The sequence below is a fragment of the Companilactobacillus baiquanensis genome (assembly GCF_003946605.1).
Taxonomy (GTDB): Bacteria; Bacillota; Bacilli; order Lactobacillales; family Lactobacillaceae; genus Companilactobacillus; species Companilactobacillus baiquanensis.
The window spans coordinates 1-57,671 of sequence record NZ_RHOQ01000004.1; the positions used below are offsets into that span (position 1 = coordinate 1).

Annotated in this window: 51 protein-coding genes and 1 pseudogene (1 of these 52 running past the window's edge); 7 read left to right on the forward strand and 45 right to left on the reverse strand. The window is 35.0% G+C overall.

Going from position 1 to position 57,671, the window contains the following annotated elements; translation table 11 throughout:
• Positions 1–222: pseudogene (locus EKM77_RS07235) on the forward strand (NAD(P)-dependent alcohol dehydrogenase); the annotation flags it as partial.
• Positions 223–274: 52 nt separating this feature from the next.
• Here the strand turns inward: EKM77_RS07235 and EKM77_RS07240 are convergent.
• Positions 275–3,514: a bacterial Ig-like domain-containing protein gene (locus EKM77_RS07240; protein ID WP_164507736.1), complete on the reverse strand. Its 3,240-nt coding sequence runs from the start codon at positions 3,512–3,514 to the stop codon at positions 275–277.
• Between the two features lie 195 nt (positions 3,515–3,709).
• The gene (locus EKM77_RS07245; RefSeq protein WP_125593390.1) at positions 3,710–4,465 is read right to left on the reverse strand and encodes an IclR family transcriptional regulator; all 756 of its coding nucleotides are present in this window, start codon (positions 4,463–4,465) and stop codon (positions 3,710–3,712) included.
• Between the two features lie 100 nt (positions 4,466–4,565).
• Here EKM77_RS07245 and EKM77_RS07250 point away from each other — a divergent pair, with 100 nt between their 5' ends.
• The 4 genes from EKM77_RS07250 to EKM77_RS07265 all read left to right on the forward strand — a co-directional run bounded on the left by EKM77_RS07250 (position 4,566) and on the right by EKM77_RS07265 (position 8,068).
• Complete coding sequence (locus EKM77_RS07250; protein WP_125593391.1) at positions 4,566–5,213, forward strand: bifunctional 4-hydroxy-2-oxoglutarate aldolase/2-dehydro-3-deoxy-phosphogluconate aldolase; 648 nt, start codon at positions 4,566–4,568, stop codon at positions 5,211–5,213.
• Positions 5,214–5,336: 123 nt separating this feature from the next.
• Positions 5,337–5,930, forward strand: coding sequence for an ATP-dependent Clp endopeptidase proteolytic subunit ClpP (gene clpP / locus EKM77_RS07255; RefSeq protein ID WP_125593392.1), 594 nt, complete (start codon positions 5,337–5,339; stop codon positions 5,928–5,930).
• Between the two features lie 115 nt (positions 5,931–6,045).
• Positions 6,046–7,449 carry an MFS transporter gene (locus EKM77_RS07260; protein ID WP_125593393.1) on the forward strand — a complete coding sequence of 468 codons (1,404 nt, stop codon included), beginning with the start codon at positions 6,046–6,048 and terminating at the stop codon, positions 7,447–7,449.
• Positions 7,433–8,068, forward strand: coding sequence for a methyltransferase family protein (locus EKM77_RS07265; RefSeq protein WP_125593394.1), 636 nt, complete (start codon positions 7,433–7,435; stop codon positions 8,066–8,068). Before EKM77_RS07260 ends, EKM77_RS07265 begins: the two co-directional genes overlap by 17 nt.
• 159 nt (positions 8,069–8,227) lie before the next feature.
• Here EKM77_RS07265 and EKM77_RS07270 read toward each other — a convergent pair whose 3' ends face one another.
• From EKM77_RS07270 to EKM77_RS07415, 30 genes are all read right to left on the reverse strand, one after another.
• Complete coding sequence (locus EKM77_RS07270) at positions 8,228–8,827, reverse strand: TMEM175 family protein (protein WP_125593395.1); 600 nt, start codon at positions 8,825–8,827, stop codon at positions 8,228–8,230.
• A gap of 105 nt (positions 8,828–8,932) precedes the next feature.
• Complete coding sequence (gene whiA / locus EKM77_RS07275) at positions 8,933–9,868, reverse strand: DNA-binding protein WhiA (RefSeq protein WP_125593396.1); 936 nt, start codon at positions 9,866–9,868, stop codon at positions 8,933–8,935.
• Complete coding sequence (locus EKM77_RS07280) at positions 9,868–10,902, reverse strand: gluconeogenesis factor YvcK family protein (protein ID WP_125593397.1); 1,035 nt, start codon at positions 10,900–10,902, stop codon at positions 9,868–9,870. Before EKM77_RS07280 ends, whiA begins: the two co-directional genes overlap by 1 nt.
• Positions 10,889–11,803 carry an RNase adapter RapZ gene (rapZ, locus tag EKM77_RS07285; protein WP_125593398.1) on the reverse strand — a complete coding sequence of 305 codons (915 nt, stop codon included), beginning with the start codon at positions 11,801–11,803 and terminating at the stop codon, positions 10,889–10,891. The genes EKM77_RS07280 and rapZ overlap by 14 nt, the downstream gene beginning before the upstream one ends.
• A gap of 169 nt (positions 11,804–11,972) precedes the next feature.
• Positions 11,973–12,689, reverse strand: coding sequence for an SDR family NAD(P)-dependent oxidoreductase (locus EKM77_RS07290; protein ID WP_125593399.1), 717 nt, complete (start codon positions 12,687–12,689; stop codon positions 11,973–11,975).
• A gap of 46 nt (positions 12,690–12,735) precedes the next feature.
• The gene (gene uvrA / locus EKM77_RS07295) at positions 12,736–15,591 is read right to left on the reverse strand and encodes an excinuclease ABC subunit UvrA (RefSeq protein ID WP_125593400.1); all 2,856 of its coding nucleotides are present in this window, start codon (positions 15,589–15,591) and stop codon (positions 12,736–12,738) included.
• A 2-nt stretch (positions 15,592–15,593) separates the two neighbouring features.
• Positions 15,594–17,603, reverse strand: coding sequence for an excinuclease ABC subunit UvrB (uvrB, locus tag EKM77_RS07300; RefSeq protein WP_125593401.1), 2,010 nt, complete (start codon positions 17,601–17,603; stop codon positions 15,594–15,596).
• Positions 17,604–17,722: 119 nt separating this feature from the next.
• Positions 17,723–18,967 carry an MFS transporter gene (locus tag EKM77_RS07305; RefSeq protein WP_125593402.1) on the reverse strand — a complete coding sequence of 415 codons (1,245 nt, stop codon included), beginning with the start codon at positions 18,965–18,967 and terminating at the stop codon, positions 17,723–17,725.
• A 9-nt stretch (positions 18,968–18,976) separates the two neighbouring features.
• Complete coding sequence (locus tag EKM77_RS07310) at positions 18,977–20,269, reverse strand: alkaline phosphatase family protein (RefSeq protein WP_125593403.1); 1,293 nt, start codon at positions 20,267–20,269, stop codon at positions 18,977–18,979.
• A 118-nt stretch (positions 20,270–20,387) separates the two neighbouring features.
• Complete coding sequence (locus EKM77_RS07315; RefSeq protein ID WP_125593404.1) at positions 20,388–20,588, reverse strand: hypothetical protein; 201 nt, start codon at positions 20,586–20,588, stop codon at positions 20,388–20,390.
• A 101-nt stretch (positions 20,589–20,689) separates the two neighbouring features.
• Positions 20,690–22,906, reverse strand: coding sequence for an MSCRAMM family protein (locus tag EKM77_RS07320; RefSeq protein ID WP_125593405.1), 2,217 nt, complete (start codon positions 22,904–22,906; stop codon positions 20,690–20,692).
• Between the two features lie 219 nt (positions 22,907–23,125).
• Positions 23,126–24,844 (reverse strand): phospho-sugar mutase, encoded by a 1,719-nt coding sequence (locus tag EKM77_RS07325; protein WP_125593406.1) that lies wholly within the window; start codon positions 24,842–24,844, stop codon positions 23,126–23,128.
• A gap of 185 nt (positions 24,845–25,029) precedes the next feature.
• Positions 25,030–25,971: a thioredoxin-disulfide reductase gene (trxB, locus tag EKM77_RS07330; RefSeq protein WP_164507748.1), complete on the reverse strand. Its 942-nt coding sequence runs from the start codon at positions 25,969–25,971 to the stop codon at positions 25,030–25,032.
• 63 nt (positions 25,972–26,034) lie between these two features.
• On the reverse strand, positions 26,035–26,847 hold the full coding sequence (gene lgt / locus EKM77_RS07335) for a prolipoprotein diacylglyceryl transferase (protein ID WP_125593408.1): 813 nt from the start codon (positions 26,845–26,847) through the stop codon (positions 26,035–26,037).
• Positions 26,847–27,791, reverse strand: a complete 945-nt coding sequence (hprK, locus tag EKM77_RS07340) for an HPr(Ser) kinase/phosphatase (RefSeq protein WP_125593409.1) — start codon at positions 27,789–27,791, stop codon at positions 26,847–26,849. Before hprK ends, lgt begins: the two co-directional genes overlap by 1 nt.
• A gap of 67 nt (positions 27,792–27,858) precedes the next feature.
• A complete protein-coding gene (locus tag EKM77_RS07345; RefSeq protein ID WP_125593410.1) occupies positions 27,859–28,224 on the reverse strand; it encodes a phage holin family protein in 366 nt (121 codons plus the stop codon).
• Positions 28,221–28,490, reverse strand: a complete 270-nt coding sequence (locus EKM77_RS07350; RefSeq protein ID WP_125593411.1) for a PspC domain-containing protein — start codon at positions 28,488–28,490, stop codon at positions 28,221–28,223. Before EKM77_RS07350 ends, EKM77_RS07345 begins: the two co-directional genes overlap by 4 nt.
• A gap of 56 nt (positions 28,491–28,546) precedes the next feature.
• Complete coding sequence (gene phoU / locus EKM77_RS07355) at positions 28,547–29,224, reverse strand: phosphate signaling complex protein PhoU (protein WP_125593412.1); 678 nt, start codon at positions 29,222–29,224, stop codon at positions 28,547–28,549.
• A gap of 13 nt (positions 29,225–29,237) precedes the next feature.
• Positions 29,238–30,035, reverse strand: coding sequence for a phosphate ABC transporter ATP-binding protein PstB (pstB, locus tag EKM77_RS07360; RefSeq protein WP_164507749.1), 798 nt, complete (start codon positions 30,033–30,035; stop codon positions 29,238–29,240).
• Positions 30,013–30,816 carry a phosphate ABC transporter ATP-binding protein PstB gene (gene pstB / locus EKM77_RS07365; protein ID WP_125593414.1) on the reverse strand — a complete coding sequence of 268 codons (804 nt, stop codon included), beginning with the start codon at positions 30,814–30,816 and terminating at the stop codon, positions 30,013–30,015. The genes pstB (EKM77_RS07360) and pstB (EKM77_RS07365) overlap by 23 nt, the downstream gene beginning before the upstream one ends.
• Before the next feature lie 3 nt (positions 30,817–30,819).
• On the reverse strand, positions 30,820–31,707 hold the full coding sequence (gene pstA, locus EKM77_RS07370; RefSeq protein ID WP_125593415.1) for a phosphate ABC transporter permease PstA: 888 nt from the start codon (positions 31,705–31,707) through the stop codon (positions 30,820–30,822).
• On the reverse strand, positions 31,707–32,627 hold the full coding sequence (gene pstC, locus EKM77_RS07375) for a phosphate ABC transporter permease subunit PstC (protein WP_125593416.1): 921 nt from the start codon (positions 32,625–32,627) through the stop codon (positions 31,707–31,709). The genes pstA and pstC overlap by 1 nt, the downstream gene beginning before the upstream one ends.
• 1 nt (position 32,628) lies before the next feature.
• Positions 32,629–33,504 (reverse strand): phosphate ABC transporter substrate-binding protein PstS family protein, encoded by an 876-nt coding sequence (locus tag EKM77_RS07380; protein ID WP_125593417.1) that lies wholly within the window; start codon positions 33,502–33,504, stop codon positions 32,629–32,631.
• A gap of 131 nt (positions 33,505–33,635) precedes the next feature.
• On the reverse strand, positions 33,636–35,285 hold the full coding sequence (pnpS, locus tag EKM77_RS07385) for a two-component system histidine kinase PnpS (RefSeq protein WP_125593418.1): 1,650 nt from the start codon (positions 35,283–35,285) through the stop codon (positions 33,636–33,638).
• Positions 35,286–35,288: 3 nt separating this feature from the next.
• Positions 35,289–35,957, reverse strand: coding sequence for a response regulator transcription factor (locus EKM77_RS07390; RefSeq protein ID WP_125593419.1), 669 nt, complete (start codon positions 35,955–35,957; stop codon positions 35,289–35,291).
• A 1-nt stretch (position 35,958) separates the two neighbouring features.
• Positions 35,959–37,075, reverse strand: a protein-coding gene (gene prfB / locus EKM77_RS07395) for a peptide chain release factor 2 (RefSeq protein ID WP_191987450.1) whose coding sequence is annotated in 2 segments (ribosomal slippage) — positions 35,959–37,002 and positions 37,004–37,075 — 1,116 coding nt in all. Because the reading frame shifts where the segments join, the coding sequence is not laid out codon by codon here.
• 39 nt (positions 37,076–37,114) lie between these two features.
• Positions 37,115–39,475, reverse strand: coding sequence for a preprotein translocase subunit SecA (secA, locus tag EKM77_RS07400; protein WP_125593420.1), 2,361 nt, complete (start codon positions 39,473–39,475; stop codon positions 37,115–37,117).
• 231 nt (positions 39,476–39,706) lie between these two features.
• Positions 39,707–40,255, reverse strand: a complete 549-nt coding sequence (gene hpf, locus EKM77_RS07405) for a ribosome hibernation-promoting factor, HPF/YfiA family (protein WP_125593421.1) — start codon at positions 40,253–40,255, stop codon at positions 39,707–39,709.
• Between the two features lie 96 nt (positions 40,256–40,351).
• The gene (locus EKM77_RS11090) at positions 40,352–40,717 is read right to left on the reverse strand and encodes a ComF family protein (protein WP_225425205.1); all 366 of its coding nucleotides are present in this window, start codon (positions 40,715–40,717) and stop codon (positions 40,352–40,354) included.
• A 307-nt stretch (positions 40,718–41,024) separates the two neighbouring features.
• Complete coding sequence (locus tag EKM77_RS07415; protein ID WP_125593422.1) at positions 41,025–42,329, reverse strand: DEAD/DEAH box helicase; 1,305 nt, start codon at positions 42,327–42,329, stop codon at positions 41,025–41,027.
• 30 nt (positions 42,330–42,359) lie between these two features.
• Between EKM77_RS07415 and EKM77_RS07420 the strand changes: the two genes are divergently transcribed.
• Positions 42,360–42,995: a YigZ family protein gene (locus tag EKM77_RS07420; RefSeq protein WP_125593593.1), complete on the forward strand. Its 636-nt coding sequence runs from the start codon at positions 42,360–42,362 to the stop codon at positions 42,993–42,995.
• 8 nt (positions 42,996–43,003) lie between these two features.
• Here EKM77_RS07420 and EKM77_RS07425 read toward each other — a convergent pair whose 3' ends face one another.
• From EKM77_RS07425 to EKM77_RS07485, 13 genes are all read right to left on the reverse strand, one after another.
• On the reverse strand, positions 43,004–44,089 hold the full coding sequence (locus EKM77_RS07425) for a glycosyltransferase family 4 protein (protein ID WP_125593423.1): 1,086 nt from the start codon (positions 44,087–44,089) through the stop codon (positions 43,004–43,006).
• Positions 44,090–44,217: 128 nt separating this feature from the next.
• Positions 44,218–45,783 (reverse strand): ribonuclease Y, encoded by a 1,566-nt coding sequence (gene rny, locus EKM77_RS07430; RefSeq protein ID WP_125593424.1) that lies wholly within the window; start codon positions 45,781–45,783, stop codon positions 44,218–44,220.
• A 127-nt stretch (positions 45,784–45,910) separates the two neighbouring features.
• Complete coding sequence (gene recA / locus EKM77_RS07435; protein ID WP_125593425.1) at positions 45,911–47,044, reverse strand: recombinase RecA; 1,134 nt, start codon at positions 47,042–47,044, stop codon at positions 45,911–45,913.
• A gap of 89 nt (positions 47,045–47,133) precedes the next feature.
• The gene (locus EKM77_RS07440; protein WP_125593426.1) at positions 47,134–47,673 is read right to left on the reverse strand and encodes a CinA family protein; all 540 of its coding nucleotides are present in this window, start codon (positions 47,671–47,673) and stop codon (positions 47,134–47,136) included.
• 23 nt (positions 47,674–47,696) lie between these two features.
• Entirely contained in the window at positions 47,697–48,281 is a 585-nt protein-coding gene (pgsA, locus tag EKM77_RS07445) for a CDP-diacylglycerol--glycerol-3-phosphate 3-phosphatidyltransferase (RefSeq protein ID WP_125593427.1), read from the reverse strand.
• 104 nt (positions 48,282–48,385) lie between these two features.
• A complete protein-coding gene (locus EKM77_RS07450; protein WP_125593428.1) occupies positions 48,386–49,252 on the reverse strand; it encodes a helix-turn-helix domain-containing protein in 867 nt (288 codons plus the stop codon).
• Positions 49,253–49,317: 65 nt separating this feature from the next.
• Entirely contained in the window at positions 49,318–50,037 is a 720-nt protein-coding gene (gene ymfI, locus EKM77_RS07455; RefSeq protein WP_125593429.1) for an elongation factor P 5-aminopentanone reductase, read from the reverse strand.
• A 2-nt stretch (positions 50,038–50,039) separates the two neighbouring features.
• Positions 50,040–51,281: an EF-P 5-aminopentanol modification-associated protein YfmH gene (gene yfmH / locus EKM77_RS07460; RefSeq protein WP_125593430.1), complete on the reverse strand. Its 1,242-nt coding sequence runs from the start codon at positions 51,279–51,281 to the stop codon at positions 50,040–50,042.
• Between the two features lies 1 nt (position 51,282).
• Complete coding sequence (gene yfmF / locus EKM77_RS07465) at positions 51,283–52,560, reverse strand: EF-P 5-aminopentanol modification-associated protein YfmF (protein ID WP_125593431.1); 1,278 nt, start codon at positions 52,558–52,560, stop codon at positions 51,283–51,285.
• Entirely contained in the window at positions 52,557–54,959 is a 2,403-nt protein-coding gene (locus EKM77_RS07470; protein ID WP_125593432.1) for a DNA translocase FtsK, read from the reverse strand. Before EKM77_RS07470 ends, yfmF begins: the two co-directional genes overlap by 4 nt.
• Positions 54,960–55,074: 115 nt before the next feature.
• Complete coding sequence (locus tag EKM77_RS07475; protein WP_125593433.1) at positions 55,075–55,515, reverse strand: DUF1149 family protein; 441 nt, start codon at positions 55,513–55,515, stop codon at positions 55,075–55,077.
• 15 nt (positions 55,516–55,530) lie between these two features.
• On the reverse strand, positions 55,531–56,040 hold the full coding sequence (trmL, locus tag EKM77_RS07480; RefSeq protein ID WP_125593434.1) for a tRNA (uridine(34)/cytosine(34)/5-carboxymethylaminomethyluridine(34)-2'-O)-methyltransferase TrmL: 510 nt from the start codon (positions 56,038–56,040) through the stop codon (positions 55,531–55,533).
• A 190-nt stretch (positions 56,041–56,230) separates the two neighbouring features.
• Positions 56,231–57,421 carry an AI-2E family transporter gene (locus EKM77_RS07485; protein ID WP_125593435.1) on the reverse strand — a complete coding sequence of 397 codons (1,191 nt, stop codon included), beginning with the start codon at positions 57,419–57,421 and terminating at the stop codon, positions 56,231–56,233.
• 82 nt (positions 57,422–57,503) lie between these two features.
• Here EKM77_RS07485 and EKM77_RS07490 point away from each other — a divergent pair, with 82 nt between their 5' ends.
• Positions 57,504–57,671: the start of a lactonase family protein gene (locus tag EKM77_RS07490; protein WP_125593436.1), read on the forward strand. The gene runs 846 nt beyond the window's last position; 168 of the gene's 1,014 nt are visible here — the first part of the coding sequence; its start codon is at positions 57,504–57,506; the stop codon falls past the right edge of the window.

A 57,671-nucleotide genomic window follows, 5' to 3' on the forward strand; every position in this document is an offset into this window, starting at 1 on the left:
GTTGATGACAAGAAGATCGTCGGAGTAAACATGGGAGATTCAATTCCTCAAGTTGATATTCCACGTTTGATCGAATTTTACAAATTAGGTGTCTTCCCATTTGATTTGACAGAGAAGTTTTATGACTTCGAACAAATCAATGAAGCTGATGCAGATTCAGTTAGTGGTATGACTATCAAACCTATCTTGATTATTGATAAAGACTACAAACCAGGTGAATAAATCTGGATAAAAAAAATAAACCTCAGCCAAAAATTTTGGTTGAGGTTTTTTATTACTGTTTTTTAAATACTGAATCAAGTTCAGAAACCCATTCGGAATTGGAAATTTGATGATAAGTAGTTCCTTTAAATTCACGATGATTATTTGATATCCAATTTGTTCCACTAGAAACACTACGTGAAGCTCTCTTAATATTTCCATAATAATCCAAATTGTATAGTGGAATGTTGCCTGTACCAGTTAACTGAACAATTCCGTTAGATGTAGTATCAGGAGCTGTTTTAGTAACATCTGATTTTTTAACATAATTGCTCGTTCCAACTCGATACCAAGTATTGCCATCATTATCAACAGCAATCCGATCAACTAACCATGCGGTTTGGTAACTTAAATTGATATCTGTAGTTTTGCTTGAATCTACTGTACTAAATACTTCAGTATTATCAGGATCAATTGAGTAAACTACATCAGCAATTGGTTGAAAAGCCCACATATCTTCTGCTTTTACCCATTCACTGGTTGAAACTTGATAGAAAGTTCCTTCACTATTTTGAACTGCCAATCCCACCATCCAGTCAGTATCATGCGCTAATTGGCGAGTGGCAACGGGGGTGGTTGTAGATGGCGAACTATAAATTTGTGTATAACCGTCTGCTTTTACTAAATAAGGTGCATTAATTAACCATTCTTTGTCATTCGATGGTGTTCCCGGATTAGTCGTTGACTTTGGTAAAACTGTAATAGTAGCCACTTCTGATACATTGTTTAATGAATAAGTTGCAGTGTACGTTCCAGCTTTTGTCGTATCGACATTATTTGTCATGATTAAACCATCTAATTCAACTGCTTTTCCATCAGCATCAGTAGCACTATCCAAGTTATCTTCTGGATTCCACGAATCACCTACGTGAATAGTAGAATTATGGATATTAATTGCAGTTAGATCCATTGAATCAGGATCTTTAACACTAACTTCCACAGTTTTAGTGGCATTTGAATATATCATAGTAGACGTAGAATAATCCATTCCACTAATATATTTATAGTTATAAGTAATTGTATGTTTCCCTACTTTAGAAGTGTCTAAGTTAGAAACTTTATCAACAGCTTGACCGTCAACAATCACTGTAAGTGAATCGTTATCATAATTAAAATCATTACCAAATTCATCTGTACTCGATTTAAACCATTTTGATACAGGAGCTGTATCATCAACCAAAACCGTATCTTTATCATTAGTTATATTTATCATTGGATCTTGATAAACAATAAATTGAGCTCCTGTCTTACTAGATTTTTCGTCACTATTTAAATAATATTTATAAACAACATTAAAAGTATTATCCGATCCTAATTTAGAAAATTTGTATGTGTCCTTATAAGAATAAGCAGTTCCATTAATAACATACGAAAGATTACGATTGTCTTTAGTGATAGTCGTTCCATTTTCATCAAGAGCCTCATTTGTGTTTATAAAATTAAAAACATCTGTACTTGTTCCTAATTTAAAATAGTTACCATTAACTGCAATGGTTGGGTTCTGTTTAATATGTAATGTTGTTTCAGATGTAGCACTTTGATTATCGCCATAACTATACGAATAGACAACCTTATGATCACCAACTGTCTGCTCGAACTCACTTGCAGGTGAACCGTCAATAGTTACGGTCAAATCATTATAAGCTATTGAATCACCATTTTCGTCATTACCATTTAAATATGCACTTTCAACAGCTTTTTTCCACGATATTGCTGAATCATTAAGTACATCATATGATGGAGCTGAACTTATAGTGGGCGTTTGAGTTACATTAACATTTGTAGTTGAAGAAACGCCATTGTACGAATAAGTAACAACATATTTACCCGGTTTAGTTTGATCTATTGTCGAGCTAGTTTCTGGAGTGTCACTACCAACCTTTTTAATAGTAACCGACAACTTTGCATATGGAATTGCAACTCCACTTGCATCGGTACTATTAACAGCATCATAAGCTGATTCTGGACTCCAAGTCGAATCATCGACATTCAAATTAACGGTTTCATCAGATTTAATCTCTGGTGACTTTACAACTTCCAAATCATGGATCGACGGATCAATGTCGGTGATCCCTAACGTTGCATAATATGCCATATACATTGGACTGGCAGTACCAATCGTTACAGATTTTGTAGTAGATCCATCAGCAAAGGTATAACCTTCTGGTGCTGTAACCTCTACGCTATCACCAAGTTTGGTTGCGTCAGTTGTAGTTGAGCTTATAGTCGTATCACCTAGTTTAAAGTTGACTAGGTTTGGCATTTCGGTCTTATTATCTTTAAAAATTTCTACTGAACTTACAGATGAATGCATTCCGTTAAAAAGCAAATTGCTAATCAATATGCCACTTGGTGGTGTAGATTGATCTTTCAAGAATCCTACTGGAGTTGGTGCTTTTATACTTTGAGATGAGTTTACATTTTCATTTAAATACCCAAAATAATTTACTGGTAAATTAACGTCATTATATTTAAATTGAAAAAGTGAGGGAATAAACTGACTAGTACTCCCTTCAGACCTAATAACATAAATTACTTTAGTAATACTATCAATATATGATTGTGCATCTTGACCATCATATGCATTACCTATTGTTTGATCTTTATCAGAGTCATCAACAAAGGTATAGCCTTGTGGTAAAGATTTTGTTAAATCAACAGTATCCCCTGAGTTGCCAGCTATATACACTTGGCCTCGTTGATCATGCATATCACCAGTTTCTGAACCATCAGTACCTTGAACCTTATAATTAATAATTAATCCACTATTAGCACTAGAATCATAGTATTCTCTATTATTCCAATCAATAGTATTCCCCTGTGAATCAGCAACTGGAACCTCTGTAGCTGCAGTTGCGACTGGCGTTGCGGAATATGAACTTACATTATTACTTGATAATTGATTATTCCCTGTATTCGACCCTGAATTAGTAGCTTCTAAATTACCATCTGTACCAGTAGCCCCTGCGCCACTGTCTGATCCAGATACTGTACTCCCTGTATCAATATTTGAATCAGTTTGTCCAGATGTATTAACACCATTATCCGACCCTGTATCGGCTGATGTTATTTTTGGATCTGTCCCTGAGCTTGTAGTTCCTGTATTAGTTTGCTCGACTGCTTGATCGGCAGTTGAATTTTCAATTGCGGCACTTACATTAGTAGTATTTAGTCCGCCTAGAATAATTGCTGAAAAAAATGTTACCCCTGCGATTGTCACTTTTTGTGACTTCGATAGCTTGATATTGGCCATTGTGTTGCTCCCTGAAGTTATGTTTATAACATCTAAATTATAATTCATAAAATCACAAAGTTTAGTTCACTTATCATAAGGAAAATTTACCGATTATGGCATTTTTTATGTCATGTTATATTGAATTTTAATAAAAAAAGAGTACCCAGAGAATTTATCTCGTTTTAGGAGATTAATTCATATGAATACTCTTTTTTAAATAGCTTGTTCTATCTTCTTTTTAGTTTCCAAAACTAACTTTATTATACGTTTTTCTCGATCTTCATCCATTCTATAATATGGAGTACTTACACTAAATGCACCATAAACTTGGTCATGCTTCATTAATGCAGTTCCAATACAGAACACTTCGACCTCATTTTCACGGTCATCAATTGAATAGCCGTTTCGTCTAACAATATCAATTTGCTTCATTAAAGATTTACGATTAACAACAGTAAACTTAGTTAATGGATCTAACGGGTTACGATTGAAGTAATCATCAAGCTCTTCTGGGTTTTTAGTAGCCATTATTGCTTTCCCCATAGCAGAACAATAGAGATTTAAACGTCCACCAATTTTAGATTTCAAATTGACACTTCTAGGGCTTTCCAATTTTTCTAGAAATTCAACGTGATCAGCAATTTCAACACCCAAATGAACTGTTTCTTCAGTTGCATTACGTAATTCTTTTAAATATGGCAAAGCAATTTGATGAATATTGAAATCAGCCAATGCCTTTTGACCCAGTCCGATCAATTCAGCACCTAAGTGATACTTTTTATCTTCATCATTTCTCCACAAAAGATCTAATTCACACATAGTAGTCAAAATCTTTAAAGTAGTAGATTTAGACATCTCCATACCTTCGTGAATTTCTTTCAAAGTTAGTCCTGAATCATGTTCCATTAAATAATCCAAAATAGCTTTTGCTTTAATTAAAACGGTTCCATAGCTTTTTGATTCTACCAATTATATGTCCTCCACTTGATACATTTAAGGAAAGCGCTATAATGAGTATATAATTTCTAAAAGGAAAAGTAAATTTATTATAAGGAAATGGTGAACTTTTATGCAAAAAGTTGATATTCTGAAAAAAATGGAAAAAACTGGTGTTGTTGCAGTTGTCCGTGGTGCTTCCAAAGAAGAGGCCTACAAAGCTGCTAAAGCTTGTATCGATGGTGGAGTTAAAGGTATTGAATTAACTTTCACAGCCCCAGAAGCTGACAAAATTATCGCTGATCTTAAAGAAGATTATAAGGATGATCCCGATGCATGTATCGGTGCTGGTACAGTGCTTGACCCTACTACTGCTCGTATTGCTATTATGGCTGGCGCAGATTTCATTGTTAGTCCTTCATTCAACAAAGAAGTTGCTAAGTTATGTAATCTTTATGAAATTCCTTACACACCTGGCTGCATGTCAATAACAGAGATCCAAACTGCTATGACTTACGGTTCAGATATTGTGAAAGTATTCCCAGGCAGTGTTGTTGGACAAGGATTTGTTTCAGCTGTTAAAGCTCCATTCCCACAGGTAAGCATCATGCCTACTGGTGGCGTAAGTTTAGATAATATGGAAGAATGGTTTGACAAAGGCGTTACACTTGTTGGTGCTGGTGGTAATTTAGTTGGACCAGCTGCCAAAGGTGACTTTGAACAAGTTAAGAAAAATGCTCAAGCATACCATGCAAAACTTGAAGAAATCAGAAGTAAATAAGCTTAAACTCCCAATTCGGGAGTTTTTTTATATTCTCGAGGTTTGTTTGTTGACCCCTTTAAGATAGTATGCTAAATTAGCACTGTACTATTAAGAGTGCTAATTAAAAATAGGAGGCATTTTATGTTAGTTCCTACAGTTATTGAACAAAGCTCACGTGGCGAACGTGCCTATGATATTTATTCAAGATTATTAAAAGACAGAATCATTATGTTATCAGGTGAGGTTAACAGTCAAATGGCTAATACAGTCATTGCTGAATTGCTTTTCCTTGACGCACAAGACTCAGACAAAGATATTTCAATGTATATCAATTCACCAGGTGGCTCTGTTACCGATGGATTAGCTATTGTTGATACAATGAACTTTGTTAAATCAGATGTTCAAACAATTGCTACTGGCCTAGCCGCTTCAATGGGAAGTGTTATCTTGTCATCCGGTACAAAGGGCAAACGTTTTGCTCTTCCAAACTCAACTGTTCTTATTCATCAACCATTAGGTGGTGCTCAAGGACAACAAACAGAGATTGAAATTGCCGCTCAAGAGATTTTGAAGACAAGAAAGAGATTAAATCACATCTTGGCTGATAATTCTGGTCAATCATTTGAAAAACTTCAAAAGGATACTGATCGTGACAACTACATGACAGCCCAAGAAGCTAAAGATTATGGTTTGATCGATAATATTATGATCAACAAAGAAAAAGCTGATAAATAATTTAGTTTTCCCGGCACAGAATATTTGCATTCTGTGCTTTTTTGTTGCCATTAGACAGTTTCATCCATTTAGGCTATCCTTAAATTAAGTTTAGGAGAACAAAAGGAGGATTATTATGGAGACTACTATAAAAGATTCCTTAAGCCGTAAATTATTCATCATCACACTTTTGTCTGGTACTTTTACTATGTCTATCAGTCAATCATCATTATCTACGGCCTATCCAACCCTTATGAAATTCTTTGGTGTCACTGCACCGACAATTCAGTGGCTAACAACTGGCTTTATGCTGATAATGTGCATTATGATGCCGATCAGTCCCTGGTTATTAAATAATATTTCATTCAAAAAAATATTTCTAGGAGTTGTCGCTATTTTTGCGGTAGGAACTTTAGTTATCATTACCGCTAACAACTTCCCTATGGCTATGCTAGGAAGAGCGTTAGAGGCTATTGGGGTCGGCATCTTATTTCCATCGTTTCAATCAGTGCTTCTGGCAATAACACCAGAAGAAAACCGTGGTACCACGATGGGGTTCGCCGGTTTAGTCATGGGTTCAGCATTAGCATCCGGTCCCATTATTTCAGGAATTGTATTAAACTTTTTGAAATGGCAAGGTTTATTTATTATCTTTTTACTTATTATGATCGTAATTTTTATTATTGGATCAATTTATATTAAAGATGTCATGCCTCGTCACAAAGTAAAACTAGATTCTATTTCAATCATTTATTTATTCGGTTTGATCGGTTTACTTTATGTAGTAAATCAAGCTGGTGTTACACATAAATTGAGTACTAATTTATTAATACTTCTAGCCGCAAGTCTTATTTTGACAGGTTTATTTATTTATCGTCAATTGACTAAAAAAGAACCTTTGTTAGATTTAAAAGTTATGGGAAATTTCAATTTTGATTTAGCTGTATTACTTACTGGTTTTTCTTATATCTCTTTAATCGTTGTAACAATTATTTATCCATTATATTATCAAAATATTTTACACACTTCTATTTTGGTATCCGGACTTGCTCTAGTTCCACCAGCTATTTTATTAAGTATTCTAAATCCACTAACTGGTAAATTGGCTGACAAAATCGGTTTTAAATCAACTTTGATCTCTGGCATGTCGATGATCGTTATTGGCTGGTTCTTATTATTCATCCTAAATCGAAAATTAGGATTGATCCCAATGATTTTAATTGCCATGTTGATCGAAGGTGGAAATGCCTTTGTAATGATGCCGGCTACTACTCTTGGCGGTAATTCACTTTCAGAAGAGTTAATTCCACATGGAACTGCTATTATCACAACGGTTCGTCAATTATTGGGTTCTCTAGGCGTTTCACTGGCAACACTAATACTTGTTGCATCTAATCAAAAACACGGCTTACCGGCCAATACAGGTCTAATAGGATACCATTATGTATTTACATTCTTCTGCATTATGGCAATCCTAGGATTCATTTTTGCAATTCTTGTTAAAGATAAGAAGAAGGATCAAAATGTACGGAATACATAGGAAAACTACCAAAGCTAAAATATTTTTACTAACAATTCAAATTATTTACTTAATGATTGTTTATTGGTTAATTTTAGGTAATTTCGATAATTTCATGATTTCTAATATTAACATAATGATCAGTATAACTTTTTTAAGATTGAATGCTATGATCTTTTTCTGGCTTCCTCGAGGGATCAGTTTTAAAGAGGCAATCGGTAATGGACTTGCTTTTGGTTTATATTATTTAGGATTTCCAATTCTAGCTATCTTTGGTGAGATCAATATTGGCATAATAATTATTGGTTGGCTGTTATTTATCATCGGATCAGCTCTCAATACTACTTCTGAATTATTGAGAAAGCCTTTTAAAGATGATCCTAATAATAAAGGAAAATTATACACAGGTGGACTTTTCAAATATGCTATTCACATTAATTATTTTGGAGATGTGCTCTGGGTAACTGGACTGGCATTAACTACATGTAACTGGTGGAGTTTGCTTATTCCGATCTTTTTGATTTCACTCTTTATTTTTAGTTATATTCCAAACGACGATAAATACTTACAGCATCATTATGGAAAAGCCTTTAGCGACTATCAAAAAAATACTAAAGAATTGATTCCATTTGTTTGGTAAAAACAAATAGAGCGTTACTTAAGGCGCTTAGAGACTGAGCATAGCCTAGGTGTCTCTGCCTTATGTCACGCGTTTCAATATATAAATTCAAAGGGCCAATAATCCAATCCGATTATTGACCCTTTTTGCTTAACTATGATTCTGTAATTTATTTTTTCATTAACTAAACAATTTGTCACTATCTTGATTAACGTTACCACCAACAAATATAACTTGAAATGCTATTAATAACATCTGTAATCTCGGCATGAAAATTAGGATCAATACCCAGACAATAATTTCAGCTCCAACAAATTTCCAGTTAGTTAAAAAACGATATATTTTCATATCACGAATACTTGTAGCAATTTCTGTATGTCCGGCTTCTTCATTAGCTTTCGCAATTGCGTGAGTAAGATATGCATATGCAAGTGACCACAAGAAATATACTATCGCGTAAAATATCTCTGGTCCCTGGGCATTCAAATTCCGCCCTATCCAAGCTGTTGCCACCGGAATAAATGATGTCGTAAACATCCATGTATTATTGATCCAAAAAATTTTCCTAGTAACAACCTTTGTTTTAGTAAACATATAATGATGATTGTACCAAGCAATCCCTATAAATAACCAGCCGACTGCATATGAGATCATATACGGTATCTGCGGAAAAATAGCTGATAGCTTAGCTGAATCTGGTGTCTTAAATTCTAAAATCATGATCGTTAAAATAATTGCTATAACAGCATCTGTAAATGCCTCAACTCTAGATTTATTCAAAAAAATCCCTCCCTGAAAAGTCAATTAATTATAGCAATTTTCAAAAAAATAAAAAGGTCGACACGTGAAATTTTTAATTTTTCACAAGTGTTGACCTTTTTTAACTTATACTTGGGCGCTTTCAGCAATCTGATTTATTTTTCTTAAACGATGATTAATACCAGACTTGGAAATTGCTCCACTAGGCACCATTTCTCCTAATTCTTTTAAGGATACTTCTGGATTATCCAGTCTCAATATCGCAATTTCTTGTAACTTTTGAGGCAGTGAATCAAGTCCAACTGTTGTTTGAAGATGTTTAATGTTATTGATCTGACGTTCCGCAGCTTCAACAGTTTTATTGATATTAGCATTCTCACAGTTAACTAAACGATTTACTGAATTACGCATATCACGAACGATTCGGATATCTTCAAACTTGAGCATTGCATTAGTTGCACCGATAACTTGTAGAAAATCAGCGATCTTTTCTGCTTCCTTCAAATAAACGATGTAACCATTACGACGCTTAGTAATTCTAGCGTTCAATCCAAAATGATTCATCATTTTGGCAATACTTTCATTGTGAGATTCATATAAAGAATAAATCTCTAAATGATAACGTGATGTTTCCGGATTATTAACACTTCCCGTTGCCAAAAAAGCACCTCTTAAATAAGATCTCATTCGCTGATCTTCATTTAAAATATCTTTTGGAACATCTGTATTAATTGATAAACCAGTCTCATCTAAAATTCCTAAATCAGTCAAAACTTTATTCGTATCATATTTCAAACGAACCAAATACTGATTATTCTTTTTTAACTTCATTTTCTTACGAACCAAAAGTTCCGATTCCATCCCATATTTTTGCTTGATCAAAGAAAATATTCTTCTGGCAATGGCCGGATTTTCCGTCTGTGCGGTCAAAACAAAATGATGATTCTGTAAACTAAGCGAACCATTCATTCTCAAAAGTGCTGATAATTCAACACGGGCATGTTCGGGATGAACTTCCAAACTAGTGAGTTCCTTCTTTACTTCACTTGCATAAGAAGCCACTAGTGTCTCACCTCATTTTTTCTATTACCTGATTGAAAGGCTAAATTTAAAATCTCTCTAGCAATTTTATTTCCATCATGAAAGGCACCTTTATCATGCAAAGATAAAAAGTCATCTTGAATAACTCGACATCCCATATCACGAAGGCCTTTAAAATCAGGTTTTACTTGTTTAATATATTCGTCATACTTTTTATGATCCATATAATTCTTAGGAATCTCACGAGTATTGACAAGTACGGTATCGATATAATTACCACCCAAATGTTCGTTTAAAACATTCACATGATCTGCATCTGTAAATCCTTCTGTTTCACCAATTTGCGTCATAATATTACAAATATAAACGACTTCAGCTGGTGTCTGTCTAACCGCTTCACCTAAATCACTAATCATCAAATTAGGTAAAATACTGGTAAATAAACTACCAGGACCTAATACGACCACATCGGCCTGCATAATTGAGGCAACGACTGGCAATAACGATTTAGGAACTTCCTTAGGATCATCTGAATCAGTTACCCAGACACGTTTAACATGCTTTCCAGAATGAGTGATCTCATGCTCCCCAGCAATCGTCGTCCCATCTGTGAATTCAGCATTTAATGTCAATTTAGTGTTGCTGGCCGGATATACATGACCATCAACTTTCATCATTTTGGATAGTTCTTGAACAGCATCAAAAATGTTAGGTGACATTTCAGTAAGTGCAGCGATGATTAAATTTCCGATCGCATGTCCAGAAAAGAAATCATCGTTTGTATTAAAGCGATATTGAAAAACGTCTAAATCAACTTTAGGCAAATCTGACAAAGATGCTAAAACGTTTCTAATATCCCCTGGCGGAACAACGTTAATGTAGTTTCTGATAATACCAGAAGATCCCCCATCATCTGCCACAGTAACGATTGCAGTAATATCCGCATCTTTATTTCTTAAACTATTTAATACAACTGGCAAACCAGTTCCCCCACCTATAACAACAACTTTTGGACGACGCCCCTTAACAACACGAACTATCCTATTTGTTGGCATCTTCAATTACCTTCTTTTGAGATTTGTCCATATCACGGTGACTAATATCGACATAGTATTTTTCTTTTAAATCGGTTCCTAGTCGTTGAGCAATCGCAACTGATCGGTGTTGTCCACCAGTACAACCAATGGCTATTGTTAAACTAGTTTTACCTTCTTTTTTGTATCCTGGAACAATGTATTCAAATAAATCATATAATTTTTTATAAAATGTTTCGGTCTGATCATCATTCATAACATAATCGTAAACCGGCTTATCTAATCCAGTTTTAGCTTTTAAGCTATCAATATAGTATGGATTTTTTAAAAATCTAACGTCCATAACGATATCTGCATCAATTGGCAGACCATACTTAAATCCAAATGACATAACTTCAATATGAAATGTAGGTACGGCTGAACTTTCTTGAAAGTTAGAAAAAATTTCTTCACGCAATTGGCGCGGTGTTAAATCAGTTGTATCGATCTCTACTTGGGCACGACTTTTAATTTCTGATAAAAGTTCACGCTCTTTTTGAATACCGTCTAACAAACGACCTTCCATAGCTAACGGGTGGCTACGACGTGTTTCTTTATATCTTGAAACTAATTCTTCATCAGAAGCGTTCAAAAATAGGATCTTCATATTAACTTTTTGTTGTTTTTCTTGTTCATCCTCATCCATTTGTGAAACCATGGAAAATATTTCATCGTAAAATGCCCGAGAGCGAATATCAACAACCAAAGCGACCTTATTTATCGTCCCAGATTCATGAACTAATTCCCAAAATTTAGGTAATAAATTAGGTGGCATATTATCAATACAAAAATATCCTAAATCCTCAAAAGACTGCATAGCGACAGTTTTACCTGCACCACTCATACCAGTCACAATAACTAAATTAAGCACGTCCTTTGACATAAGTGCACCTCACATTCAGATATTAGCATACCACAACAGTCCTGGTGTGTCATTTTTAAGGACATACTAACTAATGAGAAAGTATGAAACTATATCTAACCGAAATTCTAGGACTAAAAAAATAGGGTCAACAATCTTAAAAAGCAGATTATTGATCCTATAAAAATTCTTAATTAGGTAATTTTATTCCCGAAATACTAGCAATTTTTTCTAAAAATTCATCTTGTAATGATACATTGTCGACTCTTTTATCATAGTCATCGGGTCTCATATGGTAAAAATATTTTCCAGTTACTTTAGGGTCATCTAAAGTAGCCAGCCAAACTTGACTAGTGTAACCTTCAATCAAATCATCATTAGCATTTGGCCCGCCCATCTTAGTTGGTACCCAGCCAGGATCAACCGCGTTGACAGCTACTTGCCATTTTCTGCTAAGTGCTTTGGTTAACATTAAGATTTGTAATTTTGAAGAAGAATAGTCTGTATCATTTTCCAGATTATCTAAATCAAGTTTAGCCCCTTTATGCATGCTTGAAGATATATAGATGATCCTCTTAGGCTTAGTAGTTAGTGCTGTCAGCATATACGGAGCTAAAACATTAACTTTAAAAATACTTCTTTTATTATTTGAACTAATTCCAGCGTTATAGATAACCGTATCAAATGGACCTATTTCATTCATCTGCTTTGCCAGATTTTTAACTTCACTTTTAGATGCCAAATCGCCAATCAAAATTTCTTTTGCATATGGTACTTGAACACGTGCATCAATTGCCCGACTCTCATTTCTAGCATGAAGATACACATCATTACCGACTTTTATTAATTGTTTGGCTGCCAGCATCCCTAGACCATCTGTCGAACCAGTTATAAAAATTTTTGCCATTTAAATTACCTCGATCTATAAGAAAATTTTTAATTACAAAACTCTCTTATTTGTTCTTTGCTTCAATTGTACGCTTGGTATCACGTTCCAAAATAGGTTTTAAATATTGGCCAGTGTAACTTTCTTTAACCTTACAAATCTCTTCAGGTGTACCTGTGGCAACGATTTGGCCGCCGCCTTCTCCACCTTCAGGACCTAAGTCGATCACCCAGTCGGAAGACTTAATGACATCTAAATTGTGTTCGATAACTAAAACAGTGTTACCTTCATCAACTAAACGTTGCAATACCCCTAATAAGCGCTTGATGTCATCTGTATGAAGTCCTGTTGTTGGTTCATCTAGAATGTAGAAATTACTACCGCTAGATTTTTTATATAGTTCAGAGGCTAATTTCATACGCTGAGCTTCACCACCGGATAATTGCGTTGCTGATTGACCCATAGAAACATAGCCCAAACCAACATCAACAATTGTTTGTAGCTTTCTTCTGATCTTTGGAATATTACTAAAGAAATCTAAAGCATCTTCAACTTTCATATCTAAAACTTCAGCAATATTTTTACCCTTATATGTAACTTCAAGTGTTTCTGAATTATAACGTGTGCCATGACAAACTTCACATGGTACGTAGACATCTGGCAAGAAATTCATTTCAATTTTAATAATTCCATCACCATGACAGTTCTCACAGCGTCCACCTTTAACGTTAAATGAGAATCTGCCTTTTTTATATCCACGTAACTTAGCTTCATTAGTTTGTGCAAAAAGATCTCTAATATCATCAAATACGCCTGTATATGTTGCTGGATTACTTCTTGGTGTACGTCCGATTGGACTCTGATCAATGGCAATCATTTTTTCAAGCTTGTCATATCCAGTAATTTTCTTATATTTACCAGGTTTATTAGAATTACGATTCATTTTTTGTGCCAAAGCACGTTTCAAAATAGTATTTACTAAAGTAGATTTACCAGATCCGGAAACTCCGGTTACTGAAATAAACTTCCCTAATGGGAATTTAACATTGATTTTCTTTAAATTGTTTTCTTCTGCACCGTAGACTTCAACAAAGTCACCATTACCAGGCTTTCTCTCCAAAGGTACTGGTATAAACTTCTTACCCGATAAATATTTACCAGTTAAAGATTTAGCGCTGCGCATAACTTGTTTAGGTGTACCCGCAGCCACGATTTGTCCACCTTTTTCTCCGGCACCAGGACCTACATCGATCAAATAGTCGGCAGCTAACATCGTATCTTCGTCATGTTCAACAACAATTAAGGTATTACCGAGATCACGCATTTTCTTCAATGAACTGATCAATCGATTATTATCTCTTTGATGCAGACCAATTGATGGTTCGTCCAAAATATACATAACGCCAGACAAATTAGAACCAATCTGTGTTGCCAAACGAATACGTTGTGCTTCACCACCAGATAAAGTACCAGCTGAACGAGATAAAGTTAAATAATCTAATCCGACATTTATTAAGAAGGTCAAACGATCGTCGACTTCTTTTAAAATAGGTTTAGCGATAACTGTTTTTTGTTCACCTAAGGTTATTGCCTTAAAGAATGGTAGTTCATCTTTGATAGACATATTAGATACTTCTGCAATATCTTGACCGTTGACTTTAACAGCCAAGGCCTTCTCATTTAATCTCTTACCATGACAAACTGGACAAGTAAGTTCAGTCATATATTTACGCATTACTTCACGAGTGAAATCACTATTTGTTTCATGGTAACGGCGATTTATGTTAGGGATAACTCCTTCGAAAGGAACATCTACATCACGTACGTTTCCAAAATCATTCTCATAGTGAAAATGGAATGTCTTACCATCTGAACCATATAAAACAATATTTTTAGCACGATCTGATAACTTTTCAAAGGGAACATCCATATCAATTTTAAATTCTTTACAAGCTTGTGCCAGCATTTGTGGATAGTATTGCGAACTAATTGGATTCCAAGGAATAATTGCTCCCTGTGCTAAAGTCACACTTTGGTCAGGAACTACAAGATCAATATCAACCTCAAGTTTGATTCCCAAACCATCACAATTATCACATGCTCCAAATGGGGCGTTAAATGAAAATAGTCTTGGCTCTAATTCACCAACAGTAAAACCACAAATTGGGCAGGCGTTTTTCTCTGAAAAGACCATCATGTCCTGACCAATAACATCAACATTCATATAGCCGTCAGATAAACGCAAGGCGGCTTCAACGGAATCAAATAAACGTGACTTAACATGGTCATTTATCACGATCCTATCGACAACAACATCAATATCATGTTTCTTATTCTTATCTAGTTCAAGTTCTTCACCAACATCATGAACTTCGCCGTCAACTCTGATTCTGACATAGCCTTGTTTTTGAATTTGTGCTAAAGCCTTTTTATGCTGACCACGTTTAGCCCTAATTACTGGAGATAATACTTGTAATTTAGTACCTTCATCTAATTTTAAGATTGCATCAACCATCTGTTGAGCTGATTGGCTTGTAATTACAGTCCCATCATTTGGACAGATTGGTGTTCCTACACGTGCCCACAATAAACGTAAATAATCATTTATTTCCGTGACAGTTCCCACAGTTGAACGAGGATTTTTAGAAGTAGTCTTTTGATCGATCGAAATTGCTGGACTCAATCCATCAATTGAATCGACGTCAGGTTTATCCATTTGACCTAAAAATTGTCTAGCATATGATGACAAACTTTCAACATAACGACGCTGACCTTCTGCGTATAAAGTATCAAATGCTAACGAACTTTTTCCAGAACCTGATAAACCAGTCATAACAACTAGTTTATTCCTAGGGATAGTTACATCAATATTTTTTAAGTTATGAGCTCTTGCTCCATGAATTACAATTTTATCATTTAACATAATTACTTCATTTCCGCCTTTAATTCCAGAATCGTGTCACGTAAATTGGCCGCAGCCTCAAAATCAAGTTTTTTAGCTGCCGCTTCCATTTGCTCTTGTAAATTAGATAGCAATTCCTTTTGCTCTTTTTTAGTCATGTCTGTAAAGTCCAGATCATCATCAATTTTTTCAGTTTCAGATGCTTTGTTGTCAACTTTTTGGAACATTGATATAGCGTCTCTGATCGGTTTAACAATTGTTTTTGGCGTAATGCCATGTTCTTCATTAAATGCCATTTGCAACTTACGACGACGAGCTGTCTTAGTTATTGCCGCTTTCATTGAATCGGTCTCTGAATCGGCATACATAATAACTCGACCGTGTTCATTACGAGAAGCACGTCCAATAATTTGTACCAATGATCTTTCAGCACGTAGAAATCCTTCTTTATCAGCATCAAGAATTGCAATCAATGAGACTTCCGGCACATCGATACCTTCACGAAGCAAATTGATTCCGATAAGTACATCGAATTTACCTAGTCGTAAATCACGAATTATTTTTGTTCGTTCAAGGGTTTTAATATCACTATGCAAATATTTAACTTTAATACCTAGATCTTTAAAGTAGTCTGTCAGATCCTCAGCCATTTTCTTAGTTAAAGTTGTGACAAAGACACGTTCATGTTTAGCAACACGATCGTTTATTTCACCAACTAAATCATCAATCTGTCCCATGATTGGACGAACCTCAATAACAGGGTCGAGCAGCCCAGTTGGTCGAATAATTTGTTCGGCAACGTGATTAGTTCTCTCCATTTCGTATGGACCTGGAGTTGCTGAAACATAAAGGATCCTATTGACATGTTCTTCAAATTCTTCTAGTTTCAGCGGACGGTTATCAAGCGCACTAGGCAATCTAAATCCATAATTTACCAGCATCTGTTTTCTAGCACGGTCTCCGTTATACATCCCACGAATCTGCGGCATTGTAACGTGAGATTCATCGATCATAATATTGAAATCTTTAGGGAAGAAATCGATCAAAGTAAATGGAGGTTCACCTTCAGCACGACCTTCCATATGGCGAGAATAATTTTCAATACCAGATGTATAGCCCATTTCACGCATCATCTCAATATCGTATTCAGTACGTTGTTTGATACGTTGTGCTTCTAGCAGTTTACCCTCTTTAGTAAACTTAGCTACTTGTACTTCCATCTCTTTTTGAATCCTATCTAGAGCTTCTTCCATTTTTGAATCAGAGATCATAAAGTGAGTTGCTGGGAAAATACCAATATGATCCATTTGACCTTTGATCTCTCCAGTTAATGCATCCATTTCGATAATTCTATCGATTTCATCCCCGAAAAATTCAATGCGAATCGCATTATCGTCTCGAGAAGCTGGGAAAATATCAACAACATCCCCGCGTACACGGAAACGTCCACGTTGAAAGTCAATGTCATTTCTCTCAAATTGATTATCAACTAATTCTTCCAATAGTTTATTACGAGAAAGTTCTTGACCCACACGCAATGAAATAATGCTATCAGCGTATTCTCTTGGATCACCTAAACCGAAGATACAAGAAACTGAAGCCACAACAATAACATCATTTCTTTCTAAAAGTGAACTAGTAGCGGAGTGTCGTAATTTATCAATTTCGTCATTGATACTAGAATCTTTTTCGATATATGTATCACTCGAAGGAACATAAGCTTCTGGTTGATAATAATCATAGTAACTAACAAAATATTCGACTGCATTATTAGGGAAAAATTCTTTAAACTCACCATACAACTGACCTGCTAAAGTCTTATTATGTGAAATTATCAACGTCGGTTTATTAAGATTTTTGATTACATTAGCCATTGTAAAAGTTTTACCAGTACCAGTTGCGCCTTCTAGAATAACCTCTTTGTCACCATCTTTAAAATCTTGTGTAATTTTTTCTATTGCTTGAGCTTGATCCCCAGCTGGTGAATACTTAGAAACCAAATCAAATTTGTTATCGTCTACTCGATCTATCACAGACATACCCTCCAAAGATAAAAAAGACACCTAACTCAAATATGAATTAGATGTAATTTGCGTTAGACACAATTATATTGGTTCTATATTACCATACCGAACATATTTTCGCCACTATCTTACCTGCTGGCACTAAGCCTTGGTAAATAGGCAAAGATAACTAAACCTATCAAAAATAGAATACTTAAAGAAGCGGCTCCAATCGTTGATTTACCAGTAATTTGCGTAACAATACCTACCAAAACTGGTCCCATGACAGCTGAGAATTTTCCTAAAATATTATAGAAGCCAAAGAACTCACTACCAGAATTTTTGGGGATCAGACGTCCAAAATATGAACGGCTAAGCGCCTGAATACCACCCTGACTAGTCCCAACTAAAATTGCCAAGATCCAAAAATCCGTGGTTGTTTTTAATTTTAATGCGTACAGACAAATACAGAAGTATAAAATAATTCCAATAAAAATTCCCGTTCGAGTGGATGTTTTATTGGCAAGCCAACCGTAAAGAATCGAAAACGGAAAGGCAATCAATTGCACTACTAGTAGAACAATCATTAAAGTAGTTGTCGTAATTCCCATATCCATCCCAATAGAAGTTGCCATAGTAAAGATCGTATCAACTCCATCAATATAGAAGAAATACGCAACAAGGAACCAGGCAGCAGCTTTATATTTTTTAATATGCTTCAAGGTTTCAAAGACCCTTTTAAAACTAGATAAAAGTGGTTTCGAATTTGCTTTTAGTGAATATTTTTGATGAACATTTTTAATCAATGGAATATAAAAAATTATCCACCAAGCAGCGGCTAAGGCAAAACTCCACCGGGCAACACCATAGCTACTTAACATACCAAAACCACTAGTCAATTGTAGCATCAGGAATAAAATGAACGCTAAAACGCCTCCAAGATAACCAAATCCATAACCATATGAGGACAATATATCCATATCTTTATCACTCGATACATCTGTTATAAAACTATCATAAAATAAATTACCACCAGAGTAGCCAATAATTGATAGGATATAAACTCCCAAAAGCCAAGACCATTGTGTTGACGGTATAATACCCAGCAAAAAGGTCATACAGACTCCCAAAAGAGCAAAGATATTGAGCATTCTTTTTTTAGATTTAGGATAATCGGCTAAAGCTCCTAAAACAGGTGCTAGGATCGATACTAATAATGTTCCAAAACTATTGGCATAGCCCCAATAAGCTGTGGCATTGGCTGGTGTAACGCCTCCATTTTGTGCAACGGACTTGAAGTAAACTGGCAACACTGCAGTAGTGACAATAATTCCATATCCAGAATTAGCCCAATCATAAAAGATCCAGCTCCATTGCTGTTTATTAAATCTCATAAAATCCCCCTATTGTTTTAAAACGCCCTCAATCAAATGACCCGCTAATTTTTCTTTAAACTCTAAACCAAGTAATTTGGCAAAAGTAGGTGCCTCATCGACCAAGTCTGCCTTCTCAATTGTTTTTCCTTCGTTAACGGCTGGTCCATTAAATAAGATAGTTGTTTGATAACCAGGTTTATCAGGATCATATCCATGAACACCACAATAACGATCTGGTTCTCCCAAAGTATCTGGATCAACTTGTTCAACTATTGTTGGTCGATTACTTTCATCAGTAAAGTAATATCCTGCCTTGGCTTCGATCATAAAGGTACATGCTGGATCTGCTCCACGTTTTATTGCTTCATCTTGTGTATAAATATGTTCAATACCTTCCACTCTAGCAATACGTTCTTTTAATTCATCTAAGTGTTTAAAATTACGTGTATAAATATATGTTGATCCATCACAACTTTTCGCCATAACTGACCAATTATATTCAAAAGTTTGGTTCTTTCTAGTAGTTAGCCAGCCTTTTCTTGCAAATAAGGTATTCAAATGAATCATCTTATCAACATTAATTTGATAGTGATCTCCTAAAATAACAAAATTAGTATCAGAAAAAGTTCCGGCTTTCTTAGTTGCTTCGACCAGTTGAGAAACATGGTTATCTAAGCGATGTAACGCCTCCATAGCTTCTTTAGAGCGCACACCATAACGATGACGCATACTGTCCATGTCAACTAAATGAACCATTGTTAAGTTTGGTTTCTTATTTTCAATGGTATCAACCGCACAAGCTGTAATAAATTCATCCAGTTGCGGCTGTTTGATTCCATTACGCAATTTGCCATATTTGTGATTCATTTTTAATAAAAATAATGGTGAACTAGCACGTAATGATACTAATACTTGATTAGTCCAAATTCTATTTGGAAATATTTCAGCTAAATTATAATTTATTTTGCTTCCCGCCGTTACTGGCCACAAAAATGATGCCGTGGTTAATCCTTTTTGACGAGCCAAATCATATAGTGTTGTGGATCTAACGTCGCCTTGATACCAATACCAATCTGGTGAACGACGTTCCGGTTGAATTTTGGTGTTATTAACAATTCCATGAACACTGGGATATTGTCCAGTAATAATTGTCGTGTGCGAAGGATAAGTCAAAGTAGGATAAATACCAGTAACTGACTTCACCCAAGTTCCTCCGTTAACTAGTTTATTTAAAGTTGGTAATTCATTTTGATGTTCATTAATATCCCTAAATCCCATTGAATCCAAAGAAATTATCACCATATGTTGATTCGTCGACAAAATAAAATCTCCCCCAAATTAATATATATATTATTGTAACTCAAGTAAGTGACCACTCACTACAAAAAAATAAAATGCTTGATGAATTTATTTTCACCAAGCATTTTATACTAATTTACTATTTTTTTAAATTAAATTTTATGCCGACTCCGATAATGGCTGCCGCTAAAACAAGATCCAGCAGCTTAAAGAATAATGAAAAGGTGGCTTTTGGAGCCCCAAAGTTAATCAATATCCATGAAAGGATAATTACTGCTGATATTGCTAGAATAAATAAAATATCTGAAAAAGAATTCTTATGTTCTGTGATATGTTCCATGATAGCACCTCCTCATTAATTAATTATAGGCTATTATACCTCCTTTCTTATAAAAAGTGTATAAGAAAAAGTATCATCTGTTTATTCAGACGATACTTTTTTTAAAGTTTACGATATTTTGTGAATACTTCTAAAGCAATTAAGAATAATAACATGCTACCTGCAACCGCCGCAAAAGTTGATCTAATCGAACTTGTTTGTGGCAATTTAGCCTGTTTGTTAACTGCAGAATTATTTGAACTTGTCTTTGAGTACTGAGGTAGGCTAGGATTATTAACTCCTGTGCCATTCTTTACAAAATCTGGATCAGTAGGCAAACTTGGAGTTTGGTTCACAGAATCTCTTGGAGTTAACGGTGTTACAGGATCTGGGATGGTTGGTTCTGGATCATTAGGGTTGCCGGGATCAACCGGATTTGTTGGATCTACTGGTACTATAACGTCAGCTTTTTTATTATTGGTAGCTGAAACATTAACAGTCCCTGATTTTAAATCAAATGGAATAGGAGTTTGATTCAAAACATAGTTATCCGGGGCTTTTGTTTCAACAAATTGATATTTGCCAAATGCTAAATTATCAATAGTTATCTGACCCGCAGAATCGGTCGTTAAATTATTTTTTAGAACTTTACCATCAGAATTTTCTAATTTGAATACTGCACCTTGCAATACTGACTTAGTTTCAGCATCTGATTTAGTTAAAATAACTTTTCCCGTAGTATCCGGAACATTTGTCCCTGGATTACTAGTGTCAGAAGTCTTTTTATCAACCATTGTTAAGTTTGGTTGCGTCTGGGAATCAGAAATAGTAAATCCTAATTTAGTTTTATTAATATCATAACCAGTAGGAGCAGTGGTTTCGACGAATTGGTAATCACCCACTGGTAAATTACTGTAAATTATCTGTCCATCATCGTTAGTTGATAAACCTTTTGCCACACTAGTACCATCAGATTTTTGCAAATCAAAAATAGCACCAGCAAGTGGCTTTCCTGTATCAGAAGCAGTCTTATTTAAAACTACATTTCCTTTAATTGTTGAAGGATCTCTTTGATTAGTGACATCAAATTCAATTGGAAGTTGTTGAGAAGTAGTGATTTGAAATTCATGCTCGTTATCCGAATTTAATAAATAACCATCTGGAGCTGTTCTTTCAATAAATTTATAATCACCAGCTCGTAAATTAGAAACGGCGATTTGACCATTGCTATCAGTAGTTAAATTTTGATATTCAGGATTACCTTCGGCATCATTTACCGTTGATCCATCACTCTTAACTAGACTAAATACCGCTCCTTGTAAAGAGGCACCCGTAGTTTTATCCACTTTCTTTAAAACAACTGAGCCGTTATATCCAGATCCCCCCAAACTACTACCCCAATTTACAATTGCGGTTGGAGTATGATTTGTTACTGGATCACCAGGTACCGTGACGGGATCTCCTCCTGTATCGGCACTGATACCGGTATAACTACTCTCTATATAATTTGTCCAACTGTAAATATCATTAAAATTAACAGTTGAAGTGATATCTGTGTTGTAAATAATATCTATCTTGTCAGTTATTGGTTTAGTAAAGTTCAAAGTAAAACCATCATCGGTGTATGAAATATCTACACCTTGAATATCATTATTATGGCTATCTCTGATAGTTAAACTATCACGATCTAATTTTTGTCCATCACCAATTTTGTCAGTTACTACTAATCCCGAAACTGTTTTAACATTTTGATTTAAAACAGTTTGCCAAGTTATCTTAGTAGGAATAGTTGTGCTGTCGCCATTAGACCAGCCTGTTTTTACCATAAATGCCTTGTCACCAGGATCTGGATCTGGGTCTTCTCCTGAATTATTAATTCCTTTACCTGAAAAACTTAAATCTATGTGTCTATTAGTATTATGGGCTGGCTGTGTAAAGTAGTCATTAAGAGTAACAGTTCCTTCTCTTGTATCATATGGAATAACTACCTTACCAAAAGCCGATTCTTTAACTTGATCTGATCCACTTTTATCAAAATCAAGTTGTACATTATCAGGAATTTTAAATTTTAGGACCTCACCATCCGTGATGGTAGCATCATCTGGTATATCCCAATGAAAATTAGCCGTTAGTGAAGTATAGCCTGAAAGATTTGCAATATTAGTTATATCTTCCGTACCACTACCATCCAAAATAACCGTTTGCGGCGTTTTCCAATCATCCCCACTAGTAGTGTCAGCTTGTATACTACTAGCGTTAAATAAATTTCCTACTAAAGAAACTCCAAATACAAACAGCATGATAAGTGCCGTTACCCTGTCTTTTTTAATCCGATTCATAATGCTCCCTCATTTCATAACACACATTATATAACAATATTAATTAACAAATCATTAAAAGAGAATATAAAAAAATAAGGAATTTGGGATAAAAATATTTTGTATCGAAATATACAACCATAAATGACGAATAGGTCCAGTAATCTAAAATCGGATTACTGGACCTATTCATCATACTAGAAAGCTGAACATGTTTTGTTCTACTTTCTTATTTTTTTGTTATTCCCAACTTTCAATGATCTTAGCGAATTCAGCGAGCTTTTGTGCTGCATGTTCGTCACTATCACTTGTAATTCCCACATAAAACTTCATCTTAGGTTCAGTACCTGAAGGACGAATGGCGATCCAAGTGTTATCTTCAAGGATAAACTTCATTGCATCAGCCTTAGGCAAACCTGTCTTGTTAGTACCAGAATCTGTTACATCAGTGTCTTTTAAGTAATCAATTGACTCGACAACTTTAACACCGTTTACTTCATTAATTCCTTCTTCATGGAACTTCTCCATAATTTGTTTCATTTGTTCTTTACCTGAAATACCAGCAAAAGTCTTAGAAACGGTCTTTTCACGATAATAACCGAATTCTTGATAAAGATCTTCCAAGGCATCATAAATTGTTTTACCTTTAGATTCGTAATAGGCAGCTGCTTCAGCCAATAGGATCGTTGACTGCATAGCATCCTTATCACGAACAAAAGGTTTAACCAAATAACCGTAACTTTCTTCAAATCCAAACAAAAACTCATGACTGCCAGTTTCTTCAAATTCTTCAATTTTTTCGGCAATGTATTTAAAGCCTGTTAAAACATTGAACATTTTAACATTGTATTTTTCAGCTATTTTAGTTGCTAATTCTGAAGAAACAATTGACTTGGCAACGGCCCCATTTGTTGGCAAAGTGCCAAGCTCTTTTTTTGCACTTAATAGGTAATTCAAAAGAACTGAAGCAATTTGATTACCTGTCATCAACTTATATGAATCGTCTGGTTGGCGAACAGCTGCACCTAATCTATCAGCATCAGGATCGGTTGCAATCAAAATATTTGCACCAATTTTTTTACCCTTCTCGATAGCTAAATCAAAAGTTTGAGCAAACTCTGGGTTTGGTGCCGGTGTTGTTGGAAACTCAGGATCAAGAATTGCTTGTTGAGTTACCATTGTAAAGTTTTGAAAACCTAATTTTTGAAAAATTCTTGGTGCGATCATTTTTCCGGTTCCATGAAGTGGTGTATAGACAAATTTCATCTTATTACCGACTTCTTCGATCAACTTATGGTTAACTACGACTGTATCCAACTTATCTAAATAATCTAAATCGACATCTTCGCCGATTAGATCCATCAACTTTTCATCACGTAATTCTGTAATTGATTTTGTCTTAATAGCGAATAGGTCACTAGCTTTACGAACAAATTTAGTAATATTATCAGATTCAACTGGAGGCATTTGACCTCCATCTGGACCATAGATCTTAAATCCGTTGTATTGTTTAGGATTATGACTGGCAGTAATCATGATACCAGCGTAAGTGTTGAGATTTCTAACAGCAAACGACAATTCAGGTGTCGGACGCAGTGAATCAAAAACGTAACTGTGGATTCCATGTGCGCCCAAAACTTTAGCCGATTCAAAAGCAAAATCTTGTGAGTAGTAACGTGAATCATAACTTATTGCAACACCACGATTTTTAGTAGCTTCGTCCAAGGTATCCATAAAAGCAGCTAAACCTTCAGCTGCCTGTCTAACTGTATAAATATTCATCCGGTTGATACCAGGTCCGATCAAGCCACGCATACCTGCTGTACCAAATTCCATTGGTGCATAAAATGCTTCTTGAGCAGTTTCTTTATCTTCTTTTAACTTCAATAATTGTTGTTTTAATTCAGGATCAAGCTCTTTATAATCAAGCCAATTTTGCATTGTTTCTTGCCAAGACATTAATTCGTCCTCCTAATTTGTAAGACCTTACATTTTTCTATTATAACAATCTACTAGGGCTATTAAAAACTGATTTAGTAAAGTTTAACAATTAAAAATTAAATATTACTTAAAAAGAAAGGCTTCGTTGACTTAATTTTAATCGCAAAAAAAGCCATATTGCCAACAGACAATATGACCCTTAATTATTTAGCTGAAACTTTATCACCTAAGGTTTGAATATAGTTAAAGGCTTCTTGTCCAGCAATTCCACCTTCACCAACAGCAAGTGCAATTTGACGAAGACTCTTTTTACGAACATCCCCGATTGCATATATACCAGAGACTTTTGTTTCCATATTTTCGTTTGTGTCGATCCAGCCATCAGCATCTAAAATACCTAAGTTTTTAAATGGCTCTGTCATTGGTTGAATTCCAACATAGATAAAAGCACCTTTGGCAGGAACAACATGTTCTTCACCAGTTTCTTTATCTACATACTTAACACCAGATACTTTATCGTTTTCGCTGGTAATTTCTTTAACATCAGCATTCCAAACGAACTTGATTTTATCATTTTTGAAGGCACGATTTTGAAGAACTTTTTGAGCACGAAGTTGATCACGACGATGAATAATAGTTACAGATTTAGCCATTTGTGTTAAATAAACGCCCTCTTCAACAGCTGAATCGCCACCACCAATTACTGCTACATCTTGATCCTTAAAGAATGCACCATCACAGACAGCACAGTATGAAACTCCACGTCCTGATAACTCTTCTTCACCAGGGACACCGATTTTCTTATATTGTGAACCAGTAGCAATAATAACGACCTTAGCTTCATAGTCACCATCATCTGTATGGACAACTTTAACATCACCATTATCTTCAACTGATTCTACTGTCCCGTATCCAAAATCAGCTCCGAAACGAGTTGATGAATTATACATCTTTTCACTCAAATCAGGACCCAAAATTGAATCAAAACCAGGATAATTTTCAATTTCTGCAGTGTTATTCATTTGTCCGCCATAAATACCACGGTCTAAAATCATTACTGACAAGTTTGCACGTGAAGCATAAAGCGCAGCAGTTAAGCCACCAGGACCTGCTCCAATAACAACAACATCATATGTTTTCATCAGTTTACCTCCTCATAAATACCTAACAAATATTACCATTTTTAATTTAAATAGCTATTATCTTGCTCAAATATCTTGATACCACGGTTCTTGATATTTCTTCCGTCGATAGATGATTAGAATAATCGCAACTGCCAATAAAATCAAAGATAATGCTTGCGAAACTCTAATTCCAGGTAAAATATACAAGCTATCAGTTCTCATACCTTCAACGAAGAACCTTCCTAATGGATACCAAACTAAGTAAGCCAAGAAAACTTCGCCACGCTTAAAGAATTGTTTACGATGACGTAAGACTAAAATAATAATTAATCCGATCACATTCCAACTGGATTCATATAGAAAAGTTGGTTGACGATATGCGCCATTAATATACATTTGTTGAACAATGAAATCAGGTAAATGCAACGATTGCAAGAATGACAAAGTCGTTTTACCACCAAAAGCTTCCTGATTCATAAAATTACCCCAGCGACCAACGATCTGACCTAACAAAACCGATGGCGCAGCAATATCTAACATCGTCCAAATAGAGATCTTTCTTTTTTTACATAGAACAATTAACACGATAAAAGCGGCAATCAATCCACCATAAATTGCGATACCGCCATGCCATATTTTAATGATCTCACCTGGATTAGCTAGGTAAAACGGTAATTCAAAAATAACATAGTAAATTCTCGCACCGATCAACCCAATTGGAACCCCATATAATACTAGATCCAAAATATTCTCTGGATCGATCCCACGTTTTTTGGATTCAGACAGGGCCATTAAGACACCTATCAAAGCACCAAAAGCTATGATCAATCCATACCAGTGAATTTGTAAACCGCCCAGGTTAAGAGCTATCGGATTCAAAGCCAGCAAATTCAGCATTATTTATCTTCCTTATTTGTATTATCTTGAATCAATGCACCAAGGTTCTCTTCAAATTTCTTAGTTGCATCGTAACCCATTTTCTTTGCACGATAGTTCATAGCTGCAACTTCAATAATAATTGAAATATTACGACCTACTTTAACTGGAACTGTAATTTGTGGAACTTGAACATCAAAAATTTCACGTTTATCTTCTAAAGATCCAATACGATCATAGTTTTTATCTGGTGACCAATTTTCCAAATTGATGATCAACTGAATATCGCTTGATGAACGAACAGCTCCGGCACCAAATAAGTTCATGACATCAATAATACCAATTCCACGAATCTCTAATAAATGATTCAAAATTTTTGGTGCTTCACCCACAATAGTTTTTTCATCTTGTTGGTAAACATCAACACGATCATCAGCAATCAAACGGTGGCCACGTTTAACAAGTTCCAAAGCAGTTTCACTTTTACCAATTCCAGAATGTCCAGTTAACAAAATACCAATTCCATAAACGTCAACAAAAACACCATGGATGGATTCTCTAGGTGCCAATCGACGATCCAAATATTCTGTGATCATACTAGAAAGTCTAGTTGTTGGTAATTCAGATCCAATAACCGGAACTTTGTGCTCTTCGGCAGCTTTTAATAGTTCATCACTTGGTTGGATAGCACGGGATATTAATAAGACCGGTGTATCTTCGCGACAAATTTCTAACATTACTTTATAACGATTATTAGCTGTCATAGATAGCGAATAAGCAGACTCTGTTTGTCCAAATAATTGAATACGTTCACTTGGATAATAGTCAAAATATCCAGTTAACTCAATGCCCGGACGAGAAATATCACTAGTTGTAATCTTCTTCTTATTCAGAAGTTCTTCTCCACTATAAACTTTCAATTCATTATCTTTAACTAAATCAGCTACTGTAACAAAACTTGACATAATCAACCCTCACAAATCTTCTTTTTTTAATTCTATCATTTTTTAGTAGATATTAAAAAGACGCGTCTTAGACGCGTCTTTGAAAATTATTCATCGTATAGCTATTTATAATCGAGTTACAAATGGCTAAGATCACTGCCACTAATAGAGCAGATCCAAAACTACTGAAATAAAAACTACTTGAACCCAAAATAGCTGATGTTAATTCTAAGGTTATTGCACTTATAACAAAAGAGAACAACCCGAAAGTAATAAAAGTTATTGGGAATGAAATAACATGCAAAATAGGTTTGACGGTCCAGTTTAACAATACTAAGACAAAACTGGCTAAAATTGCCGTTGCTAAACTGTCAACTCTAAACATGTTTGGTAATAGACGCGCTATTGCTATGAATAACAGCGTATGAATAGCCACTTTTACTAATAATTTCATTTTTTGTTTTTATTCAGCTCCTTAGTTGAATCTTTTCTTAGATGACGTAAACGTGCATGATAACTTGTCTCTTGAATATTGCGCTTTTCAGGCATCAAAAAGACACAGACTATGTAAACAAGTATTGTTAAGAAATAACTGAATGGTGTCATGAAAATAAATCCTAACCTAATCCAAGTAGAGTCAATTCCAAAATACTCACCAAGGCCACCACACACACCAGCTAGAAAACGATCATCACTTGATCTAGTAATTCTTTTATTCACGAAATTTCACCTCAACTTGTTTTCAAAATATACAACATAGCTGCGTAAATTTCAAATTACATTCTTTTATTTTCGCCCTTGTGGGTAAGTTCTACCACGTGGCCACTATTCAAATATACGACCCATTCGCAGATATTAGTTGCATAGTCTCCTACACGTTCAAGGTAACTGGCAACTAACATATAAGAAGTTCCGCTTAGAACATTATCAGACTTCTTTTGCATATCTTCAATACACAACTTACTAATGGTACGACTCTTTTCATCGATTTTAATATCACGACGAGAAACTTCACGGGCTAAGCCTTCATCCTTTTTAAGGTAAGCTTCAAGTGAATCTTCAACAATACTTGTACTTAATTCACCCATTTCCGCAATCAATTTTTCGATTTCTGGAATTCTATGTTCACCTTTAACACGGATGGTCTCTTGCGCAATACTTACAGCATGATCACCAATTCTTTCCAAATCAGAACTGGCTTTAAGAACTGTGACGATCATTCTCAAGTCTGATGTAACCGGTTGTTGTAAGGCTATCATCTCAAATGAATCTTTTTCAAGATCCATCTCTCTAACATTAATAAAATGATCTTTTAAAAGCACATCTTTAGCTAGTTCTTTATCATGATCGATGTATCCCTTAACGGATTTCATAATGGCTTCACTTGCCATCATTCCCATTTCAGAGAATCTTAAATGTAAATTACTAAGTTCTTCCTCGAACGTACTACGCATGACTTTCTGCCCCCTATCCGAATTTTCCGGAAATATAATCTTCTGTTTGTTTTTCTTGTGGATTCAAGAAAATATTCTTTGTTTTATCCGCCTCAATCAATTCTCCGTTCAAAAAGAAAGCTGTTTGATCAGAGATTCTTGAAGCTTGTTGCATGTTATGAGTTACAGTAATGATTGTATAATCATCACGTAAATCTAGTAAAGTATTTTCAACTTTTGCAGAAGAGATTGGATCTAGAGCAGATGTTGGTTCATCTAACAGAATGATATCTGGCTTGACCGCCAAAACCCTTGCAATACAAACTCTCTGTTGTTGACCACCTGAAAGAGATAAGGCGCTTTGATGTAGCTTGTCCTTAACATCATCCCAAACGGCAGCATTTTGTAAACTGGTTTCTACTGCTTCATCAAGAACCGCTTTGTCCTTGACTCCGGCCAATCTTAAACCATAAACCACATTATCATAAACAGAGAATGGAAATGGATTAGGTTGTTGGAAAACCATTCCTACTTGCTTTCTTAATTCTACCGTATCAATGTTTGGTGCGTAAATATTTTTGCCGTTCAAACTAATTGTTCCTGTGATAGTCACATTTGGAATCAGGTCATTCATTCGATTCAAACAACGAAGATACGTTGATTTACCGCAACCTGAAGGCCCAATCAAGGCTGTAATCTCGTGCTCATTAAAATCAAGGTTAATTCCCTTCAGAGCCTCTTTCTTTCCATAAAACAAATGAACATCAGATGATGTCAAAATTTTTTTCTTTTCAGCCAAAGTTATTCTCCTATCCAAAATGTCCAGAAACATAATCTTCAGTTGTCTTAATTTTTGGACGTGTAAAGATTTTTCTTGTTTCATTAAATTCTACCGCATGTCCCATGTGGAAGAAGGCTGTATAGTCACTAATTCTGGCAGCTTGCTGCATATTATGAGTAACTATAATTATTGTAAATCTGTCTTTTAAACTTAGCATAGTTTCTTCTACGTTAGAAGTAGAAATAGGGTCCAGCGCACTGGCCGGTTCGTCCATCAATAAAATATCCGGCTTCATAGCGATGGCACGGGCGATACAGAGGCGTTGTTGTTGACCACCTGATAACGCCAGGGCACTTTTATGAAGATCATCCTTGACTTGCTCCCATAATGATGCTTGTTTTAATGTCGTCTCAACAATTTCATTTAATTTGTCTTTATCATGCAAACCGTGTCGTTTCAAAGCAAAAGTTATATTATCATAGATTGATTTTGAGAACGGATTGGGACGCTGGAATACCATTCCGATATGCTTTCTCGTCTCATAAATATCAACATCGTTTTTATTTATGTCTAATCCACGATACATAATTTCACCTTTAACACTGGCCCCAGGAACATTGTCGTTCATTCGATTTAATGAACGCAAGAAAGTTGACTTGCCAGATCCAGATGCACCGATAAGCGAGGTAATTTTGTAACGTTCAAATTGTAAAGATGCTTTATGCATGGCTTCTTTTTGACCATAGAAAACTTGTAGATCCTTAGTTTCCATAGCAATTTCATGTTCTTTTTCATCTAAGTGATAAATATATTGATCTTGTTCATCAGCCATAAACTATTCTCCTGTCATCTTTTTATAAACTAAATTACCAAGGTATCTTGAAAGTAAATTGAAAATTAACACTGCAATGATCAATACCGCTGAAGCACCAGCAGAAACTTGAACCGCATCAGGGATCAGACCTTCAGAATTAACTTTCCAAATATGGACTGCTAATGTTTCAGCAGGACGCATCAAGTTTAGCGGACTAGTAATGCTGAAAATGTTCCAATTTGAAAAATCTAGTGGTGGGGCACTTTGTCCAGCTGTATAAATAAGTGCAGCGGCTTCACCGAAGACTCTACCAGCACCGATGATCATACCAGTAATAATGCCTGGCAAACCATCTGGGATAATTACGTGGATGACTGTTTCCCATTTTGATAGTCCCAAAGCAAGTCCTGCCTCTCTTTGCGATTGAGAAACAGACTTTAAAGAGTCTTCAACATTTCTTGTCAGAATTGGCAAATTAAAAACGGTCAATGTCAAAGCTCCTGACAAAATGGAAAAGCCAAATTTAAAACTAATTACAAAAATCAAAAATCCAAACAAACCAACAACAATTGATGGTAGAGAACTTAAAACTTCGATCGATATTCTAATAAGTTCAACCAATTTATTTTTACCAGCATATTCAGATAAGAATATTCCGGCAGAAATAGCAATTGGAATAGAAATGAGCATTGATAGAATCAATAGAAAGAAAGAATTAAACAACTGAATCCCAATACCACTTCCAGCTTGAAAGGCTTTTGAACCTGAAGTCAAAAAATGCCAATTAACATAACGTAGACCACTACCTAGAATGTAAACTAATAACCCTGCTAAGATCAAAACAATGATTCCAGACATAGCGTAAATAACACCAGTAGCTATTTTATCTTTAACTTTTTCATTGAACACTAGAATTCACCTCTCTTAGCAATAAGTCTTATTACGAAGTTGAACAAGAGTGACATTAATAGCAATAGTAAAGCTAGTGACCAAAGAGCATCATTTGGGGTCGAACCCATGATCGTATTACCCATGTTCATTGTCAAAACTGACGTTAAAGTAGAAGAAGGTGAGACTAAATTTTGTGGTAATAACATAGCATTACCAATAACCATTTGCACGGCTAAAGCTTCACCAAAGGCTCTAGACATCCCAAAAACCACTGCCGTCAATAAACCGGGTGAAGCGGCTCTTAAAATAACTTTATGAATTGTTTGCCATCTTGTTGCACCTAGGGCTAATGAAGCTTCACGATAATATTCAGGTACAGCCTTTAAAGCGTCCACTGACATTGATGTGATCGTTGGCAAGATCATTACGAATAGAACAAATGAACCAGCTAAAATACCAAATCCACTACCGCCAGCGATACTTCTAACAAATGGAACAACAATAGTTAATCCAATAAATCCATAAACTACTGATGGAATACCAACTAGTAACTCAATTACAGGTTGTAAAATTTTACGACCTAATTTGGGTGATATTTCAGTCATAAAAATGGCTGCCGCAATGGCAAAAGGTGTCCCGATCAAAGCGGCAATCAAAGTAACTGCAAATGAACCCACGATCATTGGTGCGGCACCAACTATAGGATGTCCTGCACTATCTAACTTATCTGGAGCCCAAACTGAATGTGTCAAAAAATCAATTGGATTTACTCCATCTTTAAAGAAGATCACTAAACCTCTTGAAGCAACAAAACCAATGATTGTAACTACCAAGATAACTATTATAGCTGTAAAACTAAATGAAATAACCTTACCTTTTGTTTCACGTTTTGCAGAGACAGATTTTTTAGTTAAACTTTCTCGAATCGGATCTTTCAATTTAGTCTCCCTCCTTTGAAACTGGGGTTACATTCCCCTTATAATCTTTTTGATATTGCATATTTTTAATTGGAACGTAACCTAATTTTTTAACAATTTTATTTTGAACATGATTGGACATAGTATAGTCTAGAAAACGTTTAGTCATACCTGTTGGCTGACCATTTGTATAAAGATGTTCATAAGACCAAATTTTCCAAGTATTATTCTCAATATTCTTCATCGTTGGTTTAACTCCGCCAACTTCGATCGATTTAACTGTGTCATTTAAATAAGGCATAGCCAAATAACTAATGGATCCTTGAGTATTGTAAACGATTTGTCGAACCATACCACTTGAGTCTTGCTCCTGAGAACTAACAGCCGGCGTTCCGTTCATAACGTCATCTTCAAAGGCGGAACGAGTACCACTACCATTAGCACGATTAATAATCGTTATTTGCAGATCCTGTCCACCAACTTGTTTCCAATTAGTGATTTGACCTGAAAATATTTGTCTTAATTGTTTAATAGTTAATGATTTTATTTTTACACTTTTATTTACAATCGGTACCATTCCCACCGCTGCAATACGGTGATCTACCAAATTTTTAGCATTAATATTCTTTTTTTGTTCAGCATAAAGATCAGAGTTACCAATATCTACCGCACCTTGTTGAATCTGGCTAAGTCCGGTACCAGTACCTCCACCCTGAACGTTAATATATTCGTTAGGATTGTTTTTTGTAAATTCTTCCCCAGCTAATTCTACTAGCGGTTGGGCGGCTGATGATCCTACAGCCGTAATTGTTTGTTGATCACTACTCCCCTTACAACCCGTTAAAACTAAGATTGCAGAAAAAAATAACGTAAAAATAGCCACCAGTCTTTTTTTCAATATACTCACCTCTGTCTTTTTAATACTAATATAAGAATGTATATTTTTTGTATAAAAGGCCTAATAATTGGCACAAAAAAAGTTCTAAGAAGAGAACTCAATTCTCACTTAGAACTACTTTTATATCTTTTTTATAACGGAATATGAACAATAAATTTTGTTCCTAGTCCCTTGTGCGATTCAATTCTAATATCACCATCAAGCGTATCAATTGTTTCTTTAACAATAGCAAGACCTAGTCCAGTTCCGCCAGTCTCAAAACTACGTGATCGATCAACACGATAAAATCTCTCAAAGATCCTATCTTGTTCTGATTCAGCAATTCCGATACCAGTATCCTCAACACTAAATCTTATCCGATTTTCAATTTCATCATGATTAAATTGAATTTTAATATCACCATTTTCCTTATTATAAGAAACAGCATTCTTAATCAAATTACCAACGATCAAATTAAATTTCTCTCTGTTGATAGTAATCTCAGGATTACCAGAAAAACTAGTTTCAACGCTTATTTTATGTTTAGAGATCCTCTGAGATAAATGTTCAACTGTTTTTTCAATTTCGTTTTTAGCGTCAACAGCTTCGGCCTTTTCATCATCTTTTTGAACTTTTGATAATGAAAGAATATCTTGAATCAATTCAGTCAATCTAGTGCTTTCTTCGTTAATTATATTTAAGAAATGATCCAATTTTTCTGGATCATCTTTAGCACCGTTAAGTAGTGTTTCAGAAAATCCGGCAATCGAAGTGATCGGTGTCTTTAATTCATGACTGACATTATTGACGAAGTCGACTTGCATACGATCCATCTTACGACTTTCGGTTAAATCATATAGTAAAACTAAAATTTGCTGATCGAAATCTTCTCGAGAATGGACCAGACGAATAACATTTGCTTCGACATATTTCTGGGAATTACCGATCAACTGTAATTCTTTATGATGATTCTTATTTTTACGAAGCGTATGTTCGATCATCCTGCTCAAGCCATATGTTTTAACATCTTCAATGAACGGATGAATATCATTTGAAATATTTACATCTAATAAGGCCGACATAGCCTGATTATGCATTAAAACTTCACCTTGAGAATTTAATAACATAACTCCGATTGGAAGATGTCCAACAAGACTCTTGAATCTACGTTCACGTAAACGTGCGTTATCGCGCAATTCATTGATATCCATACTAATTTCATTAGTCTGTTCTACTAAATTATATAATTCATCATCAGGCGAAAGAATAATTGATGCCATATCCTTGTTCTTTCGTACTCGACGTAAATTTTCGGTCACACTTTGAATGTCATAACTTAGTTTTTGCTTACGTTTGTAATAGAACAGAACAATCGCATTAGTGAAAATAAGATAAACTAAGGCAACCAATACGTACGTTGACGCATTTTGACTCCATAAACGGTTATATTCCTTGACCACAACATGCTTATTAGAGTCGCTGATATAATACATTGTTCTAGTTCCAAAAGTATTATCAGTTAAAAAGTTTTGACTTGGCGACAATCCACCCTTGTGAATCAGGTCATATACTCTCTTTTCAACTTTTGAACTTCTTTTATCAGTATCTACGTAAGTTAATCCTGATATTTTTGCTGCCTCTTGTGCAGTATGGTTCTTTTTCAATTCTTTAAAAGAAGTTGTTTCATCATAAAAAGTATTTCTTTGTGAACTCCCCAAGGTACTATCTGCAAATGCCGACAAAATAATAAATATGACAATGGAGACAGTTACCGCAATAATGGGCCCTATTTTTTTCTTCATGTATCACACCTCTAAAATATAACCGAATCCATGCACGGTTTTTATTATTTGTGGATCCTTCGTATCTTTTTCAATTTTATCACGAAGATGACTAATTTGAATATCAACCATTCTTAATTGTGAATCTGAATTTACACCCCATACGCTATCAAAGATTTGCTCTCTAGATACTACAATACCAGCATTCTTCAACAAAAAATCCATTAATTCATACTCTTTACGAGTCAAAGATATTTCCGTATCGTCAATAACAACACTCTTCATCGAGCGATTAAGATGAAACTCAACCTTCTGATTTTCAGTTTTAGAAGTTCTACGAATGACTACTTCGATCCTAGCTAGTAATTCTTTGACGCTAAATGGTTTTGTAATATAGTCGTCTGCCCCACTGATCAATCCATCAACTTTGCTGTCTTCAGTATCCACCGCCGTCAAAAATATAACCGGCGTTAAATTACCAATTGAACGCATCTTCTTTAAAACTCTGATTCCGCTCAATTTGGGTAACATCTGATCTAGCAAAATAAGGTCAAATTGTTCAGCATTCGCCATTTCGAGTGCCATTTTACCATTTATTGCTCGCTTAACTTCATATCCTTGGCTCTGTAAATTATAATCGATCAATTCTAAAATAGCAGGTTCATCATCAACAATTAAAATTCTCTTTTTCATTTTAATCCGAATTGTCCTCTTGTAACTTCCACTGAAGATAGGCAAAAATAAATTGGTCTATATCTCCATCCATTACTGCTTGCCCATTACCAGTTTCATAATTAGAACGATGATCTTTAACCATTGTATAAGGATGAAATACGTAAGATCGAATTTGTGATCCCCATCCAATATCCATCTGTTCACCTTTGATTTTGGCATTTCGTTTTGCTTGTTCTTCTTGTTCTTTTTGGAAAAGTTTTGCCTTTAACATATTCATTGCCGTTTGACGATTTTGTAGCTGTGATCTTTGAGCTTGAGAACTAACAACTATACCAGTGGGAATATGAGTTATTCTTACGGCTGAAGATGTTTTATTGATATGCTGACCACCAGCTCCGGAAGATCTAAAGACATCAACTCTTAAATCATCATCATTTATTTCAACATTAATACTTTCATCCAGTTCTGGCATAACATCGACTGACGCAAAAGATGTATGTCTTCTACCAGCAGAATCAAATGGAGAAATTCTTACCAATCTATGAACGCCACGTTCAGAACGTAATAATCCATAAACATTACGTCCCTTGATCATCATTGAGACGCTCTTAATACCAGCATCATCACCAGGTTGATAATCTTCTATTTCAACGGAAAAGTCATGCTGTTCAGCCCATCTTTGATACATTCTCAAAAGCATTGAGCCCCAATCTTGTGACTCTTTTCCACCGGCACCTGGATGAATTTCAACAATGGCATTATGTGAATCGTAAGGTTCAGACAATAACATTGTCAATTCATAAGCCTGTAATTGCTTTTCTAAAGAATCAGAATCTTCTTCAAGCTGTTTTAAAAGTTCATCTTCTGTATCGACTTGATAAAGCTGTTCTAAAACTTTAATGTCATCCAAATTTTCAGATAATGTTTTGAAGCTATCAAACTTATCTTTTAAGTCGTTGGTCTCATCAATAACCGCTTGAGCCTTATCATGATCATCCCAAAAACCCGGTGCCGTCATACGAGCTTCATTTTCAGCAATACTTTCTTCAAGATTATCTAAGTCAAAGAGACCCCCTGAATTGAGAAACTTTTTCTTCGATGTCGTTTATTTTGGTTTTTATTTCTCCAAATTCCATTCCGTCACCTTTAAAAAAAGCAGGCACTAGGCCTGCTTTTTATCTTTCCATATTTTGTCTAATTTCGGCCTTCATAAATAATCTAGTTACGTCGTATTCAATGTCTGAAACCATTTCTTCAAACATACGGTAACCCTCTTCTTGATATTCGACCAAAGGATTCAACTGTCCATAACCACGTAAACCGATCGATTGACGTAATTGGTCCATCGCATCGATATGATCTGTCCAGTGTTCATCAACAACTCTTAAAATAACAACCTTTTCAAACTCTAACATCTGAGCAGGATCACCAAGTTGTTCTTTTTTATCTTCATAGTTCTTATGAACAAAGTCCATCAAGAACTTGATGATTTCTTCAGGAGTCTTCAATTGAAGGTCAACAACACTCATTTGTTTTTCACTAACTAAAGTCGATTTAGCAAAATCAGCAATGGCATCTAATTCCCAGTTCTCTTCTTTACCCTGTGTATGAACATCAACTTGAGCTTTAATAGTACGCTCGATCATTGGTAATAATACCTTATCGAGGTCTTTATCCTCATTGATGACATCCATTCTTTCTTTATAGATAACTTCACGTTGTTCACGCATAACATCATCATATTGCAAAGTATTCTTACGTGTATCGTAGTTATTACCTTCAACACGTTTTTGAGCTGATTCAACTTGTCTAGTCATCATACGACTTTGGATAACAGCATCGTCATCTTCGATCTTCAATGCCTTAAGAACACGTTTGATTCTATCCGAACCAAAACGTTTCATCAAATCATCTTCAAGTGACATATAAAATTGTGTAACACCAGGATCACCTTGACGACCAGATCTACCACGAAGCTGATTATCAATACGACGTGACTCATGACGTTCCGTACCAATAACAGCAAGACCGCCAACTTCTTTAACACCAGGTCCAAGCTTAATATCAGTACCACGACCAGCCATATTAGTAGCAATCGTAACGGCGCCACGTTGACCGGCATTCATAACGATCTCAGCTTCTTTAGCATGGTTCTTAGCATTCAAGACGGCATGAGGAATGCCTTCTTTATCAAGAAGTTGTGATAGATATTCTGAAGACTCAACCGCAACAGTACCAACTAGCAGTGGTTGCCCCTTTGCATGACGCTCTTTGATGTCTCTAACAACAGCCGCAAATTTACTCTTCAAAGTTGGATAGAGTACATCATCTTTGTCATCACGAATAACGGGCTTATTAGTTGGAATTGAAATAACTTCCATGTTGTAAATTTCTCTAAATTCTTCTGCTTCAGTTTTAGCAGTACCAGTCATACCTGATAATTTATCATACATACGGAAGAAGTTTTGATAAGTGATGTTAGCCATAGTCTTAGTTTCATCTTGGATCTCCACACCTTCTTTAGCTTCAATAGCTTGGTGTAATCCATCAGAATAACGACGACCATCCATAACACGACCAGTAAATTGGTCAACGATCTTAACTTCGCCTTCTTGTACCACATAATCAATATCCAAACTCATAATAAAGTTTGCACGCAAAGCTTGGTCCAAATGGTGATTCAAAACAGTATTTTCAATATCATAAAGATTATCGAGACCAAAGTAATCTTCAGCCTTTCTGATACCTGTTTCAGTTAAACTAATTGACTTTGTAGGCCAATCAATTTTGTAATCTTCTTCAGCTAAAGTTTTAGCAAAACGATCAGCACGAACGTACATAGCAGTTGACTTTTCAGCCGCCCCAGAAATAATCAATGGTGTTCTAGCCTCATCAATTAAAATGGAGTCAACCTCATCAACGATTGCATAATGAAGCGGACGTTGTACCATTTGCTCTTTATAGACAACCATGTTGTCACGCAAATAATCAAATCCTAATTCACTATTTGTCGAATAAGTAATGTCACAATTATATGCAGCACGTTTTTCTTCAGAATCCATACTGTTAAGGTTTAAACCAACAGTTAGACCCATCCACTTGTATAATTCACCCATCTCTTTAGCATCACGAGATGAAAGGTATTCATTAACTGTAACAACATGAACACCTTGGCCCTCTAGGGCATTTAAATAAACTGGTAATGTGGCCGTTAAAGTTTTACCTTCACCAGTTTTCATTTCCGCAATATTACCTTGGTGTAGTGTAATACCACCAATAATTTGTACTCTAAATGGGTAAAGGCCTAAAACTCTCTTAGCACCTTCACGAACGGCAGCAAAGGCTTCTGGCAAAATATCATCTAATGTTTCACCCTTTGTCAGTCTTTCTTTCAATTCGGGAGTCTTAGCTTGAAGTTGTTCGTCAGTAAGTTTGCCAAATTCATCAGCATAACTTTCAACTTTATCGGCAATTTTGCCCATTTTTTTAACTTCTCTTTTATCGCTTTCGACCCATTTTCTTAATGGATTTGCCATACTTATATATCTCTCCTAAAAGTTATAAACATATTCTTTATAGTAGCATTTTTCTTTAAAGTTTTAAACTTAATCTTAATTCAAATGATAACACAGCTTTCCAGGTTAATAATGATACACCATTTAAAAAGTATTTGCTAAAAATTACTTTATTGAATCAAAAAAGAGCTCCGACAAAAGTCAAAGCCCTCTCACATTTTACGAATGTCATTTGTTGAAATACGTAAAATTTTATTCGTTTGTTTCAATCAAACCGTACTTACCATCATTACGTTTATAAACGATACTTGCACCATTTGTTTCTGCATCTTCAAAAATAAAGAATTCATGTCCAAGCATTTCCATTTGTAATACAGCTTCTTCTGCATCCATTGGTTTTAATGATAGACGTTTTGTTCTAACGATTTCTGATTTGTCTTCTTTAGTATCCTCAGGTGAAACATCATCTAAAGGAATATCTTTAATACTACCTGACTCACGTCCCTTGCGGTTTACACGGGTCTTGAATTTCTTAATTTGTCTTTCAAGTTTGTCAATTACTAAATCAATACCGGCATACATGTCATCATTGATTTCCTCGGCTCTCAATGTGATGTATGGAAGTGGAATTGTTACCTCAACTTTTGTCCCTTTTGAAGGGTATGTCTTTAAGTTAACATGTGCAATAGGAGTGCTCCCATCACTGAAATACTTTTCCATCTTAGATAATCTTTTTTCAACATATTCACGCATTGCTGAAGTTACTTCGATATTCTCGCCACGTACATTAATTGTTAACATAAAAATCTCTCCTTCCGATGAGTAGGAAATATTAGAGTCCTAATCAACTCTTCTACTTAATTATATAATTCTATCGGCAATGTGACAACGTTTTCACTATCTTGATAATGAAAAAGTATAAATATTAGTTAATCCAATTGTCTTTAAAGCCATCTTTGCATGTAAAATCGTCCTACCCGTCGTATATATGTCATCAACAATCAAAACTTTCGTTTGTTCTGAATAAATATGATCAGAAATACAACTAAAGGTTTGTGGTGTTTTCAAACGTTCATTACGATTTTTTTGAGCTTGGGGCTTATCAGCATCAGCTTTAATCAATAATGACTTTAATTCAAAAACTTGATGATACATTTGCCAAACCGGATCAAATCCACGCTCTCTTCGATGACTTTCACTTGCAGGAATATATGTAATTAAATCGAATTGATTACTACGCTCCCAAGTTAGTAAATCTTTCAAAAAAAGATCTGCTAATAAAATATCTCCATACCTTTTATACTGTTTAAAATAATTGTGTATGAACTGATTATACCCAAACAAAGCCTGATGACAATTAATTATGTTATATTTTTCCTCCCAAAAACGACAATCATCACAAATTGTCTTAATTTTTGGTTTAAAACAGCGGCTACAACTCATATTGGAGGATAGTGGTTCCAACTGACTTCTACATAGTTGACACAATCTATCATCAAATATCTGATTGAAACTAAATATTTCTTTGATCGATAAATTATATGAAAAATAATTTCCACAATATAGACACTTAGACATTTTTTGCACACCAATTTAAATACTTTATTTCAGCACAGGCATTTTTTATTTGTTTATTATAATTTTGATAGTAAAAGTGTACCTCATCATCATATGAATCTGCCGCTCGCCCAGCTCTACCTGCAATTTGGATCAAAGCAGTCTTAGAGAATTCAGTAGCATCGGCGTCAATTACGATAACGATAATATTTTTAAAAGTTACGCCTCGTTCTAAAATAGTCGTTGTAAATATTGCCTGAACTTCGCTCTCTCGAAAGGATTTTACTTTTTCCAAACGTTTATCGTCCTTAGAACTTACACTGATCAATTTCAATTTCGGAAACTTTTTTATAATTACATTTTCAAACTGCAACATTTGGGGAATATTAGGAAAAAACATCATGAAGCGTTGTTTATTTGTTAACATTTTTTTGATTCTTAAATAAATTATTGGATTTACTCCCAAAAAATTAGTCGATTTGTATAATAAATGGCATTTTGGTTCAGGTAACGGGTGTCCATGAAATCTTTGATATAATTTTGATATACCAAGTTGTTTTTTCTCAACCTTATCAAGAAGAATTTTTGGTGGTGTAGCTGAAAGGTAGTAAATATTTCCATTATCTTTAACCGCTTTAGTGATCGCATCTTGCAGCATTTGATTTCCTGCTAATGGATAGGAATCAACTTCATCAATAATAAGTACATCAAAGGCTTTTTCAAAGCGAATCAGTTGATGAGTAGTTGCGATCATAATTTGCGTTATTTGATACGGTTCCTTACTCTTGCCGTGATATAAACCTATTGTTGTTTCTGGAAAAGCTGACTTAATTCGGGGAAATAGTTCCACGCAAACATCGACTCTCGGTGAGCATAGCGCTATTCTTTTACCCGAACGAATGACTTCTGAGATCAATGGAAAGGTCATTTCAGTTTTCCCAGCACCAGTGACAGCCCAAACTAGATGATCCTTGTGTGCCTTAAAAGCATTTATAAGCTCATGAGAGACTTTATTTTGAAGCTGGGTCAATCTACCCTCCCACTTCATAGGCCTTTCCTGAAACTCAAAATTAGTCTCTGTTGAGCTTATTATTAGTTGATCATCCCTAGTGATTTTGCCCATATTCAAACAATTTCGACAGTAATCACTATCATCAGATATTTTAGATAAGCATCTTCGACAATAGTCTTGTTGATCCTTTCTAAAAAAACCAGGTTTTAATTCTGATCCAATCGCTAACAGATGCTTAACTTCATCAGATTCGAGAACCTTTAAATTCAGTATGCGCCCGCCTAAAAATTCATTTAATTTATTCATAAATAAAATTACGTAAAGGAAATGATCGTTTTGCAAAATTATCGAACAATAGCCGCAAATGGCAGTTTTGAAAAAGATATAAAAAAATCACGTTTTATAGCTCATATCGCTCAAACTAATTCAGAAGAAGAAGCCAAATCCTTTATTCAAAAAATCCGTGAAGAAGAAAAAGATGCCACTCACAATTGCACAGCTTACATCGTTTTAGAAAATGTCAAAATCGAGCGCATGTCTGATGATGGTGAACCAAGCGGAACTGCTGGCTCGCCTATTCTAAATGTCTTACAACAAAATGAGTTAGAAAACGTGACCGCAGTAGTTACTAGATATTTCGGCGGTATAAAATTAGGTGCTGGCGGGCTGATCAGAGCTTACTCATCAACAACTGCCGATGCTATAAAAGATATCGGACTTGTGGAGAATCGAATCCAGCAAGGATATTTAATATCGATCCCCTACAATCTCTTTGATAAATTTGAGAATTACGCTAAAAATCAAAAAATCACATTGGAAGAAAAACAATTTTCTACCGATGTGAAAACTAATATTTTTTTAGATTTAAGCGAACAAGAGAAACTTATCCAAGACATCAGAGATCAATTTCAAAATCAAATTTCATTTGAAAAAACCAGTAAAGAATTTAAACAAGTACCAATAAAGGACTAAGCCTTGGCTTAGTCCTTTTTTTCCATTCGTTTAACAAATTTTTGAATTGCATGAAGTAAAGGTTGCCGGTTATCACCGATCAATCCGATCGATTCAACAAACAACTCCAATCCGATTAAGACACCGATCGTTAGTAATACACTTCCCCACAAAGTGGACAAAGGATACAACAATGAGATAAATGCAAAAACTAATGCCAAACCATAAATCACTAAAACAGTTTGACGATGCGATAAACCTAATTGCATTAATCGATGATGTAAATGATGTTTATCAGCTTGTGTAATCGGCTTTTTATTTAAGAATCTTCGTAACATAGCATAAACCGTGTCAGTAATAGGAACTCCCAAAATAACAACTGGGATCAACATTGTTATGAACGTTACATTTTTAAGTCCCTTTAAAGAAAAGACTGCGATCATAAATCCTATAAACAATGCCCCCGTATCTCCTAAAAAGATACTGGCGGGATGGAAATTATGAGGCAAGAATCCTAACAAAGAAGCTACCATTGCAAAAATCCAAATTGAAACATAAACATTGGTCATATTTAAGAAGAAGTAACCCACTATTCCCATAGTGAACAAGGCAATTATTGAAACTCCCGTGGCTAATCCATCTAATCCATCGATCAAATTAACCGCATTAGTAATTGCCAATATCCAAATTATAGTAATTGGGAAACTCCACCAACCTAATTTAAATGCGCCAAAGATCGGTAAGACTACTTCATTCATCTTAATTCCCGCTAAGAAATAAATAACTAATGAAGCAGCAAAGATCCCACCCATTTTAGCCTTTGGAGATAACTCACGAATATCATCAATAATACCGGTCAATATAATGATACATTCAGCTAAAAAGACACTGAAAAGTTCATGACTCGGAAACTGATTTCTCAATAAAACAAAGGTAGAGAATGTGAAGGCTATAAAAATAGCCAAACCGCCCATTGTTGGCATTGGCTTTTTGTTAACTCGACGAGCGTTGGGGTTATCGACCGCCCCTAATATATAAGCAAGTTTAACTACAAAGGGTGTTATTGCCGCAGACAATATCATCGTCAAAAATAATTTTACTATTACACTAAACATACTTGGTATACCCAGAAACTCACTTTCTAATTAATATTACAATTATACAATACCTATTTGAGGTATTTAAATACCCAACTTTTATTGTAACAAAAAAAGGACTGCAACAAACGTTACAGACCCCCTAATTATTTCGCTAACTCAACTTTTCTAACTTCCCGAACAACTGTGACCTTAATGTGGCCAGGATATTCGAGGTTATCTTCAATTTCTTTTTTAACATCTCTAGATAAAATTGCTGCTTGATCATCAGAAATTTCTTCTGGTTTAACCATAATTCTGATTTCATGACCAGCTTGGATCGCATAACTGTGATCAACACCATCATGTTTATCGGCAATATTTTCTAGTTTCTCAAGTCGGTGAATATAGTTTTCCATCGATTCTGATCTTGCACCTGGTCGTGCAGCTGAAATAGCATCTGCCGCAGCAACGATAGTTGCAATTAGAGAAGTTGGTTCTACATCCCCGTGATGTGAAGCAATTGTATTAACAACTACTTCTGGTTCTTTATATTTAGTGGCGATATCAACACCAATTTCTACGTGTGATCCGTCAACCTCACGATCAATAGCTTTACCTATATCGTGTAATAACCCTGCTCGTTTTGCTAACATAACATCTTCACCCAATTCAGCAGCCATTACGGCGGATAATTTTGCTACCTCTATTGAATGACTTAAAACATTTTGACCATAACTCGTTCTGTATTTCATTCGTCCGATTATTTTAATTAAATCAGGATTGATTGAATTAATTCCTAAACTATAAATTGTTTGTTCCCCAACCTCACGAATATGATCGTCCATCTCACGACGAGATTTATCAACCATTTCCTCAATTCTAGCTGGATGAATACGCCCATCTTCAATTAACTTTTCAAGCGCCATGCGCGCAATTTCACGTCTAATTGGATCAAAGCCACTTAAAGCCACAGCTTCAGGTGTATCATCAATAATCAAATCAACTCCAGTAAGAGCTTCGATCGTTCTGATATTTCTACCCTCACGTCCAATGATCCTACCTTTCATATCTTCGTTAGGTAGGGTCACAGTTGTTACAGTAGATTCTGAAACTGTATCTGCGGCACTTCTCTGAATAGCAGCAACAATCAATGCCTTGGCATCTTTATCGGCATATTGTCGTGCTTGTTCATCGCTTTCTTTGATCTTAGTAGCACGTTCATGTGTTAATTCCTGATTCAAATTATCTAAAATGATCTTTCGAGCTTGTTCACGAGTTAAATTACTTACTCTTGCTAATTCCGCCTTTTGTTCATCAAGAGTATCAGTCAATTGTTTATTCTTTTCATCAAGTTTATGTTGTCGAGCCGTAATATTGTTTTCATTCTTTTCAATATTCTCTTCTCTTTTTTCAAGAGATTGATCCTTACGATCTAAAATATCTTGTCTCTCAAGAGCACGATTTTCTTGTTTTTGAATATCTTGTCGACGTTCTTTCAACTCGTTCTCTTGTTCTTCTCGATACTTATGAATATCGTCTTTAGCTTCAAGTAAAGTCTCTTTTTTTAATGATTTAGCGGCTTTATGAGCATCAGAAACAATATCGTCAGCAGTCTGTTTAGCTTGTGAAAGTTTTTTTTCATAGGAGTCTTTGCAAAAAGCATAGCCAAAGAACACTCCTACAACCAATGTTATCAATGCGAAAGAGAAGGTTATGATAGCACCATGCATGCCATCACCTCCAATTTTTATAATACCTAATTGTTTGTAAATAAAGACTTGTTACATTATTTTTACATACAACACTATATTATAGAATAAATAATCCCTGTCAATCAATTAAAAAGAAAAAAGAGACCTATTTAGTCTCTTTTTCAGAATTTGTAGACGATTTAGGGCTATCTACATCTAATTTTAAATCAGTTGCATCAGATTTTTTGCTCTTTGACTTATCGTCTGCTTTAACATCCTTTTTATCTGATTTTTCTTCTTCAGGTTTATCATCCATATTGTATGCATCACGAACTCTTTTACGGATCTCTGCCATTTTTTCAGGATTATCAGCCAAGAATTTCTTAGCATTTTCACGACCCTGACCAATACGCTCGTCTTTATATGAATACCATGAACCACTTTTGTTAACTATGTCTTTTTCAACAGCCATATCCACTAACTCACCAGTTTGTGAAATACCATGACCATACATAATATCAACAAGTGCCACCTTAAATGGAGGAGCTACCTTGTTCTTTACGACCTTAATTTTAGTACGGTTACCAATTACATCTGAACCATCTTTAATTTGCTCAGAACGTCTTACTTCAAGTCTGACAGTCGAATAGAACTTCAATGCGCGACCACCAGGTGTTGTTTCAGGATTACCAAACATAACCCCGACCTTTTCACGGATCTGATTAATAAATAAAGCAATTGTTTTAGTCTTATTGATCGTTCCAGATAATTTACGCAAAGCTTGTGACATCAAACGTGCTTGTAAACCAACATGTGAATCACCCATGTCACCATCAATTTCGGCACGTGGTACCAAAGCAGCAACAGAATCAACTACTACAATATCAACCGCACCACTTGAAACTAGGGCATCAGCAATTTCTAGTCCTTGTTCACCAGTATCTGGTTGTGATAGTAACAAGTCATCGATATTAACACCTAATGCTGTGGCATAAGCCGGATCCATGGCATTTTCTGCATCAATATATGCTGCTGTACCACCTTGTTTTTGTACTTCTGCAACGGCGTGTAACGCTACGGTAGTTTTACCGGAACTTTCAGGACCATAGATTTCTACGATTCTACCACGTGGAAATCCACCAACACCTAAAGCATTATCTAGTGCTAAAGATCCTGAGGAAACAGTTTGAATTTGCATATCCAAATCATCCCCCATGCGCATGATTGCACCCTTACCAAAATCTTTTTCAATTTGTTTTAGAGCCTTATCAAGCGCCTTTTGTCTTTCGTCATTAGCCAAATTGTCTTCCTCCTAATGCATTCATCACTAGATATATTATTAGTAATTCTTCAAAAAAGCAAGAAAAAAGCGAACAAATGTTTGTTCAATTAAATAATTTTTTCAACGAGGGCAAAAGCGGCAATTACCGATTTCAAACGAATTGAATTTCTATCTCCATTAAAATGAAATTCTTTAACTTTCAAAATATTTTCTGACCCATTAAAAGCTCCAATAAAGACTGTGCCAACGGGATTACCTTCTAAATCATCCGGTCCAGCAACACCCGTTAAACCAACGCCAACATCAGCCTGCAATACTTTAGCAGACGATTGTGCCATGGCTTGTGCTACTTCGGCACTAACAACAGTATATTTTTTTATCAACTCAGGATCGATCCCCAAAAGTTTCGACTTTACATCATCAGAATACGTTACAAAACCACCGCTAAAAATCTGCGAAGCACCTGGAACTTGAGCTATTGTAGATTGAAACATACCCGAAGTTAAACTCTCGGCAGCAGTGATCGACAAATCTTTCTTTTTTAACGTTGTAACGACGTTATGAGGTAAAAGTCTAAATTGTTCTGGTAAAGGATCTTCAAATTTAATGTTTTCAAGTTCGTTTAATAATTTTTCAGTATTATCCATTGTCCTCACTTCTAAATTACGTTTTATTTTTTAAAAACATCTCTACTTTGGATGAAATAATCAGCACCAGAATAAACAGTAAAGAATAGGCAAATATATAAGAAGATCAATCCCATAGGGAATCCAAATGTTCCAAAGAAGACATTGTGCAACAATAAAAGAATAATTGCGATCATCTGTGTTGTAGTTTTTATTTTTCCTGGCATTTGAGCAGCCATAACTTTGCCACCCTCTTCTAGTACGATCATTCTTAATCCTGTAACAGCAAGTTCACGGCAAACAATAATAGCGATTACCCAAGCTGGTGCCATCTTCATTTCAACTAAGAAAATAAATGCTGTCATGACTAACATCTTATCAGCCAATGTATCGGCAAATTTTCCAAAGTTACTTACAAGATGATATTTACGCGCGATCTTACCATCAGCTAAATCAGTTAATGATGCCAAAATAAAAACTAGAGTGGCGATAAAATGATTCATTGGGATCAATGTTCCAAATAAGAAAACATCTCCCCAATTAGCAAAATTAAACGCCAATAAAATAATAAAAACGGGTATTAAGATAATACGTAGCATCGTAAGTTTATTTGGTACATTCCAGACCATGAGATATTCCTCCAATAAATTATAGTGTGAAAAAATTAACTATTGCATAACACCAGAAAAATCCCGCTATTTAATAAACAACGAGATTTTTTTAAAACTAAATATTACTGCTCAACATTGAAAGTCAATGTCTTAACAATTGATTCACTGCCGCTAACTTTACCTAAATCAACGCTCTTACCGCCAATGGAAATTTCAGTATGGTTCACATTACCAGTTTGAATCTTAAATGTTGTTGTATCAGCTGAAACCTTAGTTGACTTCTTCTCGCCAGAACTAAGAGCTTGTTGCCATGTTGTGCTTGATCCTTCTGAAAATTGGATCCATGCTTGACCACTCTTACCAGTAACGACCACATCAACACCATCAGAAGGTACGTTTTTAACTGTATAAGTACCATCTGTACTTGATTCTTTAACACTAAGTGCTGTTGACTTCTTCGCAGTCTTTTTAGCAGTAGTTTTCTTTGTAGAAGATTTCTTTGTACTAGACTTCTTTTTTGAAGAAGATTTCTTTGATGTTTGTTCAGTCTTATCTTGAGGGATATTTACCTTAGATTCGTTTTGACTCTTACTGATCATGCCATAGGCAATTACACCAATAATTACCAAAATAACTATTCCCACAATAATTTGAGGAATATAGTTACCCATTCTTGTAAAGAAAGGAACTGATTCTTCTTTAATAGCACGAGTATTATTTTTTTCAGATGTTTGAACTGGTTCTTTTGGTTGGGAATCAGGTATTTCTGATTTATATTCTTCAAGTAAATCATCACTTGAAATTCCAACTGCATCAGAATATTGCTTTATAAAAGCTCGTACATAAAAATCGCCGGGCAAATGATCAAATTGTCCTTCTTCGATCGCAATCAAATATCTTTTTTGGATTTTTGTGACTTGTTGTAAGTCATCAATCGTATATCCTTTTTTAATTCTTGCATTTCTTAATTTTTGGCCAATTTCGTCCATTTTTTACCACCGATTAACTAATTTTATTATCTATAATATATCTTATTAGTGAAGCACTAGCAACGTTATAGCAGCCAGCCTCCAGCAAAATAAATCGTTTGTCCTGTTAGGTAATTTGATTTCATATCTACTAGGTAGCCAACTAAATCAGCAATTTCATCTGGTTTAGCCAATCTATTTGCCGGAATCTCTTCACGAATACTTTCAAGATCTTCACTTGAAAATTCTTGGTTCATTTTAGTATCAACCGCACCTGGTGCAACCACATTTACAGAAATACCTAAGGATGCAACTTCTTTAGCATAGGCATCAGCAAAAGAAGACATGGCACCTTTAACCGTACTGTAAACAACTTCCATGGCCGAACCGACTTTTCCATAAATTGAACCAATAAAAACAACTCGTCCTGATTTAGACTCGGCCAATTTATCTTGAAGTTCTTTTAAGATCAAAATTGGTAATTTAATATGTATTTTCCATAAACTATCAATTTCTTCCTCTTCAATATCCACTAATAACTTATAGTAAGTATTTCCTTGAGCAAATATGATCGCATCAAGTGTGAATATTTGTCTAGTCAACACCAAAACATTGTCATTAACCATGTCAAATTTAACCGGTATAAATTCTTGCTTTGGATATTTTTCGTGTAATTCAGTTATTAATTCACTAATTCGTTCTTGATTATTATTGTAGTGCAGATAAAGTGACCAACCCTTTTCTGCCAATTGTTTAGCGATACCTGTTCCGATATCGCCCGAACTTCCTAAAATCAATGCATGCATAATTATGTCCTATCAGGTAACAGATTGTAGTAGGTGTAATTATCTTCCTTTAATGATTCTTCAGCAACTTTTAGGACATCTTCTCGACTTATCGAATCAATCAAATGGATCAATTCTAAATAATTAACATTATAAAAATAAAGTTCGGCCATTTGGTTAGCAATTGCGTCAGGTGAATTTTGAGCAAACAAATATGCACCGATCGCATCACGCTTAATTCTTTCAAATCTCTGGTCATCAAAAACTTTATCAAGCTGTTCATAAGAAAGATGTTTTTGTAAATATTGTTGAAACTTTTCTGGATAATTAGTTGACCCACTAATTATGATAAAGCAATAGTCATTTTCTGCAACCACATTATAAGAAAAACTATCATCAATTATTTTTTGATTTGTTAATTCTTGATAATTAATTGATGATTCACCAACCAGCGTCTCCATGATCATATTTAATTCAAATTGAAGTTTAACTAGGTCTGCCCCGCTTAAATCGGTATCGACCCTAATTCCAAACGATGATCTACCTTGACTGATCTCCATTTTTTCGGATCCACCTTTACCGATCGGTTCAAAATCTTTTATTTCAACAGCGGGCACTCCTCCAGAAGTAGAAAACTCTGAATCAGAAACGATGCTTTCGATTTTATCTGTATCGACATCCCCAACAATAACTAGATCCATATTACTTGGACGATAGTTATTTTGATATGTCGCTAAAAGATTTTTATAATTTATTTCTTGTAATGATGCACTGCTTCCGGCAATATCCTTTGCAATGGGATCTCCTGGATATAGTTGATTTAAGATTCTTTGTTCCAAAACCCATTCAGGCATATCCAAATACATCTGGATCTCCTGATCAATGATGCCGCGCTCAGATGCTACATTTTCTTCAGTAAAGTTAGGATGCTGCACTAGATCAAGCAATACTTTCAAATTATCATATGGATTGATCAATGTTTGAAATAGGTAGGCCGTCTTAGTGTAACTAGTATATGCATTAGAATTGGCACCATATTCAGCAAATTTTTCAGAGACGTCATAACCTGGTTTGGCAAACAATTTATGTTCAATAAAATGAGCGATTCCTGAAGGAAGTTGTTTTTGATTTGGCAGCAAAACGTCAACTGAACCAAAATTAGTCATAGCAACGCCATAAGTCTGATTATATCCAGGGAGATTCACAACCTCAATTTGATATCCATTTTTAAGTTTTTTAGAAAATTTTTGTAATTTTTCTGCCATTCTAATCTCCAATCAACCTGTATTGAGCAATATCGTGAATTCCTTGAGCTACTTTAATAATATGATCTTTATCCAATTTATCTAATTCAGCTTGGTAGTGTTCATCATCAAGTAGTGACTTAGGATAAACATCCTCCCAAATATTATGCATTATATAATATTGAATTGAATCAGAACTTATCTTACGACGTGTTGATAAAACCTTTTTGGCATGTTCAATTTGTGACTGAGTAAATTGTCCCTTTTGAACGGCATCAATTTGTTTATTGATCAAATCCATCGCTTGATCAACTGATTTGGCATCAAGTCCTGCTTGAATCGTCATCAAATGACTTATCGGATGATAAGTACTAGAAACGGAATAAGCTAAACTATTTTTCTCACGTACTTGCAAAAATAACTTAGACTGATCGTCTCCACCTAAAATTAGATTCATCGCCTGTGGTGCCAAATAGCTAAATGATGGATCAATTTTTTCAGTCACATAAGCTAGTGCTAAACGACTTTGATTAAGATGCTTATGCTCTGATTGCGTCAATGGATGGTCTATCAGATTTTCAAAACTATCAAACGTGACCTTACTATTACAACGATCGCGTTTTAAGAATGTTGACATGAAGCTGTTATCCATAATTTTAAGAAACATTTTTTCATCTACATCACCGACAACATTGATGATGATCGTATCTTCTTTAATAGCTTTCTTGTAATGCTCGTACAAATCTTGATTGGTCAAAGAATTTAGATGCACCATATCTCCAAAAATTGGGATCTGCTTATCAGGGTTATCGTGGTGGATCAAACTTGATAATTTAAGCATACTAACGAGATCCTGATTATCATCTACCGACGCCAAATTCGACATTAAATTACGTTTTTCGGTATCAAATGAATCATCAGAAAATTCATGATCATTTTTTAAGTTTGGATCAAAGATTATCTTACTCAAAAGATCAATATTATCTTTTAGAAGATCATCCCCATCTAATAGAAACTTAGGGTCAGCAAATTCAATACTGAAAGCTAAATCATTTAAATTTAGCAAATTTCTAGTATAGACATTTATTTCCGATCCGTATAATTCCATTTCACGATCATTTAACGACCTAAAACTAGGATAGCTTTTAGTCGAATTAGATAAGACATTGGCTAAAAGCCGTCTAGTCGTTGTTTCTTCTTTATCTAACGGACGTAAAAAATCGATTTGGATCTTGATCGTTCTGAATTTATTTATCGGATCAATATTTAAAATCACGTTTTTAGCAATTTCTTGTTTCACTTTTTCACCTGACTCTTCTTAATTGCGTCTAACTGTTCTGGAGTTAATAACACTTTTCTAGGTTTACTACCTTCTGATTGACCAACGATCCCTTTTTCTTCCATTTGATCGACCATCCGTGCGGCACGATTATAACCGATCTGGAATCGTCTTTGTAGCATAGAAACACTCGCTGATTGCTGTTTAACGATCAAATCCACAGCATCATCCCAATATTCGTCACTAGGGGTGTCGCTATCCTTACCTTTTTCTTCTATATCAGTTGGGATCATATCTTCATCGTATTCAGCGGATTGTTGTTCGCTAACAAATTTGACCACATTTTCAACTTCTGATTCTGAAATATAGGCACCTTGTATTCGTACTGGTTTACTTTTACCGATTGGTTGAAAGAGCATATCTCCTCGACCCAAAAGCTTTTCAGCACCAACCGAATCAAGAATAGTTCTTGAATCAACTCCACTGGAAACTGCAAAAGCCATTCTCGATGGGATATTTGCTTTGATCAAACCGGTAATAACATCAACTGATGGACGTTGTGTAGCAATAATAATGTGCAATCCAGCTGCACGAGCCATCTGTGCCAAACGAACGATTGCTGCTTCTACTTCATGGCCAGCAACCATCATTAAGTCTGATAATTCATCAACGATAACAACAATAAATGGTAAACGTTCCATTTTTTTATCTTTATCGGCGGTTTCGTTAAATTTATCAACATCATCATTATACTCGCCAATATTACGATGATTAGTGTCGGCAAATAATTTATAACGTCGTTCCATCTCTTTGACAGCTTTTTGTAAGGCGCCAGCTGCTCGTCTGGCATCAGTAACTACTGGAATCAAAAGATGAGGAATACCGTTATAAACATTTAATTCAACCATCTTAGGATCAATCAAGATCAATTTAACTTCATTGGGCTTTGCCTTCATCAAAATACCAGTAATAATTGTATTAATGGCAACGGATTTACCACTACCAGTCGATCCTGCAATTAGTAGATGGGGCATTTTAGTTATGTTAGCTTCAATAATATTACCAGAAACATCTTTACCTAAAGGTACGATCAAGGGATGTTTTTTATCCTTTTGATTTTCAGTAATATCTCTAAATGAAACCGTTGAAATTGTTTTATTAGGAACTTCAATACCAACAAACGATTTCCCAGGTATTGGTGCTTCAATTCTGATATCCTTAGCAGCCAAAGCTAGCGCTAAATCATCAGCTAGATTGACAATTTTACTTACCTTAACACCAACTGCTGGTTGAACTTCATATTTAGTAATAGTTGGCCCTAAACTAGCTTTTTTAACTTCAACATTGACTCCAAAACTTTTAAAAGTTTGTTTCAACTTATCTTTATTTTCATCAATTAAACGAACTTCACCACTTTGATCAACTTGTGGAATTTGTTTTAGAAGTTCCGAACTGGGTAGCTTATAGTCATCATTTTCAGGTGATTTATAGCCAACTGGTGTGGGAAGATCTTTCTCATCACCAACTGTATGCGGTTTAGTTACAATTTGAGCCTGATTAGTTGCAGACTGTTGAACTGGTGTGGACACTGCTGTATTTGGAACATCGATTTGAAAGTCTGATTCTGGTTCTTCTTTTTTAGCTTTAGCAAAACTATTAACATCTTTAAATCTGTCGTCATCTCGTTCTACTGGACGATCCTGATGCTCATTTTTTGGAGCCTTAGGTTTGGGTTTACTCTTGTTATCGACATAATTGTCATAACTACCAGATAACGCCGTTTTAGCGTTGTTAAAACCATGTTTAAAGTGTAATAAAATATTAGTAAACACGACTCCAACTTGTTTCATCGTTACATTGAATAGCATTAAAATACCAATAAAGATCATTAAAAAGATAATGAAATAAGTTCCCCACGTGGAAAACAATGGCATGCACAGACTAAATAAATATGATCCTATCATACCCCCACCAACGGACTCTGCCACAGAGAACTTCGACATGTCAGTTGATAAAATATTCCAAGTTATCATATTGTAATTGTGATATAACGCCAATTTAGAAAAAAGGATCGCATGCAAAGTCAGTAGTATTCCTAAGTATGTAAAAAGAAATCCAAAATTTCTTTTTGGTGTCATTACAGGAATCCTACCAGTAGCTATTACAAATACTCCAATAAAAATACTTATCAATAATAATACTGGATAACTGTCCCCGACAAAAATTCGGTAAACATTATCAAAGAAATTTCCGACCATTCCAAACTTGAATAGGCCCAGAAAAGATAGAACAATCCAAATTAAACTAATAATAGATTTAGTCAGACGACTATTATTAGTTTTCTTTGCTTTCGTTGTCCTAGTCGATTTTGCTTTTGTTGTTGTTTTTCTAGGCGTTGTTTTCGCCTTTCTTCTTGCCATAGAAACCTCACTAACTCTCAATTACTCAATGAAAATTATACATTATTTCCAACATAAAAATCTCTTTTGAGTAAAAAAATAAGTTTGGGTTTATTTGTCCCAAACTCAATCTAATTTACTTATCTTCATTTTGTGCTCTTTTAGTTTTTTCATCTGGTTTCACTTCTGAATGAGCCGTAAAATTCAATGATACTCCACGATTCAAAGCTACTGCTGTAACTTGATACGTTAGAGTTTCAATATACTCTACAACTGATCGAGAAATCTGCTTAACATCCTTTGATTCCAAATCTTCAGGATTGCCGTGAAAATCAACCAATTGGACAACTTGTCCGATCAAACCTGAAATTTTAAAAGGTGCTCCTTCTGGATGGATATCGAAAGGAATAATTATTTGAAAAATCTTTCCTTTTTCTTCATCCATTGGCTTTCCCTGTTCATCTTTCAACTCAGGATGATCAATTGAGATATGTAAATCTTGTTTGGCATCTGCTGTTGGGGATTCCACATCATAATGGAATGAGTTTACTGTTACGGGACCCTTTAATGTTTTCATGTTCTACATACTCCCTTAGTCTAATTTATCGTGTTCATAATGGTGAGATAATTCTAATCCAGCAAAGTTTTGTTGGCGTACTGCTTCATAAATTACTAAAGCACAGCTATTGGACAAATTCAATGCTCGAATATTATCACTCATTGGAATTCTAAGACATTTTTCGGGATTTTCACGCATAAAGTCTTCTGGCAACCCAGTTGTTTCTTTACCAAATAAGAAATAATGATCGACTGATGTATCACTGAAATCTTGATCACTGTACACAGTGTCAGAAAATTTAGTGATCAAGTATAAATATTTGTCATCTGGAATCGATTTTATAAAATCATCCAAAGTATCATGATAAGTAATATCGACCTTGTCCCAGTAATCTAATCCGGCACGTTTCATATGTGCGTCATCTGTACTGAATCCTAACGGTCTGATCAGATGAAGCTTAGTATTAGTTCCAGCGCATGTTCTTGCAATGTTTCCAGTATTTGCTGGCATAAGTGGTTGATACAATACAATATGATTAGTCATTTTTTTCTCCTTTGAATTAAAAAAACGTATACCCTCGGTGACACTCACGGCAAGGACATACGTTAGTTAAACCCGTTAATTTACTTGCTTTTGTCAAAACGACTTCTGAGAAAAACAAATAACCACAAAGTTTATAAACAGTATAGACGATAAATTTGGACTATACAATATAAATTTGAATAAATTGTGTTTATTTCTTGATATTTTTATCTTCTTTTGGTTCTTGCAACTCTTTGATATCTTGTTCGTCATACCAAGTTGAATTACGTTTGAACCAATTAAAGATCCTCGTACAAATAATTTTCAAAATTGCAAATATTGGAATACCAGCGATCATCCCGATCAAACCAAACATCCCTGCTGATACTAGCAAAACTAAAATAGTCGTCACTGGATGCATCTGCATTTTATTACCCACAATAATTGGTGAAATAACACGCGTCTCTATTGTCTGCTCTACGATAAAGACGATCAAAACTTTGATCACCATTGCTGGAGCTACAAAGGCGGCAATAACTAATGATGGAATTAAAGCCAGTGTTGATCCAACATATGGAATCAGATTCAAAATACCCGCGGCGATTCCAAGGATCAAAGCGTATCTTTGACCAATGATCAAATAACCAACAAAAAACATTACCGCAACCCAAAATGCAACGGTCAGCTGCCCTGTAATATAAGAACTAAGTGATTGACTCATTTCCGACAACATATCTTCTGCTGATGGACGCAATCTTGTTGGAACAAATCTAACTACTGATTTCTTAAACCTTTTATCATCTTTTAGCATGAAGAACAAAATAAATGGTGCCGTAAGTAAGATAACTATCACATTTGTAACTACACTCAATGCTGACCCAATGTTGTTAAACGTTTGCGGTAAAATATGATCGATCGACTTTTCAAAGTTAGCACTGAATTTAGCATTTGCTTCTGCTAAACGACTCTTAAATACATGGAGCTTTGGATCTTTAAAAAGATCTTGCAGACTTTTATTGAGAGAATCCCAATACTGCGGCCAATTTTTCACCAATGAATCGACTTGGTTTTGAACAAATGGAATCAGTGACATAACACCCCAAATTAATAATGCCGTAATGATAATAAAGACAAACGCTATCGAGATAACGCGTTTAACGTGGAATTTATCCTCTAAAACATTAATAAGTGGATTAATTAAGTAGTACAGTATCAAAGCTAATATTACAGGTGGCATCGTTATGCCCAAAATTTGATTTATAGGTGTGAAAACAAATTTTATCTTTGAAAATAGGAAAACTATTAGAAAGACTAAAAATATATTCAACAGAATAACTGTTAATTGATTATTTAAAAACCATCGGTAAAATAAACTTTTATCTTTTTGGGGAGATTCCTTCATATTATCACCTGTTTACTTATTCATAATAATTGGTTTAATGCATTTATAATGTATACTATACAATGTTTGGAGGTAATTATAAATGTTAGAAAAGGTGCTACTAAGTGGCTACACCAACAAAGGACTAGGAATTTATCAAGCAGAACTTGATACTGAAGCAAAAAATCTTTCAGAACCAACGCCCTTGATCAATATAGCTGGTCCTACTTATATTGATGTTACAAACGATTTAAAATTGATCACACTTGTC

Bases quoted from the DNA above. Each gene is read 5' to 3' on its own strand.
- lgt (WP_125593408.1), bottom strand. From the start codon at position 26,847: ATGCTGAATTTGCTGGCTTTGAATCCGATAGCTCTTAACCTGGGCGGT.
- EKM77_RS07415 (WP_125593422.1), bottom strand. From the start codon at position 42,329: ATGAATAAATTAAATGAATTTTTAGGCGGGCGCATACTGAATTTAAAG.
- rny (WP_125593424.1), bottom strand. From the start codon at position 45,783: ATGCATGGTGCTATCATAACCTTCTCTTTCGCATTGATAACATTGGTT.
- EKM77_RS07440 (WP_125593426.1), bottom strand. From the start codon at position 47,673: ATGGATAATACTGAAAAATTATTAAACGAACTTGAAAACATTAAATTT.
- EKM77_RS07265 (WP_125593394.1), top strand. From the start codon at position 7,433: ATGTACGGAATACATAGGAAAACTACCAAAGCTAAAATATTTTTACTA.
- pstB (WP_164507749.1), bottom strand. From the start codon at position 30,035: ATGTTTCTGGACATTTTGGATAGGAGAATAACTTTGGCTGAAAAGAAA.
- EKM77_RS07450 (WP_125593428.1), bottom strand. From the start codon at position 49,252: ATGGACGAAATTGGCCAAAAATTAAGAAATGCAAGAATTAAAAAAGGA.
- yfmH (WP_125593430.1), bottom strand. From the start codon at position 51,281: ATGGCAGAAAAATTACAAAAATTTTCTAAAAAACTTAAAAATGGATAT.
- secA (WP_125593420.1), bottom strand. From the start codon at position 39,475: ATGGCAAATCCATTAAGAAAATGGGTCGAAAGCGATAAAAGAGAAGTT.
- pstB (WP_125593414.1), bottom strand. From the start codon at position 30,816: ATGGCTGATGAACAAGATCAATATATTTATCACTTAGATGAAAAAGAA.
- EKM77_RS07325 (WP_125593406.1), bottom strand. From the start codon at position 24,844: ATGTCTTGGCAAGAAACAATGCAAAATTGGCTTGATTATAAAGAGCTT.
- EKM77_RS07240 (WP_164507736.1), bottom strand. From the start codon at position 3,514: ATGGCCAATATCAAGCTATCGAAGTCACAAAAAGTGACAATCGCAGGG.
- EKM77_RS07425 (WP_125593423.1), bottom strand. From the start codon at position 44,089: ATGTTTAGTGTAATAGTAAAATTATTTTTGACGATGATATTGTCTGCG.
- phoU (WP_125593412.1), bottom strand. From the start codon at position 29,224: ATGCGTAGTACGTTCGAGGAAGAACTTAGTAATTTACATTTAAGATTC.
- EKM77_RS07470 (WP_125593432.1), bottom strand. From the start codon at position 54,959: ATGGCAAGAAGAAAGGCGAAAACAACGCCTAGAAAAACAACAACAAAA.
- pnpS (WP_125593418.1), bottom strand. From the start codon at position 35,285: ATGAAGAAAAAAATAGGGCCCATTATTGCGGTAACTGTCTCCATTGTC.
- EKM77_RS07345 (WP_125593410.1), bottom strand. From the start codon at position 28,224: ATGAAATTATTAGTAAAAGTGGCTATTCATACGCTGTTATTCATAGCA.
- EKM77_RS07485 (WP_125593435.1), bottom strand. From the start codon at position 57,421: ATGAAGGAATCTCCCCAAAAAGATAAAAGTTTATTTTACCGATGGTTT.
- EKM77_RS07290 (WP_125593399.1), bottom strand. From the start codon at position 12,689: ATGGCAAAAATTTTTATAACTGGTTCGACAGATGGTCTAGGGATGCTG.
- pgsA (WP_125593427.1), bottom strand. From the start codon at position 48,281: ATGGTCTGGAATGTACCAAATAAACTTACGATGCTACGTATTATCTTA.
- EKM77_RS07260 (WP_125593393.1), top strand. From the start codon at position 6,046: ATGGAGACTACTATAAAAGATTCCTTAAGCCGTAAATTATTCATCATC.
- EKM77_RS07250 (WP_125593391.1), top strand. From the start codon at position 4,566: ATGCAAAAAGTTGATATTCTGAAAAAAATGGAAAAAACTGGTGTTGTT.
- hpf (WP_125593421.1), bottom strand. From the start codon at position 40,255: ATGTTAACAATTAATGTACGTGGCGAGAATATCGAAGTAACTTCAGCA.
- EKM77_RS07305 (WP_125593402.1), bottom strand. From the start codon at position 18,967: ATGAGATTTAATAAACAGCAATGGAGCTGGATCTTTTATGATTGGGCT.
- EKM77_RS07315 (WP_125593404.1), bottom strand. From the start codon at position 20,588: ATGGAACATATCACAGAACATAAGAATTCTTTTTCAGATATTTTATTT.
- trmL (WP_125593434.1), bottom strand. From the start codon at position 56,040: ATGACTAATCATATTGTATTGTATCAACCACTTATGCCAGCAAATACT.
- EKM77_RS07320 (WP_125593405.1), bottom strand. From the start codon at position 22,906: ATGAATCGGATTAAAAAAGACAGGGTAACGGCACTTATCATGCTGTTT.
- clpP (WP_125593392.1), top strand. From the start codon at position 5,337: ATGTTAGTTCCTACAGTTATTGAACAAAGCTCACGTGGCGAACGTGCC.
- rapZ (WP_125593398.1), bottom strand. From the start codon at position 11,803: ATGTCAAAGGACGTGCTTAATTTAGTTATTGTGACTGGTATGAGTGGT.
- EKM77_RS07280 (WP_125593397.1), bottom strand. From the start codon at position 10,902: ATGCCAACAAATAGGATAGTTCGTGTTGTTAAGGGGCGTCGTCCAAAA.
- EKM77_RS07475 (WP_125593433.1), bottom strand. From the start codon at position 55,515: ATGAAAACATTAAAGGGTCCCGTAACAGTAAACTCATTCCATTATGAT.
- hprK (WP_125593409.1), bottom strand. From the start codon at position 27,791: ATGTCAAGTTTTGTTACAGTAGCTGATTTAGTTAAAGATAATGAATTG.
- uvrA (WP_125593400.1), bottom strand. From the start codon at position 15,591: ATGTTAAATGATAAAATTGTAATTCATGGAGCAAGAGCTCATAACTTA.
- ymfI (WP_125593429.1), bottom strand. From the start codon at position 50,037: ATGCATGCATTGATTTTAGGAAGTTCGGGCGATATCGGAACAGGTATC.
- EKM77_RS07390 (WP_125593419.1), bottom strand. From the start codon at position 35,957: ATGAAAAAGAGAATTTTAATTGTTGATGATGAACCTGCTATTTTAGAA.